Source organism: Streptomyces sp. NPDC005438, assembly GCF_040606315.1.
Classification (GTDB): domain Bacteria; phylum Actinomycetota; class Actinomycetes; order Streptomycetales; family Streptomycetaceae; genus Streptomyces.
Genome location: NZ_JBEXEP010000007.1, coordinates 227,964 through 285,634 on the forward strand (window position 1 = coordinate 227,964; position 57,671 = coordinate 285,634).

The 57,671-nt window shown below is 71.3% G+C and carries 37 protein-coding genes and 1 tRNA gene (1 of these 38 only partly in view); 14 read left to right on the top strand and 24 right to left on the bottom strand.

Annotated features, from left to right (window positions below; translation table 11 throughout):
- A protein-coding gene (locus ABZT14_RS16945) for a helix-turn-helix domain-containing protein (protein ID WP_356302785.1) crosses the window boundary here: on the top strand, positions 1-783 show its 3' portion. Its footprint begins 357 nt before the window's first position; only the last 783 of its 1,140 coding nucleotides appear in the window; its start codon lies beyond the left edge, outside the window; its stop codon occupies positions 781-783.
- 18 nt (positions 784-801) lie between these two features.
- Positions 802-1,377 (top strand): HD domain-containing protein, encoded by a 576-nt coding sequence (locus tag ABZT14_RS16950; RefSeq protein ID WP_356302788.1) that lies wholly within the window; start codon positions 802-804, stop codon positions 1,375-1,377.
- Positions 1,378-1,596: 219 nt separating this feature from the next.
- Here ABZT14_RS16950 and ABZT14_RS16955 read toward each other — a convergent pair whose 3' ends face one another.
- Entirely contained in the window at positions 1,597-1,953 is a 357-nt protein-coding gene (locus tag ABZT14_RS16955; protein ID WP_356302791.1) for a MazG-like family protein, read from the bottom strand.
- Positions 1,954-2,105: 152 nt separating this feature from the next.
- Here ABZT14_RS16955 and ABZT14_RS16960 point away from each other — a divergent pair, with 152 nt between their 5' ends.
- The gene (locus tag ABZT14_RS16960; protein WP_356302794.1) at positions 2,106-3,356 is read left to right on the top strand and encodes a histidine kinase; all 1,251 of its coding nucleotides are present in this window, start codon (positions 2,106-2,108) and stop codon (positions 3,354-3,356) included.
- A 173-nt stretch (positions 3,357-3,529) separates the two neighbouring features.
- Here ABZT14_RS16960 and ABZT14_RS16965 read toward each other — a convergent pair whose 3' ends face one another.
- A complete protein-coding gene (locus ABZT14_RS16965) occupies positions 3,530-4,516 on the bottom strand; it encodes an asparaginase (protein ID WP_356302797.1) in 987 nt (328 codons plus the stop codon).
- Positions 4,517-4,636: 120 nt separating this feature from the next.
- Between ABZT14_RS16965 and ABZT14_RS16970 the strand changes: the two genes are divergently transcribed.
- The 3 genes from ABZT14_RS16970 (at position 4,637) to ABZT14_RS16980 (ending at position 8,899) form a co-directional block, all read left to right on the top strand.
- Positions 4,637-5,098, top strand: coding sequence for an Lrp/AsnC family transcriptional regulator (locus tag ABZT14_RS16970; protein ID WP_356302800.1), 462 nt, complete (start codon positions 4,637-4,639; stop codon positions 5,096-5,098).
- Positions 5,099-5,623: 525 nt separating this feature from the next.
- The gene (locus ABZT14_RS16975) at positions 5,624-7,051 is read left to right on the top strand and encodes an NAD(P)/FAD-dependent oxidoreductase (RefSeq protein ID WP_356302802.1); all 1,428 of its coding nucleotides are present in this window, start codon (positions 5,624-5,626) and stop codon (positions 7,049-7,051) included.
- A gap of 546 nt (positions 7,052-7,597) precedes the next feature.
- Complete coding sequence (locus ABZT14_RS16980; protein ID WP_356302806.1) at positions 7,598-8,899, top strand: cyclopropane-fatty-acyl-phospholipid synthase family protein; 1,302 nt, start codon at positions 7,598-7,600, stop codon at positions 8,897-8,899.
- 1,009 nt (positions 8,900-9,908) lie between these two features.
- Here ABZT14_RS16980 and ABZT14_RS16985 read toward each other — a convergent pair.
- A complete protein-coding gene (locus ABZT14_RS16985) occupies positions 9,909-12,452 on the bottom strand; it encodes an ABC transporter permease (RefSeq protein WP_356302809.1) in 2,544 nt (847 codons plus the stop codon).
- Positions 12,453-12,785: 333 nt separating this feature from the next.
- Positions 12,786-13,550, bottom strand: coding sequence for an ABC transporter ATP-binding protein (locus ABZT14_RS16990; RefSeq protein ID WP_356303128.1), 765 nt, complete (start codon positions 13,548-13,550; stop codon positions 12,786-12,788).
- A gap of 588 nt (positions 13,551-14,138) precedes the next feature.
- Between ABZT14_RS16990 and ABZT14_RS16995 the strand changes: the two genes are divergently transcribed.
- Positions 14,139-14,222 (top strand) — tRNA-Leu (locus tag ABZT14_RS16995).
- A gap of 626 nt (positions 14,223-14,848) precedes the next feature.
- Here the strand turns inward: ABZT14_RS16995 and ABZT14_RS17000 are convergent.
- Complete coding sequence (locus ABZT14_RS17000) at positions 14,849-15,505, bottom strand: response regulator transcription factor (RefSeq protein ID WP_356302812.1); 657 nt, start codon at positions 15,503-15,505, stop codon at positions 14,849-14,851.
- On the bottom strand, positions 15,469-16,791 hold the full coding sequence (locus ABZT14_RS17005; RefSeq protein WP_356302815.1) for a sensor histidine kinase: 1,323 nt from the start codon (positions 16,789-16,791) through the stop codon (positions 15,469-15,471). The genes ABZT14_RS17000 and ABZT14_RS17005 overlap by 37 nt, the downstream gene beginning before the upstream one ends.
- Positions 16,792-17,001: 210 nt before the next feature.
- Here ABZT14_RS17005 and ABZT14_RS17010 point away from each other — a divergent pair, with 210 nt between their 5' ends.
- The gene (locus ABZT14_RS17010) at positions 17,002-18,975 is read left to right on the top strand and encodes a serine hydrolase domain-containing protein (protein ID WP_356302818.1); all 1,974 of its coding nucleotides are present in this window, start codon (positions 17,002-17,004) and stop codon (positions 18,973-18,975) included.
- A gap of 779 nt (positions 18,976-19,754) precedes the next feature.
- Here the strand turns inward: ABZT14_RS17010 and ABZT14_RS17015 are convergent.
- The 11 genes from ABZT14_RS17015 to ABZT14_RS17065 all read right to left on the bottom strand — a co-directional run bounded on the left by ABZT14_RS17015 (position 19,755) and on the right by ABZT14_RS17065 (position 41,725).
- Positions 19,755-20,879, bottom strand: a complete 1,125-nt coding sequence (locus tag ABZT14_RS17015; RefSeq protein ID WP_356302821.1) for a class I SAM-dependent methyltransferase — start codon at positions 20,877-20,879, stop codon at positions 19,755-19,757.
- A 157-nt stretch (positions 20,880-21,036) separates the two neighbouring features.
- Positions 21,037-21,783, bottom strand: a complete 747-nt coding sequence (fabG, locus tag ABZT14_RS17020; protein ID WP_356302824.1) for a 3-oxoacyl-ACP reductase FabG — start codon at positions 21,781-21,783, stop codon at positions 21,037-21,039.
- Positions 21,780-22,913, bottom strand: a complete 1,134-nt coding sequence (locus ABZT14_RS17025) for a beta-ketoacyl synthase N-terminal-like domain-containing protein (protein WP_356302826.1) — start codon at positions 22,911-22,913, stop codon at positions 21,780-21,782. The genes fabG and ABZT14_RS17025 overlap by 4 nt, the downstream gene beginning before the upstream one ends.
- Complete coding sequence (locus tag ABZT14_RS17030) at positions 22,910-24,133, bottom strand: beta-ketoacyl-[acyl-carrier-protein] synthase family protein (protein WP_356302829.1); 1,224 nt, start codon at positions 24,131-24,133, stop codon at positions 22,910-22,912. Before ABZT14_RS17030 ends, ABZT14_RS17025 begins: the two co-directional genes overlap by 4 nt.
- Complete coding sequence (locus ABZT14_RS17035) at positions 24,130-24,387, bottom strand: acyl carrier protein (RefSeq protein WP_356302833.1); 258 nt, start codon at positions 24,385-24,387, stop codon at positions 24,130-24,132. The genes ABZT14_RS17030 and ABZT14_RS17035 overlap by 4 nt, the downstream gene beginning before the upstream one ends.
- 54 nt (positions 24,388-24,441) lie before the next feature.
- Positions 24,442-24,648, bottom strand: a complete 207-nt coding sequence (locus ABZT14_RS17040) for an MbtH family protein (protein ID WP_356302836.1) — start codon at positions 24,646-24,648, stop codon at positions 24,442-24,444.
- A gap of 129 nt (positions 24,649-24,777) precedes the next feature.
- A complete protein-coding gene (locus ABZT14_RS17045; RefSeq protein WP_356302839.1) occupies positions 24,778-32,100 on the bottom strand; it encodes an amino acid adenylation domain-containing protein in 7,323 nt (2,440 codons plus the stop codon).
- Positions 32,101-32,141: 41 nt separating this feature from the next.
- Positions 32,142-39,974, bottom strand: a complete 7,833-nt coding sequence (locus ABZT14_RS17050) for an amino acid adenylation domain-containing protein (RefSeq protein WP_356302841.1) — start codon at positions 39,972-39,974, stop codon at positions 32,142-32,144.
- 2 nt (positions 39,975-39,976) lie between these two features.
- Positions 39,977-40,972 carry a 2,3-diaminopropionate biosynthesis protein SbnA gene (sbnA, locus tag ABZT14_RS17055; protein WP_356302844.1) on the bottom strand — a complete coding sequence of 332 codons (996 nt, stop codon included), beginning with the start codon at positions 40,970-40,972 and terminating at the stop codon, positions 39,977-39,979.
- 97 nt (positions 40,973-41,069) lie between these two features.
- Complete coding sequence (locus tag ABZT14_RS17060) at positions 41,070-41,246, bottom strand: hypothetical protein (protein WP_356302847.1); 177 nt, start codon at positions 41,244-41,246, stop codon at positions 41,070-41,072.
- A 206-nt stretch (positions 41,247-41,452) separates the two neighbouring features.
- Positions 41,453-41,725: a hypothetical protein gene (locus ABZT14_RS17065; RefSeq protein ID WP_356302850.1), complete on the bottom strand. Its 273-nt coding sequence runs from the start codon at positions 41,723-41,725 to the stop codon at positions 41,453-41,455.
- A 277-nt stretch (positions 41,726-42,002) separates the two neighbouring features.
- On the opposite strand from ABZT14_RS17065, the gene ABZT14_RS17070 reads away from it, so the two are divergent.
- Positions 42,003-42,893 carry a LuxR C-terminal-related transcriptional regulator gene (locus ABZT14_RS17070; RefSeq protein WP_356302853.1) on the top strand — a complete coding sequence of 297 codons (891 nt, stop codon included), beginning with the start codon at positions 42,003-42,005 and terminating at the stop codon, positions 42,891-42,893.
- An 18-nt stretch (positions 42,894-42,911) separates the two neighbouring features.
- Here the strand turns inward: ABZT14_RS17070 and ABZT14_RS17075 are convergent, their stop codons facing one another.
- Positions 42,912-43,721 (bottom strand): ABC transporter permease, encoded by an 810-nt coding sequence (locus ABZT14_RS17075; RefSeq protein ID WP_356302856.1) that lies wholly within the window; start codon positions 43,719-43,721, stop codon positions 42,912-42,914.
- A gap of 40 nt (positions 43,722-43,761) precedes the next feature.
- Complete coding sequence (locus ABZT14_RS17080) at positions 43,762-44,745, bottom strand: ATP-binding cassette domain-containing protein (RefSeq protein ID WP_356302860.1); 984 nt, start codon at positions 44,743-44,745, stop codon at positions 43,762-43,764.
- A gap of 307 nt (positions 44,746-45,052) precedes the next feature.
- On the opposite strand from ABZT14_RS17080, the gene ABZT14_RS17085 reads away from it, so the two are divergent.
- The 3 genes from ABZT14_RS17085 (at position 45,053) to ABZT14_RS17095 (ending at position 49,706) form a co-directional block, all read left to right on the top strand.
- Positions 45,053-47,428 (top strand): MMPL family transporter, encoded by a 2,376-nt coding sequence (locus tag ABZT14_RS17085; protein WP_356302863.1) that lies wholly within the window; start codon positions 45,053-45,055, stop codon positions 47,426-47,428.
- A 30-nt stretch (positions 47,429-47,458) separates the two neighbouring features.
- The gene (gene sbnB, locus ABZT14_RS17090) at positions 47,459-48,466 is read left to right on the top strand and encodes a 2,3-diaminopropionate biosynthesis protein SbnB (RefSeq protein WP_356302866.1); all 1,008 of its coding nucleotides are present in this window, start codon (positions 47,459-47,461) and stop codon (positions 48,464-48,466) included.
- Between the two features lie 385 nt (positions 48,467-48,851).
- Entirely contained in the window at positions 48,852-49,706 is an 855-nt protein-coding gene (locus tag ABZT14_RS17095) for a Bax inhibitor-1/YccA family protein (RefSeq protein ID WP_356302869.1), read from the top strand.
- Between the two features lie 165 nt (positions 49,707-49,871).
- On the opposite strand, the gene ABZT14_RS17100 is transcribed toward ABZT14_RS17095, so the two are convergent.
- Positions 49,872-50,099 (bottom strand): DUF4287 domain-containing protein, encoded by a 228-nt coding sequence (locus ABZT14_RS17100; RefSeq protein ID WP_356302871.1) that lies wholly within the window; start codon positions 50,097-50,099, stop codon positions 49,872-49,874.
- Positions 50,100-50,198: 99 nt separating this feature from the next.
- Here ABZT14_RS17100 and ABZT14_RS17105 point away from each other — a divergent pair, with 99 nt between their 5' ends.
- On the top strand, positions 50,199-50,528 hold the full coding sequence (locus ABZT14_RS17105; RefSeq protein ID WP_356302874.1) for a hypothetical protein: 330 nt from the start codon (positions 50,199-50,201) through the stop codon (positions 50,526-50,528).
- A 774-nt stretch (positions 50,529-51,302) separates the two neighbouring features.
- Here ABZT14_RS17105 and ABZT14_RS17110 read toward each other — a convergent pair.
- The 3 genes from ABZT14_RS17110 to ABZT14_RS17120 all read right to left on the bottom strand — a co-directional run bounded on the left by ABZT14_RS17110 (position 51,303) and on the right by ABZT14_RS17120 (position 55,264).
- Positions 51,303-52,244: a hypothetical protein gene (locus ABZT14_RS17110; protein WP_356302876.1), complete on the bottom strand. Its 942-nt coding sequence runs from the start codon at positions 52,242-52,244 to the stop codon at positions 51,303-51,305.
- A gap of 329 nt (positions 52,245-52,573) precedes the next feature.
- Positions 52,574-53,794, bottom strand: a complete 1,221-nt coding sequence (locus ABZT14_RS17115) for an acetyl-CoA C-acetyltransferase (RefSeq protein ID WP_356302879.1) — start codon at positions 53,792-53,794, stop codon at positions 52,574-52,576.
- A 390-nt stretch (positions 53,795-54,184) separates the two neighbouring features.
- Positions 54,185-55,264, bottom strand: coding sequence for an SGNH/GDSL hydrolase family protein (locus tag ABZT14_RS17120; protein WP_356302881.1), 1,080 nt, complete (start codon positions 55,262-55,264; stop codon positions 54,185-54,187).
- 254 nt (positions 55,265-55,518) lie between these two features.
- Here ABZT14_RS17120 and ABZT14_RS17125 point away from each other — a divergent pair, with 254 nt between their 5' ends.
- On the top strand, positions 55,519-56,904 hold the full coding sequence (locus ABZT14_RS17125) for a cystathionine beta-synthase (RefSeq protein ID WP_356302884.1): 1,386 nt from the start codon (positions 55,519-55,521) through the stop codon (positions 56,902-56,904).
- 317 nt (positions 56,905-57,221) lie between these two features.
- Here the strand turns inward: ABZT14_RS17125 and ABZT14_RS17130 are convergent, their stop codons facing one another.
- Entirely contained in the window at positions 57,222-57,641 is a 420-nt protein-coding gene (locus ABZT14_RS17130; RefSeq protein ID WP_356302887.1) for a hypothetical protein, read from the bottom strand.
- Between the last annotated feature and the right edge of the window lie 30 nt (positions 57,642-57,671).

Sequence of the window (57,671 nt, forward strand, 5' to 3'; positions counted from 1 at the left end):
GGGCACCCTCTCGCTGGCTGGGTCTTCACGCGTACCGCCACACACATGATCGTCTGGGCACTTAACGGGGTCACCCCGGCCGCGCTCCCCGTCTCTCCTTCGAACACTTCCCGGCGGCGAGGACCTGTACCCACCGGTTCCCTACTGGGAGCGAGTGACCGCCGGCAGTTCTTCGGCCACTTGCGCCGGTACGCGGAAGAGGCCGATCGAGCAGGAGAAGGCGGCGCCTTGCTCCGCCGACAAGCGCTGTATCTCTGTAGCTACGATGCCGAGCCAGGCACTCACGAGTGGATCGCCCACATGCGTGCCCGTCAGCCAGCAACGCCACGGCCCGGAGCCTGGACCTGGGCGGACGCCCGTTCTCTGGCAACCTCGCTCACTCGGTACGGCGACCGGGATGCACTTCACGCCTTCATCGAACGCAGCATGGCCGACGACGCTGGCGAATTGGCGAACCTCAACTACTGGGCATACTGGCTCGGTTTGGACCAGCTTCCGCGCGGTGACGACTCGTTTATGGGACGCCACGCAGGCTGGGACGCAGGGGCGCTTCTACGAAACCTCGTGGACCGACTACACCCCGAACTTGGCTGCATCGATCTCAACGTTCACTCGGTTTGGGCTTTGCTCACCGCCCGACCCGGTGTCCTGAGTACCGATCCACGGATCGTATGTGACTTGAGGGAGCGGGTATCCCACCTCCTGGACAGCGATACCGTCTCCTCGCAGTCTCGGCGCGAGCTCGACGCGGTGCATTACGGTCTGAGGCTGACCAGTCTGTGATCCGAGGAAGGACGCCGCATGTCTGACGATCAGCACGCCAGAGGGACCGTCGGGTACCTCATGGAGATGGGCGCGCTCAAGCGCGGGCGGCGCTCGGGCTGGTGGATCGCGGGGGTCAAGGACCCGGAGACGATCGCCGAGCACTCTTTCCGGGTGGCCGTGGTGGGCTCGGTCCTGGCGATGATGGAAGGCGCCGACCCGGCGAAAGTCGCGCTTCTGTGCACTTTCCATGACACCCAGGAGACCCGGGTCGGTGACATTCCCTGGATCGGCCGGCGCTACCTGACTGCCGCGAAGAACGAGGACGTCACCGCCGACCAGGTCGCGGACACTTTCCCGCACGTGGCCGCCGGAATTCAGGCCGTCGTCGACGAGTACGAGAACGGCGACTCCGTTGAAGTGCTCGTAGCGCACGATGCGGACAAGCTGGAATGCATGATTCAGGGGTTGGAGTACATGGAGCAGGGATACCGCAACGCCCGTGAATGGGTCGACAGCACCCGTGCGAAGCTCAAGACGCCCTCGGCGATCAAGCTCGCCGAGGCAGCACAGACCATGTCCTCGGCGGAGTGGCAGCGGACATACCTCCGCTAGCCACCGACTATGCAACAGAGTGTCCGCACCGGCGAGGGCCGGTGCGGACACGCGTGGTTCACCGTGCGGCGAACTGCCAGAGAGACAGGGCGAGGCCGCAGACGTTCGACGACCTTCGACTTACGTCCGGCAGAGAGCCGAGCCGCGCGCCGACCCGAAGCCGGCGGAGGCCCGAGCGCGTGGTCGGGGCGGCCCCGACCAGCCCGTACCCGCGGGTGCTCACCCGTCCAGGGAGCGGGTGGCTACCTGGCTCAGGTGGGCGGAGAAGAGGCGTTCCGCGTCCGGGGTGAGGGTGCGCAGCGCCACCATGGCGGACAGGATCACGTCGCACAGTTCGGCCTGCACGTCCTCCCAGCTGTGGCTGGCGCCCTTGCGCGGGTTGTAGCCGTTGGCTCCGTGCACGGCCTCGGCGACCTCGCCGGCCTCCTCGGTGATCTTCAGGATGCGCAGCAGCCGGGCCATCTCCGGCGCGGTGTCGCTCTCCTCGTCCAGCCAGCGCACCAGGCGGTCCACCGTGTTCCAGTCCGTGGAGCGGTTCGGGGTGGACTGCGTGGGGGTGGGGCGACTCTCAGGCATGGGCCCATGCTTCCAGCCGGCCGGCCGACGGTGCCAGCGGGTCCCGATAGGCCCCGGGGGTGAGGGGACGAAGGTCTTGGCCGGGGTGACTTTGGTAGCCGATCGGCCGGCGGGGCTCTGCGGGTGGCGGGCGGTGCGTAGGTTGGGTGCCCATGAGCGGTACGCAAGTGGAAACCGCGTCCTCGTACGGGCCACGGCATCCGTGGATGCTGCCCTCCTCGCTGGTCGCGGAGCTGACCCCGACCTCCGGTGGGAGGCGACGGGTGCGGCGTACCGTGCGGGACTGGGTGGTCGACGTCCTGTGCTTCCTGCTGGTCAGCGTGTTCGCCCCGATCAACATGCACCTGCTGGCCGAGCAGGGGAACATCCCGGACTTCTGGATGGGCCTGGAGGTCGTGCTCGGTCTGCTGTCCGTGCCGCTGGTGTGGTTGCGGCGACGTTGGCCGGTGGGGCTGGCCGTGGTCATGGCGGTCATGGGGTCGTTCGCGGAGTGCACCGGGGGCACCGGGGCGGTGGCCCTGTTCACCCTGGCCGTCCACCGGCCGTTCCGCTACGTGGCCTGGGTGGGGAGCGCCTACCTCGTCGGGCCGGCGCTGATCTTCGCCTTCCGCCCGGACCCGGAGCTGGGCTACCTGCCCTCCCTGGCCTTCGCGGCGCTGGTCAACGTCACCATCATCGGCTGGGGCATGTACACCCGCTCCCGCCGGCAGTTGCTGCTCAGCCTGCGGAACCAGGCGCGGCGGGCGGAGAACGAGGCGGTGCTGCGGGTCGAGCAGGCGCAGGGGCGGGCCCGGGAGGCCATCGCCCGGGAGATGCACGACGTGCTGGCCCACCGGTTGACCCTGCTGAGCGTGCACGCCGGGGCCCTGGAGTTCCGGCCGACCATGTCCAGCGAGGAGGTGGCCCGGGCGGCGGGGGTGATGAGGGAGTCCGCCCACGAGGCGCTCCAGGACCTGCGCGAGATCATCGGGGTGCTGCGGGCCGGGGAGCAGAGCGACGACTCCAGTCGCCCCCAGCCCACCCTGGCCGCCCTGGAGCGGCTGGTGGAGGAGTCCCGGGACGCCCATGCCCGGGTGAGCCTGGACTGCCGGGTCGAGGAGCCGGAGGAGGTGCCGGTCGCGACCGGGCGTACCGCGTACCGCGTCGTGCAGGAGGGGCTGACCAACGCGCGTAAGCACGCCCCTGGCACCGAGGTGAGGGTACGGGTGGCCGGGAAGCGCGGGGAGGGGCTGACCGTGGAGCTGTCGAACCCGGCGCCCTCCGGCGAGGTGCCCGAGGTGCCGGGCTCGGGGCAGGGGCTGATCGGGCTGGCCGAGCGGGCCAGCCTGGCTGGTGGGCGGCTGGAGCACGGCCGGGAGCCGGACGGTGGGTTCCGGGTCTCGGCCTGGTTGCCCTGGGGCTGACTCCGGGCCGGCCTCAGGGTGTTGCTCCGGCGCGCGGCCCTCGTGGCCCCCTTGGGGGGGCGGGAACTTGGGGCGGAGGTGGGCTCCATGCCGGCGGACCGTACGGGCGCGGCCGGGGGACCGGGTGGGTGATCGTGGGGTGGGCGGGACACGGGGCCGGGACCTCCCCGACCTCAGACCTCCCCGGGGGTGAGCAACTCCCGTAGCAGGGCGGGGCGTTGGTCCGGGGTGACCTCCTGGGTCAGGGCGGCCAGTACCGCGGTCCGGGCCTGGGCCGCCCGCAGGGTTCCGGTGGGTACCGCGCCCGCCTCGATGAGGTCGACCGCCCCGCCCCCGGTGTACAGGGCCGCTATCGGGCCGGCCGGTACCCGGGTGGTGAGGGCGACCAGCACCCCCGAGGAGGTGGCCTCCCGTACGGCGTCCACCCACTGGGGGGTGGCGTTGCCGGCCCCGGTGGCGACCAGCACCACTCCCCGGGCGCCGGTGGCCAGCGCCGCCCGCAGCAGGGAGGGGTCGCCGTCCACGTGGTGGGCGACCATGTCCACCCGGGGCGCGGTGGCCGCCGGCGGGGGCAGCGGCAGGGGGCGTGACCTGGAGGGGGCGCCGCGCAGCCGTACCCGGCCGAAGCCTACGGTGCCCAGGTGACCGTCCGAGGGGTCACCGAAGGCGTCGGGGGCGAGGGTCTGCCGCTTCACGGTGCCCCGGGCGGAGTGGAGCAGCCCGCCGAAGGCCACCAGCACTCCCGCGTCCCGGACCTCGGCGGCGGCCAGCAGGGCGTCGCGGAGGTTGCCGGGTCCGTCGCTGTCGGCCGCCTCCAGGGGGCGTTGGGCGCCGGTGAACACCACCGGGCGGGGGTCGTGGTGGTGCAGGTCCAGCAGGAAGGCCGACTCCTCCAGGGTGTCGGTGCCGTGGGTGACCACCAGTCCGTCCACGTCCGGGTCCCGCAGGGTGCGGTGGACGGTGTGGAGCAGTGACAGCTGCTGGGCGCTGGTGAGTTGGGAGCTGTTCACCGTGAACAGGTCGACGACCTTGGTGGTCACCCCGTCCGGGAGTACCGCCTCGTCCAGCAGTTCCTGGCCGGCCGCCTCGGCCGCGTAGCCGGAGCCGTTCCAGCGGCTGGCGATGGTGCCTCCGGTGCTGATCACCACGATGTGCCGCATGGGGTGCCTTTCTCGTTCCGGGTACGCGGGTGGACCGTACTCGACAGTAGGCGAGTGGGTGCGCAATCCGGTGGCGGATTCCGGGCGGGTGCCGCGCGGACCTTGGCGGATAATCGCGCCATGGACCGGATCGACCGCGCTATCTTGCGCGAGCTTCAGAAGGACGGTCGGCTCACGCACCAGGAGCTGGCCCAGCGGGTGGGGCTCACGCCCTCTCCCTGTATGCGCAGAGTGCGGCAACTGGAGCGGGACGGGGTGATCCGGGGCTACCGCGCGGTGGTCGAACCCGAGGCGGTGGACCGGGGGTTCGAGGTGCTGGTCTCCATCGAGGTGCGGCGGGACCGGGCCACCGTGGAGGCCTTCGAGGCGGCGCTACGGGAGATCCCGGACGTGATCGAGGCGTACCGCCTGTTCGGCAGCCCCGGTTGCCTGCTGCGGATCGCGGTGGCCGACCTGGCGGCGTACGAGCGGCTGTGGATCGAGCGGCTCACCGCCCTGTCCGGGGTCACCGAGGTCAACTCCCAGATCATCATGAAGCGGATCAAGGAGCCGGAGGGGCTGCCGGTGGACGGTTCCCTGTAGGGTTCCGGCTCAAGTGCCGTGCCGCGAGCCCCTGTTGAGCCGCCGTCAGGTTCCGGGGGAGTCGGGTCGCGGCCGGGCGCCGGGGGAGGGCGTGACAGGTGCTCCGGGAGGCTCAGCTGAGCCCGGCCGGTCACGGCTGAGAGGTGCCGAGGCTCCTGGTGAGCGGCTTGCCGGAGGGTGCTCGTACGAGTCTCGTGAATTATTTCACGCAAGAGATCGCGGAGAAGTGCCCGATCGGTCCCTGTTGTCGGGCTGGGGTCTCGGTATATGGCCGGGCGGGCGCGGATCTCGGTGTTTCCGGCGTCTTACCGGCGGGTGACGGGAAGGTCGCGGACTCCTCCGCCCGACCCGGTGGAGGAGCGGAAGTCCCAGCTCATCGGCGGTCCGGCGCCGGGTGTGGGCCCCCGCGCGGGGCTCCGTGGAGGGGGCCGGGGCGAATGCGGCCGGGCAGTGTAACAGAGCTGTCCAGAGTGCTTGTGAAGCCCCTCACGAGCCCTGTCCGAAGAGTGCTGGATACTCGATTTCATGAGCACCACGGAGCGTCCTCGAATCCTCGTAGTGGGTGGCGGGTACGTCGGTCTGTACGCGGCTCGCCGCATCCTGAAGAAGATGCGGTACGGCGAGGCGACGGTGACCGTCGTCGACCCGCGGTCTTACATGACCTACCAGCCCTTCCTCCCCGAAGCCGCCGCCGGCAACATCTCGCCGCGCCACGTGGTGGTCCCGCTGCGGCGGGTGCTTCCCCGGGCGGAGGTCCTCACCGGTCGGGTCTCCACCATCGACCAGGACCGCAAGGTGGCCACCGTCGTGCCGCTGGTCGGCGACGCGTACGAGCTGCCCTTCGACTACCTGATCATCGCGCTCGGCGCGGTCTCCCGTACGTTCCCCATCCCCGGACTCGCCGAGCACGGCATCGGGATGAAGGGCGTGGAGGAGGCTATCGGCCTGCGCAACCACGTGCTGGAACAGCTGGACAAGGCCGACTCCACCCAGGACGAGGAGGTCCGCCGCAAGGCGCTGACCTTCGTGTTCGTCGGGGGCGGCTTCGCCGGCGCCGAGACCATCGGCGAGGTGGAGGACCTGGCGCGGGACGCGACCAAGTACTACACCAACGTCAAGCGCGAGGACATGCGGTTCATCCTCGTCGACGCCGCCGACAAGATCCTCCCCGAGGTCGGACCCAAGCTCGGCGAGTGGGGACTGGAGCACCTGCGCAAGCGCGGGATCGAGGTCTACCTGAAGACCTCCATGAAGTCCTGCGTCGACGGCCGGGTGGTGCTGGCCAACGGCCTGGAGGTGGACAGCCACACCATCGTGTGGACCGCCGGGGTCAAGCCCAACCCGGCGCTGGCCCACTTCGGGCTGCCCCTCGGCCCGCGCGGTCACGTCGACACCCTGCCCTCCCTCCAGGTCAAGGGCACCGACTACATCTGGGCGGCCGGGGACAACGCCCAGGTGCCCGACCTGGCCGCCGGCCGGGACGGCGCCTGGTGCCCGCCCAACGCCCAACACGCCCTGCGTCAGGCCCGGTTGCTCGGCGACAACGTGATCTCCGGCCTCCGGGGCTTCCCGCAGCGCGACTACAAGCACGCCAACAAGGGCGCGGTCGCCGGCCTGGGGCTGCACAAGGGCGTGGCCATGATCGTCATGGGCAAGCTCAGCATCAAGCTCAAGGGACGCCTCGCCTGGTACATGCACCGTGGCTACCACGGCCTGGCCGTACCCACCTGGAACCGCAAGATCCGCATCTTCGCCGAGTGGACCCTCGGGGTCTTCCTCAAGCGTGAGGTGGTCTCCCTCGGGGCGATCCAGCACCCGCGCGAGGAGTTCTACGAGGCCGCCGCTCCGGTGACCGCCGAGGCGGCCCAGGAGAGCCGGGCCAACGAAGGCCAGGGCGGCAAGCGTCGCGCCAGGGCGAAGGCCGAGAAGGCCGTGGAGAAGGCCAGGGCCTGATCCCGGCACCCCGGACCTGCCGGGGAACGACCACCGTGAGGGGCGTCCACCATCCGTGGGGTGGGCGCCCCTCACGCTGTCCACGACCGGCCTCCCCAGGGCTCCGGCCTCTCGGTCCCCGGGGTGAGGGGCGCGGCACCGCCCCGGAGGACAGGGGCACCTCGCGGGGTTCGGCCCGTACGTCCTCCCCGCCGTGCCCCGTACGGGGTGTGGTCGCCGCCCCCGTGTGTCCGGCCTCGCCGGTCTCCTCCTGGTCGGGCGCCCCAGACGAACGCGGTGCGGGTCGGGGCTTCGGTGCGGGGCCGTTCACCCGCGCCTGAGGAGGCCCCGCCGGGCGGTGACGGGGACGTTCCGAGGCTTCGCCCAGACCGACCGCGCGCACACCGTGACGGCATCACCTGGGGCGCCAGCCGGTGTTCGGGCCCCTTCGCGGCCTCCAGACGGGCTACGACCTTCGGGGCGAGGCGCGAGAAAGGCCGCTGAAACGGCATAGATCCGGTCATTGAGCTGTTGCACTCAGGGAGGACCTTTCCCTGGGAGGTGGACATGCCCGAGGCCGCCCCGCGACTCGCCGCCGTGGCCGAACGACTGCTGGACGGATCGCTACCGGTACGCATCAGAGCCTGGGACCGCAGCGAGGCCGGGCCACCGGACGCGCCCACCCTCGTGGTGCGCCACCCTCGGGCGTTGCGGCGCTTTCTGTGGCGGCCCGGCGAACTGGGCCTGGCCCGGGCCTGGGTCGCCGGCGAGGTGGACGTGGACGGTGACCTCTACGAGGCACTGGAGGTGCTCGCCGGCCCCCTGTGGGAACGGGACTCGGAGTCGTCCCCCGCGCGGAGCCTCGGCGAGCAGGCCCGCGACCCCCAGGTGCGGTCCGCCCTACGGGAGTTGATCGCCCTGGCCGGTCCCTGGCCGCCCCCGCCGCCTCCGCCCGAGGAGGTACGGGCACGGGTCGGGCCCCGGCACAGCCGGAATCGGGACCGCCGGGCGATCGGTCACCACTACGACGTGGGCAACGACTTCTACCGCCTGGTGCTGGGCGAGAGCATGGTCTACTCCTGCGCCTACTGGACCCCCGGGGGAGACCTGGAGCGGGCCCAACGCGACAAACTCGACCTGGTGTGCCGCAAGTTGGGTCTGGAAGAGGGAACGCGGCTGCTGGATGTCGGCTGCGGCTGGGGCGCCCTGCTGATCCACGCGGCGCGGGAGTACGGGGTGACCGGAGTGGGCGTCACCCTCTCCCGGGAGCAGGCCCGTTGGGCCCGGAAGAGCCTGGCCGAGGAGGGGCTCGCGGACCGGGTCGAGATCCGTGTACAGGACTACCGCGACGTGGACGACGGCCCGTACGACGCCATCGCCTCCATCGGTATGGCCGAACATGTGGGCGTCCGCCGGTACCGCGAGTACGCCCAGGTACTGCACCAACTGCTGGCCCCCGGTGGCCGGTTGCTCAACCACCAGATCGCCCGGCCCCCCGAGCCTCCCGGGAGGCCGCACCAGCTCGACCCCTTCATCGACTCCTACGTCTTCCCCGACGGGGAACTGTCCCCGGTCGGCAGTACGGTCAGCGCCCTGGAGTCGGTCGGCTTCGAGGTACGGGACCTGGAGTCGCTCCGCGAGCACTACGCCCTCACCCTCCGCCAGTGGGTGCGCAACCTGGAGGCGGACTTCACCCGTGCGGCCCGGCTCACCACCCCCGGGCGGGCGCGTGTGTGGCGGCTCTACATGGCGGCCAGCGCGCTGGCCTTCGAGCGGCGCCGCATCGGGGTCAACCAGATCCTCGCGGTACGCCCCGACCCCGACGGCCACTCCGGCCTCCCGCTGAGGACGCGGGACTGGCGGAGCTGAGGTCGGCCCGCCTTCGCCCTCCGGTCTGACCGGACGTCGCCGGACGTCGCCGGGAACGGCGCCGGGCGGCCCAAGCCGAGCCGGGTCCCGACCTCGCGGAGTGGTCGGGACCCGGCACGCCCCGTGGTCGTCGCCCCTTCGTGGGCCGGAACCCAGTGGGCGGGAGCCGTCCTCCGACCCGTCCCGAGAAGAGGGGCCGGTGTGGGGCTACGGCTGCCGTGCACCTGGACCTGGACCTGGATGGGGCAGGGGGGGCAGGGCCTGCACCTGGACAGGGGCGGGGCCAGGAGGGCTGACCCCGCGTGGGTCCCGCCCATTTCGGGGGCCTCCGGGGTGGCCGGTGGCCGGGGTGGTGGTGACGGCGTCCGTGGGTGAAGGGCCCTGCGTGGGGCGGCGGTTCGGGGGAGGGGCTTGGTGGTGGTCGGTGGTGTGTGGGGTGCTTCTGCGGGGTGGGTTCCCGCTTGTGGGGTGCCCGCCATGGGGGCCGGGTGGCTGGTCGGGGTGACTGGTCCGGCCGCCCTTGGCGGGGTGCCTTCGGGGTCGTGGTGACGGGTTGTGGGAGAAGCCTGGCCCCGCCCGGGGGTGCCCTGTCGTGTGGGGGTGACCGGGTGCTGTGCCAGGGCGGTGGCCGGGGTGGTGGTGACGGCGTCCGTGGGCGGAGGGGCCGCGCCCTGTCGGCGGGTGACCAGGCCCCCGGCTGTGGCGTGGCTGATGCCGTCACGGAACGCTCGGCGACCGCCTTGGTGGTGAGGCGACGAGTGGGCCTGCCGCCTTGTAGGGGCTCGTCGCCCGACTCACTGTGCGTGCCGCGACCCGGAGGGGGACGTAGCCGGGCGGATCTCTCGTGGGGTGCCGTTGGCCTGGTGGGGCCGCCTCCGACCTGGGCGGAGGTGCCCCCCCGTAGGGCGGTGGCACGGTGGATACGGCACCGCCCCACCCGGTGACCCGGGCGGGGCGGTTGCGGAGGCGTACGGAGGGTGGGCCCGGATCACCGGGCCCACCCTCGGGGTCACTCGCTCTTGATGGCGGTGAGCATGTTGACCTTGGCGGCCCGACGGGCCGGCCAGAGCGCGGCCACCACTCCCACCAGCGCGGCCAGCGCCAGGAAGAGGGCCAACCGGCCCCAGGGGAGCACCAGTTGGTAGGTGTCCAGCCCGCTGCTGGCGACCAGCTCACCGGCGGCCCAGCCGAGGAAGACGCCGAGGCCCACTCCCAGCACCCCGCCGAACAGGGCGATCACCAGGGACTCCAGGCGCACCGTACGCTTCACTCCGCGCCGGTCCAGCCCCACGGCCCGCAGCATCCCGATCTCCTGGGACCGTTCGAAGACCGACATGGCCAGGGTGTTCACCACTCCGAGCACCGCGACGATCACGGCCATCGCCAGCAGTCCGTAGACCACGTTCAGCATGATGGTGATGAACTGGGCGATGCTCTCGGAGATGTCCTCCTTGTCCTGCACCTGGATCGAGGGGCTGTTGCCCAGGGCCTTCTCCAGCCGGTCCTTGGTGGCGGAGTTGGCGCCGTCCTGGGTCTTCACCATGACCTGGATGTCGGAGGTCCGGGTGACATGACCGGCGAGGGACCTGGTGTCCGTCATGATGCCGCTCATGATCTCGTTGCCCTGGTAGATCCCGGAGACCGTGTACCGCTCGCTCTTGCCGTCGCGGTAGGTCGTGGTGAAGGTCGAACCGACCTTCCAGCCCTTCTCCTTGGCCGTGCTGTCGTCGACCACCACACGCTTGCCCTGGCTGACGTCCTTCCAGGAGCCGGAGTTGAAGTCCAGCGAGGTGAGCTTGGGGAAGGTCTTGCTGTTGACCGCGTTCAGGGACTCCCAGTCCCCGTCGATCTTGGCGCTGGTGGTGCGCAGCGGGCTGGAGGCCACCACGTCGTCCTGCTGCCGCAGGGTCTTCTCCACCTGAGGGGAGAGCGGGGTGTAGTTGGCCATCGAGACCATGTAGTCGGCCTTGAGGGAGTCGGTGGCCATCTTGTCGATGCCCTTCTGCACCCCTCCGGCGACCACGGTCAGCGCGGTGATCAGGGTCAGCCCGATGGTCAGGGCCGAGGCGGTGGCCGCCGTACGGCGCGGGTTGCGCACCGCGTTCTGCCGGGCCAGCTTGCCGGCCACGCCGAACATCCGCAGCGCCGGGCCGGCCGCCGCGATCAGCGGGCGGGACAGCAGGGGGGTGAGGACGAAGACCCCGATCATCAGGATGGCGGCGCCCAGGCCGACCGTCTTCTCGCCCCCGTCGCCGAGTGCGCCCAGGAAGACCAGCGCCACACCGGCGGCGGCGAACAGCGAGCCGATGGAGTTCCGTACGACCAGGGAGCGGGTGGTGGCCGGAGCGTGCACGCTGCTCATCGCGGCCACCGGCGGGATCTTGGCCGCCCTGCGGGCCGGGAGGTAGGCCGCCAGAACGGTCACCACCACACCCACCACCAGCGACACCAGCACCGTGGTGGAGGTCACCAGCAACGGGCCGTCCGGCATGTCACCGAAGCTGCCCATCAGGGACCGCAGTCCGGCGCCGATACCCACACCCGCGGCCAGCCCGGTCACCGAGGCGGCCAGTCCGACCATGGTGGCCTCGATCAGCACCGAACGGGTCACCTGACGGCGGCTGGCCCCGACCGCCCGCAACAGCGCCAGTTCCTTGGTGCGTTGGGCGACCAGCATGGTGAAGGTGTTGGCGATGATGAAGATGCCCACGAACAGGGCGATGCCGGCGAAGACCAACATGCTGGTCTCGATGCCCTTGGTCTGGGTCCTGATCGCCTCGGCCTCCTCGTCGGCCAGGGTCTCGCCGGTCTTGGCGGTGACGCCGGCCGGGAGGACCTTCTCCACCTGCTTCTTCAGCGCGGCCTGTGAGACGCCCTGTCGGGCGGTGACCTCGATCTCGGTGAAGTGGCCGGGGGTGGCGAAGAGGCGTTGCGCGGTGGCGGGGTCGAACAGCACCAGAGAGCCGCCGGCCGCCACGCTGCCGTCCTTGGTGTCGAAGACGCCGACCACCCGTTCCTTGCGGACCGGACCGTCCACCGAGATCGGCACGGTGTCCCCGACCTGGTACTTGGTGCGCTTGGCGGTCTTGGAGTCCAGGGCGACCTCGCCCTTCGCCCGGGGCGCGCGGCCGTCGGTCAGGGGGTAGCGCTTGTCCGCCCCGCTGGAGTCGCCGGCCCCGGCGCCGTTGCCGTAGTTGGCGCCCTTGGAGCCCCAACCACCGCCCACGGACTTGCCGTTCTTGTCGGACAGCCCGGTGAAACCGGACGCGATGCCGGTGACCGAGGCGGTGCCGGACAGGCCGTCCACCTCGCGGACGACCTCCTGGCCGATCTCCTGGGACCGCTCGCCCGCGGCGGCCCCCTTGGAGTCGGGCCGGATGGCGAGGTCGACCGACTCGTACCCCTTCTTGGAGCTCTTCAGCAGTGCCTCGGAGACGCTGGAGGTGAACACCAGGGTGCCGGCGACGAAGGCCACGCCGAGCATCACGGCGAGCACGGTCATCAGCAACCGGGCTTTGTGCGCGAGGACGTTGCGCACAGCGGTTCGGAACATGGTGAGTCCTGGTCCTGTCGTGGTGTTCCGCACCGTGGCCGGTCGGCACGAGAGGTCGTGCGACCAGCCCTCGGTCAGAACGAGGTCCTGGGTCGGGCCCGGCCTGCGTGGCCGTTCGTGGTCAGTGGGCGCTGAAGTCCGTCTGTCTGTGAAGACGTTCGGCACGGCGGTTCTGTGAGGTCGGCCGGGCCACTCTTTCGTGGAGCCGCCTTCGGCGGTACGCAGCCAACGCAGCCAACGCAGCCGCCGCAGCCATCGCAGCGCGGGTCCGTACGGGGCCGTGCTGGTCAGCCGGTCAGCCGGTCAGCGCCGTTCAGCGCAACTCAGTGCTGCTCAGCGCACCCGGTTGTCGAGGTTCTTCATCCGTTCCAGCACCCGGTCCGCGTTGGGGTCCCGCATCTCGTCGACGACCCGGCCGTCCGCCAGGAAGATGACGCGGTCCGCGTAGGAGGCGGCGACCGGGTCGTGGGTGACCATGACCACGGTCTGCCCCAGTTCCCGTACCGAGTTGCGGAGGAAGTTCAGCACCTCGGCGCCGGAGCGGGAGTCGAGGTTTCCGGTGGGCTCGTCACCGAAGATGATGTGTGGCTTGGAGGCCAACGCCCGCGCCACGGCGACCCGTTGCTGCTGGCCGCCGGAGAGCTGGTTGGGGCGGTGCTTGAGGCGGTCGGCCAGTCCGACGGTGGAGATCACCTTGTCCAGCCACTCCTGGTCCGGCTTCCGGCCGGCGATGTCCATCGGCAGGGTGATGTTCTCCAGGGCGTTGAGGGTGGGCAGCAGGTTGAACGCCTGGAAGATGAACCCGACCCGGTCCCTGCGGAGTTGGGTGAGCTTCTTGTCCTTGAGCTTGGTCAGTTCGACCTCGCCGATCCGGGCGCTGCCCCCGCTGACGGTGTCCAGGCCGGCCATGCAGTGCATCAGCGTGGACTTGCCGGAACCGGAGGGGCCCATGATCGCGGTGAACTCGGCCTGCCGGAAGGACACCGTGACCTGGTCCAGGGCGACGACCCGGGTCTCACCCTCGCCGTAGACCTTGCTCAGTCCGGTGGCGGTCGCCGCCTCCTGTCCCGTCTGACCGGGGTGGGGGTCGGTCTGCATGGTCGTGGTCACGGGGTGCTCCTGTCGTTCGCGGTGGTCGGATCAGTCCGGGAACGGCCGGGTGATCAGGTACTCCATGGTGGGGTACGCGGGGCCGGGGCGAATCCGACCGTGTGGCGGTTCCCGCCCGGTCCCTGGGGCGGAGCGAGGCCCGCGCGGTCATACCCGGGTATGACGTCCGCCCTGAGAAAAGGGTGGCGCCGTTGTGTGTCCGAGGGGCGACTTTCCGTCATTCCCCCACGATGCGGCCTTGCTTTCGCGGTGGAGAGGGCCTAGGGACGCCGGTGACCTCGTGGGGTGTCGGGGTCGGCCCTCTCCACCCCGCGAAGGTCTCCGCGAGTCGACTCCTCCGCCAACGAGGGGGGACCTCGCCCGGTTCCCAGGTGTGCCATGGTCGGACGGCCGGCGTTCAGGGGGCGCACAACGGCGCTTCAGGTGTGGACGCGATCCTCTGACGCTCCGTCAGTTGCGCATAAAATAAGACAGCAACGTTCCCGAATCACCCCATGCGATCGCTCCGTACCGTTAGGCTCGGTCACGGTCTGGGGGAGGTCCACATCCCGCGAGGCGGATGACGTCTGCGCACATGCCCGGGTGGTGGAAGGTAGACACGACGAGCTTAAACCTCGTTGATCCTTCGGGATCGTGCCGGTTCGAGTCCGGCTCCGGGCATCCCCCAGGACGATGGGGCCTGAACGGCGGGGACAAGACGCCGGCGGCCCCGGACGAGGGTGGTTTCCCCGGGACAGGCGGGACCACGGAGTCCTACGCGGACCCACGCGGATCGCCGCGACCGTAGAACGCGCCGCCCGGTGGCCCGGCGGCATCCTTGACGCACCGCCAGAAAGGCCCCCGGAAGCCCCCGAGCACTCTCGGTGCGGGCCGACCGGGAGCGCCGGCCGACCGAGGGCCACCCCGCCCTCGGGGCCCACGCTCCTCCTCGGGGCTGACCCCGCACCCGCCCGGTACCCGTCGAACCGGCGCCAAGTGGTCGGGCCCACGGCCCAGTTGACGTGACACGGGCAGGGCAGCCGCCCAACACACGCGTACGGCACGGGAGTTGGCCCCCGGTGCTCGCCGCCCCCGGTACGGAGAAGCCTCGGTACGGAGAGGCCTCGGCCCCGCCGCCGGATGGGATGAACCGGGCGGCGGGGCCGAGTGGGGGGAGGGAAATGGTCGGTGGGCCGGTCGCCCCCTCGTCGGGGGACGGGCGGGGCGGGGCCGGGGGGGTGAACGCCGCCCCGACGGGGGTTTCGGGGCGGCGTTCGGTCAGTGGGTGAGCCCTCGGTGTCGTGGGCTCACAGGGTGTCCTTCATGTAGGCCAGGACCGCCAGCACCCGACGGTTGCTGTCGTCGGCGGGCGGCAGGTCGAGCTTGGTGAAGATGTTGGAGGTGTGCTTGATGACCGCCCGCTCGGAGATGAACAGCCGCTCGGCGATCGCGGCGTTGGAACGGCCCTCCGCCATGATGCCCAGCACCTCCCGTTCCCGACTGGTCAGCCGCCCCAGGGGGTCCGCCTGGGAGGCGCTGGAGCTGGTGAACAGCCGGGCGATCACCTCCGGGTCCATCGCCGTGCCGCCGGCCGCAACCCGGCGTACCGAGTCGACGAACTCGTCGGGGTCGAACACCCGGTCCTTCAGGAGGTACCCGATGCCACCCGAACCGTCCGCCAGCAACTCCTTGGCGTAGAGCTGTTCCACGTACTGCGAGAGCACCAGTACCGGCATCCCGGGGACCTCCCTTCGGGCGGACAGGGCCGCCTGGAGCCCTTCGTCGGTGAAGCTCGGGGGGAGCCGGACGTCGACCACGGCGACGTCCGGGCGGTGCTCCAGCAGCGACCGCAGCAGTTCCGGTCCGTTGTCCACAGCGGCCACGATCTCGAAGTCGTAGGCCTGGAGCAGCCGGACCATTCCGTCTCTCAGGAGGAAGAGGTCTTCTGCGAGGACAACCCGCACGGCAGCTCCATGGTGAGAGTGGTCGGTCCACCTTCAGGGCTGGCCACGAGGAGGATTCCGTCGAAGGTGGCGAGGCGGCGCTCCATACCCCGCAGCCCGGTCCCCTTGGAGGGGTCGGCGCCTCCCTGGCCGTCGTCGGTGACCTGGGCCCGCAGCCGGCCCTCCCCGTACCAGAGGTCGACCGTCACGCGGGTGGCCCGGCCGTGCTTGGCGGCGTTGGTCAGTGCCTCGGAGATCGCGAAGTACATCGCGGACTCTACCGGAGGTTCCACCCGGCCCTCGAGCTCGGTGTGCACGTCCACGTCCAGCGGACTGTCCATGCCCAGGGCCCGTACCGCGTCGGCCAGACCACGGTCGGCGAGCACCGGCGGGTGGATGCCACGGATGAGGTTGCGCAGCTCCTGGAGGGCGGAGGAGGAGGCCTGGCGGGTGTCGCTCAGGATGGCCCGGGCGGCCTCCGGGTCCTTGGCCAGCAGCCGCTCGGCGACGCCCAGGTTCATGCCCATGGCGACCAGTCGGGCCTGGGCGCCGTCGTGCAGGTCCCGCTCGATCCGTCGGAGTTCGGCCGCCGAGGAGGACAACGCGTCACTGCGGGTCTCGGTCAGGTGGCGTACCTGGAGGGACATCTCGGTGGGGGCCAGCAGGCCGTGCGCCAGACCGGCGTGGAAGCGCAGCACCCGGGGGGCGGTGACCGCGCCGATGAACAGGGTGGGGACGCCCAGTACGCAGGCCATCAGGGCGGACTGGCCGTTGTCGACCTTCAGGAACATGTACCAGTTGTTGCCGCCGGCGTCGTTGATGACCTCCCAGAAGAAGGGCATCAGGGCGCCGAACAGCCCGTAGGCGATCATGGTGATCGGCAGGATCAGCACCACCAGGCCGATCACCGGGCTGAGGATCGACCACAGCAGGTCACGCCAGGTGGCCGGGTCGGCCAGCAGGTACTTGTTGCGCTGGAGCAGGCCCTTGAAGCCGGGGTCCACCTGCCGGGGCGGGTGGTACGGGAAGTCGATCCGCACCCCGGACCACTCGCGGGCCAGCCGGCGGTGGATGTTCACCGTGCCGCGCAGGGCGCCCACGGCCGGGGGGACCAGGAACAGGCCGATGCCGACGCTCAGCAGGCTGACCGCCGTCACGACCAGCGTGAAGCACAGCACCTCGACGGGGGCGAGCGCGGCCAGGGCCAGCCCACGGCCCGCGTTGCGCATGGCGTTGCCAGGGCCGCCCTCCTGCGCTCGGGCCCCAGGGTCCCGCTCGTCGAGCTGTTGGCTGCTCATGCTGCTCATCCCGTTCCCTTCCCTGGGCGGTCAGACCGCCGTATCCCATGCCCCCAAGTGTGCGAGGGCCCGGCCAACAATGGCACTAGACCCTGGTGTTGTCTTGGTGGGTGTAGCCAGGTACCCCCGGAAGGCCACTCACCTCCATGGCGGTCTTCGGGCGCGGGTAAGTTAACTGACTGCTATCACCGACGAGTTGCACCGAGGAGCCGCGGACAGATGACAGCGCGACGATTCCCCACCACGGTGGTCGCCCTGGTGCTCGGCCTGTTCACGGTCGTGTCCGCGGTGCCCGCGCAGGCCTTAGCCCCGGGCGCCTCCCCGGTCGCGCGAGCCTCGCAGACCTCCGCCCAACCGTCGGGGAAGAGGCTCGGCGGAGAAGCGTTGGCGAAGGACCTGGACAAGAAGGTCCGTCAGCAACTGGAGGAGTACCAGCTCCCCGGTGCCTCCATGGCCCTGGTCTCCGGTGGCCGCGAGGTCCTCACCCGGGGGTACGGGGACGCCCGGGTGGAGGGCGGGCTGAAGGCGGACGGTGCCAGGACGCCGTTCTTCATGGCGTCGATGGCCAAGTTCTTCACCAGTATCGCCGCGATGCAGATGGTCGAACAGGGCAAGCTGAAGCTCGACACCGACGTCAACCACTACCTCAAGTCGTTCAAGATCGACGACACCTACCCCGACCAGCCGGTGACCCTGCACCACCTGCTCACCCACTCCGGCGGCTTCGACGACAGCATCGTCGGCCGGGCCGAGGCCAAGGCGCGGGACGCCGAGAGCCTGGAGGAGGGCGTCAAGGACCAGCCGGAGCGGGTACGCCCGCCCGGCGAGGCGGTCAGCTACGACAACTACGGCTTCGCGCTGGCCGGTTACCTGGTCGAGGTGGCCGCCAAGCAGCCGTTCGCGGAGTACGTGCAGCAGCACGTGCTGAAGCCGCTGGGGATGCGCCACACCACCTTCACCCAGCCCCACCCGACCAGCCTCGACAAGCACGTGGCGCGCGGCTACCGCCCCGACGGCGACGGGCAGACCCGGGCGTACGGGCAGTACGGCGCCTGGTCACCCTCCGGGCCGGCCGCGATCACCACCGCCGCCGACATGAGCCGGCTGCTGCGGGCCTTCCTGAACGGCGGGCAGCTCGACGGTCACCGGGTGCTGCGACCCTCGTCGGTGAAGGCCATGGAGAAGCGGCACCGGGGCAACAGCCCCGGGCTGCCCGGAGTGGGCTACTCCCTGGAGGAACGGGAGAGCGGCGGGCACCGGATGCTGATCAAGGACGGTGACGTCACCGGTTTCCACGGCATCATCGCGTTGCTGCCGGAGCGGGACACCGCCCTGTTCGTGGTCTACAACGGCGACGGCAAGGACGGCGCCGGCTCCTGGGCCGGCCACGAGCTGAGCCAGCGGATGCGGGACCGGGTGGAGGGGACCAGCTCCCACTCCTCGGTGACCCGGAGCAAGGTGACCGAGGACGCCGGGCGGTACGAGGGCGAGTACCGGGAACTGCGTACCAGCAAGGCCGACATCACCCGGGCCGGCGCCCTGATGAGCGCGGTGAAGGTGACCGCCGGCCCCGACGGGACGATCAGCACCTCCGGCCCCCTCAACGCCGACCCGGACGGCACGGAACGCGACTGGGTGCAGATCAAGCCCGGCGTCTTCCAGGAGAAGGGCGGCTACGACCGGCTGGTCTTCGACGGGGACCGGATGTCGGTCGCCTCCGCGCCGACCAGCGCCTACGAACGCCTGCCCTGGTACCAGTCGCCCCAGCTCCACACGATGGTGCTCGGCATCGGGCTGGTGCTGTTGCTGCTGTCCCTGGTGGGCTGGAGCATCGCCGCCCTGGTCCGCCGCTACCGCCACACCGGCAACACCGGCGGCCCCCGGCTGGCGCTGCTGATGGCCTGGTGTACCGCCGGCCTGCTGGTGGGCGCCGCCGCCTGCTTCGCCAAGCTGGCCAGCGACTCCAACGCCCTGAACCAGACCATGCTGCTCGACGACTCGTTGTTGCTGCGGATGGTGCCCTGGCTGATCTCGCTGGCCCTGGCGACCTCCATGGCCATGCTGATCTGCGTGTTCCTGTCCTGGCGCGCCAAGTGGTGGGGCTGGACCGCCCGCTTCCACTACAGCGCCACCACCCTGGTGGCCCTGGTGACGGTCTGGCTGTCGGCCGCCTACAACCTGGTGGGCCGCTGACGGTGCCCAGGTCACGACCGGTCCGGGCCGCTTCGAGGAGGAGGTCGGGGTGTACGGCCGGTCGGCGGGCCCTGCCCCCGTACGCCGCGCCCCCGGTGCTCCGGCACCTCCGCGAGCGCTCTCCTGGAACGGGGTCGTACCGGGTGTACGGGGCGCACGGCGCCCACGGGTACGGCCGGGGTGCGGGGGAGCCCGCTCCCCCTGGGCGCCCCGACCACGGATGCGGTCACCCGGGGTGCTGGGTGAGGCGCTGTACGGGGTGCTGGCCGCGCTGCTCGGGGTGCCGTGTTGGATGCGGCGTCGCACACGGCGCTGCACACGGCCGGGCGCACGCCACGGGCCGGACCCCCGAGGGGATCCGGCCCGGATGTGCGACCCTCCCGATCCTTCCGGGAGGGGATGCCGTGGTGCCACCGGCTCCCCGGGGGAGCGCGGTGGCGGCTACGCCGGACACGGCGGGGCGACCCCGTGTGTCCCGTGCCCCGGCCGGGCCAGCCCGGCCGGGGAGGTGCGCCGCGTGGGGCGCGGCACCGACCCTCGCGGTTTCCCCGGTGCTGACGCCGGCACAGGTACCGGCACTGACACCGGCTCAGGCATCGATACGGAAACCGCCACCGATCCCGGTGCCCAACCCGGCCTGGAACCAGGCGAGTTCGGCACCGGACCCGTCGACGGACGGCACGGTGGCGGCCACCCCGGCGGGCGCGCCGGCGGTACGGCTGACCCCCGCGCCCGCTGTGGCCTCGGCGGCCTCAGTGACCGGTGTGGCCTCGGCGACCTCAGTGACGGCGGGCCAGCAGCACCCGGTGCATCGGGGTGTCCAGCAGCTGCACGCGGACCAGGCCGGCGTCGGCCAGCCACTGGTCGTAGTCCTGGACGGTGAAGGAGTCACCGCCGCCGGTGGCCAGCATGGAGGCGGCGAACAGCCGGAAGAACCGGTTCTGGGTGCTGGTCTCGCCGTCCTCGTCCACGATGTGGTCGACGATGGCCACCAGCCCGTCCTCGGACATGGTCTTGGTGGTCTTCAGCAGCAGCTCCCGCGCGGACTCCGGGGTCTGCAGGTGGAAGATGTTGACGAACAGGGTCAGGTCGACGCCGGTGCCCCAGTCGTCCTTCCAGAAGTCGCAGACGTGACCGTGGAAACGCTCGGCGACCTCCAGCCGGGCGGCCTGCTCCCCGGCGATCGGGATGATCCGGTGGCCGTCCAGACCCCGGGCGGACAGCTCGGGGAACTCCTTCAGCAGCAGGTGGCTGTAGATGCCGGTGCCGCAGCCCACGTCCAGCAGGGACTTCGCGGTGTCCTCGCCCCAGCCGAGCTGGCGCAGCGCGGTGGCCAGGGCGTCGACGATCGGCGGCGCCCAGAAGTTGATGCCGCGCACCAGGGAGGTGTAGTCCTCCTGGGATATCTGGTTGAGCTGCTCGCCGCCCTGGGAGTCGCGGGCGCCGGTGCGCACGTTCTCGGCCAGGTTGCGCCAGGCACCCCAGGCCACGTTGCGGTCGTGACCGATCTTGCCGGCCAGGCTGAACAGGCCGTCGGCGGCGAAGACCCCGTGCAGCTCCTTGGGCAGGGCGTAGCGGGCCTGGCCGTCCTCGCCCCGGCTGCGGAAGACCACCTCGTAGGCGGCGAGCCCGTCGAGCAGCACCCGGGTGGCGCGCAGGTCGGTGGTGAGCGTCTCGGCGAGTTCGGCGGCGGTGGCCGGACCCTTGGTCAGCTCGGTGAAGACGCCCAGGTCGTGGGCGGCCTCGATGACGCCGGGCGCCCAGATGCCGATGAGGTGCTCGTAGAGCCGGTGGGCGGCCTTCACCTCGCCGTCCAGGTTCTCCGGCAGCAGCGCGGTGTCCACGAGCGGGGTGTGGTTGTCGGAGCTCGTCGAGTTGGCGCCGACAGAAGCGGGAGCGGTCACGGTGCGTTCTCCTCGATCAGGTGAGTCGGGCGGACAGGCCGGCCCGTACGGCCCGGGGGTGGGTCGTGGTGTGCGGTGGCTGACGTCGGGTCACGCCCCGCGAGATGGCAGGGTTACCGGTCCAGAACCTCCGGTTCTGGACCGGCCTTCGGCCCGGTCAGGCGGGGTAGCCGCCGTCGATGTGCAGTACGGAGCCGGTCATGTAGGTGGACTTGTCGGAGGCCAGGAAGGCCACGGCCTCGGCGACCTCCTCCGGGGTGCCGTACCGGCGCAGGGCGATGGAGGCCAGCATCTGCTTGCGCTGTGCCTCGGTGACGCCCTCGGTCATGTCGGTGTCGATCATTCCGGGAGCCACCGCGTTGGCCCGGATGCCGTAGCGGCCGACCTCCCGGGCCAGGCTCTTGGTGAGCGCGATGATCCCGGCCTTGGTGGCCGCGTAGTTGGTCTGGCCGTGGTTGCCGTACACCCCGGCGATCGAGGACAGGGTGATGATCGACCCCGCCTTGCGCTTGACCATGGGGAACAGCGCGGCCCGGCACAGGTGGGCGGTACCGTCCAGGTTGGTGGTGGCCACCTGCTGCCAGTCCGCGTCGGACATCATCAGCAGGGGCTTGTCCCGGGTGATGCCCGCGCTGGCCACCACGGTGGCGATCGGGCCCAGTTCCCGCTCGGTACGGGTGACCCAGCCGCGTACGGCCTCCGGGTCGGCCACGTCCACCTGCTCGGCGAGGCTGTCCACGCCCAGCTCGGCCAGCTCCTTGCGCAGGGTCTCGGCGGACTCCTGGTCGGAGCGGTAGCAGAAGCTGACGGCGTATCCGTCCCGGGCCAGCCGCAGGGCGCTGGCCCGACCGATGCCACGGGAACCACCGCTGACGAGAGCCACCCTGGTGTTCTCGGCCGTCATGGGGTCTCCTTCTTCTTGTTGAGCAGTCGTACGGCGGCGCAGGCCACGACCCCGTCGCGGTCCACCGAGGTGATCAGCGCCGGCCGGCCGAACGACTCCTCGTCCGCCTCGGCGGCGGCCAGCAGGGTCGTCAGCTGGAAGGGCACCGAGGCACCCGACAGGTCGCCGAGCAGCTCGTGCACCAGCACCCGGTCGGTGGCGACGGTGCCGAACCGGCGGGTGACGACCTCGCGCTCGACCTCGCCCGGGGTGCCGGGCACCCCTCCGGTGGAGGCGGCCCAGACGTCCTCGGGGTTGATCTCGGACTGCCGCAGCACCTCCTCCACGCAGGCGTCGAGGGTGCCGGCCAGGTCGTCGTACACGTCGGTACGGACGTCCACGGCCAGCAGCTCGGCCAGGACCGTGCGGTCCTGCGGCACCGACTCGGCCGGCTCCAGCAGCAGCACCGCGCAGCCCTCACCCAGCAGGGACGGGGACTTCTCCTCCTCGCCCTGGCTGTGGTACTCGAACCAGGCGCGGGTGGTGGAGTACTCCTCGACCGCGCCGACCAGGGCCCGCTCGGCCCGGCCGGCGGCCAGCAGCCGGCGCGCGTAGGACAGTGCCAGGTGCCCGCTGGGACGGCCGCCCGCCACCGTGGTGTTGGGCCCCTTCAGGTCCGCCCAGATCGCGGTGGACGCCGTCGGCCCGTTCATCAGCACGTTGGGCATGTGCTGTGCCGGTACGTCGTACGGCGCGTCCTCCACGAAGCTGGAGCGGATGAAGTCGCCCTGGCTGCGGGCACTGCCGAAGCTGGTGCCCAGCACCAGCGCGGTGCCGGTGCCCACCGGGATCGGCTTCCCCTCGGCCTCGGCCTCCTCCAGCAGGCGCCGCACCGTGGTGACGGCCAGGCCCATGGAGCGGTCCATGGTGCGGGTGCCCTTCTTGCCGAGCACCTTCCGCACGTCGAAGTCCGGTACCAGACAGGCCTGTTCGTTGAGCTGGCCCTCGCTCTCCGCCCCGGAGGGGGACAGCGTGGACCGGCGCTCGGCGACCCCGGCCACATGGGCGGCACGCCCGATGCCGTAAGGGGAGACCGAGGACCAGGCGGTGAAGACCGGCCGGCCCACTCCCTCCTTCAGCGCGCTGCTCATGAGCGGTCCTCCTCGTAACGGGCCAGCACCACGGAGGCGTTGTTGCCGCCGAAGGCGAGGCCGTTGTTGACCACGACACGGAGCTGGGCCTCGACCGACTGGTTGGGCACGCAGTCGAGGTCGCAGGCGGGGTCGGTGGTGCGGTGGTTGACGGTGGGCGGGATGAAGCCGTGCGCCAGGGCCAGCGCCGAGGCCGCCGCGCCCAGGGCGCTGGCGGCGCCCATGGAGTGGCCGAGCATCGACTTCAGGGCCACGGTGCGCGGCGGGTTGTCGCCGAACACGTCGTGGATGGCCTGGCTCTCGGTGACGTCGTTGGTGGGCGTCCCCGTGCCGTGGGCGGACACCAGGTCCACGTCCCCGGGCTTGACCCCGGCGTTGGACAGGGCGATGCACATGCAGCGCACCACGCTCTCCTGGTCCGGGGCCGTGGGGTGGTGGGCGTCGCAGTTGAGCCCGTACCCCAGCAGCTCGGCGTAGATCCGGGCCCCACGGGCCTGGGCCGACTCCAACGACTCCAGCACCAGCACACCGGAACCCTCGGCGGTCAGCAGCCCCTCACGGTCGGAGTCGAAGGGCCGGCAACGGTCCGAGGCCACCAGCCCCATCCGGGAGAAGCCCGCGAAGGTACGGCGGGCCAACGCGTCGGAACCGCCGACCAGGGCGTAGTCCGCCTCGCCGAAGCGGACCGCGTCCAGGCCGTCACCGATGGCGTAGTTGCCCGCCGCGCAGGCGGTCCCCACCACCGAGGGCACGGCGCGAGGCAGCCGCAGCTCCTTGACCACCGAGTTGGCCAGCCGGTGGGCGGGAAGGCGGCGGACCGCCCTCCCGTCCAGCTTGGCGAAGCCCTCGTTCACCTCGTGCTCGATCAGGAAGTCCAGCTCCCTGGCCTCGCCGTCGGTGGTGCCGATGGTCACCAGTCCCCGGCGCTCGGCCAGGTCCTCGGGCGTCCAGCCGGCGTCCCGCAACGCCATCTGCGAGGCGGCGATGGAGAACTGGCTGGCACGCCCCAGCTCCTCGACCGGAGTACGCCGCACCCACTGCTCGGGCTCGAAGTCCCGGACTTCGTGGGCGAACGTACGGCGGAAGCCGGAGCTGTCGAAGAGGGTGATGGGGGCCGCACCGCAGCGGCCCTCCCTCAACGCCTGGGTGAACTCCTCCACCCCGTTGCCGATGCTGGACAGGACACCGAGTCCGGTCAGCACCACCCGACGTGTGGTCATCGGGTCTCCGCCCGGGAGAGCACCTCGAGGACGCCCTCCAGGTTGGTCATGTTCGCCAGTTCCTCCTGCTCGATGGTGACCTTGAAGGTCCGCTCCAGGGAGGCGAGCACCTCGATGGCGCTCAGCGAGTCGGCCTCGTAGTCCTCGACGAACAGGCCGGTACGGGTCAGCTCCTCGTCCTCGATGTCCAGGGCCTCGACGAGCAGCTCGCGGACCTTGGCCTCGGTGGCGGCGTCAATGCTGACAGTTCCCATGGTCTTCCTCCGTTGTCGTGCTGTTGCTGGTGTGGGATGCGCCCTGACGGGCGCTCATCGACTGCTCTCGACGAGGCTGCGGGGCCGCAGGTCCGTCCAGTTGCTTTCGATGTAGTCCAGGGCCTCCGCGCGGGTGGACTCGCCCAGTGCGGTGGTCCAGCCGGCCGGGACCTCCGCGAACGACGGCCACAGGCTGTGCTGGCCCTCGTCGTTGACGAGCACCAGGAAGGTGCCGTTCTCGTCGTCGAAGGGGTTGCTCATGGTCCAAGCCGTCCTTTCTTCCTGCGGGGCCCGGTTGAGGGTGGTGGTCGGCCCCGGGTGGTTCGTGGCGTGGTCGTGCGGGCTGTGTTGCTGGCGGGTGGTGGGCCGGTGGGTGCGGCCGTGAAGCGGTCAGCCTCCGATGAACTCCCGGAGGATGCCGGCGATCTGGGCGGCCGGCCGGGGCGCCAGCATCCCGTGGTGATCGCTGTCCACGGTCCGGCTGACGAGCTGTCCGCCCACGTACGGGCGCCACACCTCGGGGTTCGGGGGCGGCTGCTCCTGACCGGCGGTCAGCAGCAGCAGGTCACCCTCGTACCGGCCGGGGGTGTGCTCGTCCCCGAGACGGCTCAACTCCCGCACCACGTCCAGCAGTCGGCCCAACTGGGTCTCGTCCAGTTCGGCCAGCGGGTTGCCGGTGCGGCGGAAGAGGTCCAGGGCCTCGCCCACGGTCAGGTTGGCGCTGGCGGCCATGGTGTAGCCGGTGCGCAGCAGGATCTCGTTCAGCAGCGACTGGCCGTCGAGGTCCTGCCCGGTGGTGCCGTCGGCGGGGAAGCCGTCCAGGTTGGCCAGCAGGGCGACCCGTTCCCCGACGATGCTGAGCTGGATGGCCATCTCGTGGGCCAGCAGGCCCCCGTAGGACCAGCCCAGCAGGTGGTACGGGCCGTGCGGCTGGATCTGGCTGATCCGCCGTACGTACTGGCTGGCCATCTCCCGTACCGAGGTGGGCTGGGCGACCTCGCTGACGATGCCGGCCGCCTGGAGGGCGTACACCGGGATGTCGTCCGGCAGGGCGCCCGCCAGCTCCATGAAGGGCCAGCCGAGGCCACCGCCCCCATGGACACAGAACAGGGGTGCCTTGGTTCCGTTGGGGCGGATCGGCAGTACGCCGGCGAACGCCTCCTGGGTGGCGGTGGGTTGGGCCGTCGGCCGGGTCCGCACCGGTTCGGTGGGCGCCCCCGGGGAGGTGGCCGGCGCGGGGTGCCCGTTCAGGGCGCGCGGGTCGGTGGGCTGGGGCGCGGTCGGTGCCTTGGCGGCGCCGCGCACCCGTCCGGGCAGGCGGTCCAGCCGGATCACCGTGGTGTCCTCGTGCGAGGAGGCGTTGACCGGTCGCTGTGGCTGTGCCGCCTGGGTCGGCTGCGGGGCCGGGGCGGCGGCCTGGGCCGGTACGGCGACCGGCTGCCCCTTGGCGACGGTGGCCAGGCCCGCCGCCGTACGGTGCATGAACACGTCCGCCGGGGCGATGGCGAGCCCCAGCTCGCGGGCCTTGCTGACCAGCTTGATGGAGCGGATGGAGTCGCCGCCCAGGTCGAAGAAGCTGTCCTCGGCGCCGACCTGGCCCAGCCCCAGCACCTGGGCGATGGCGTGGCACAGGGCCTGTTCGGTCGGGGTGCTCGGCGGCCGGCCGCCCTGGGAGACCGGACGCTCCGGCTCCGGCAGGGCCTTGCGGTCCACCTTGGCGTTGGGGGTGAGCGGCATCTCCGTCAGCTCGGCGAACAGCGCCGGCACCATGTACCCGGGCAGGCTGTGCTCCAGGTGGGTACGCAGCTCGGCGATGTCCACGCCCGGCCCGCCGGCCGGTACCAGGTAGCCGACCAGCTGCTTCTCCCCGGAGGCGTCCTCGCGGAGCACCACCACCGCCTGGTGTACCCGGGGGTGGCTCAGCATCGCCGACTCGATCTCGCCCAGTTCGATGCGGAAGCCCCGCAGCTTGACCTGGTAGTCGACGCGGCCCAGGTAGTCGATGGTGCCGTCGGCGCGCCAGCGCACCAGGTCGCCGGTGCGGTAGATCCGGGCGCCGGCCGGGCCGGTGGGGTCGGCGACGAAGCGGGTGGCGGTCAGCCCGGGCCGGTCGTGGTAGCCCCGGGTGACGGCGGGCCCGCCGATGTACAGCTCCCCGGTCACCCCCACCGGGACCGGCCGCAGCCGGGAGTCCAGCACCAGGACCCGGTTGCCGGCCAGGGGCCGGCCGATGTGCGGGGCGCGGGTGGTGTCCAGTTCCGCCTTGCTGGACCAGATGGTGGTCTCGGTCGGGCCGTACCAGTTGGTCAGCCGGCCGGTCACCTTCGCCAGTTCCAGGGCGAGTTCGGGACTGATGGCCTCGCCGCCGGTCATCGCGTGCAGTCCGCGCAGCGACTCGGGATGCTCGGTGACCATGGTCTTCCACAGGGTGGGCGTCGCCTGCATCACCGTGGCGCCGACGCCGGTGAGCATCTTCGCCAGCTCGGCCGGGTCCCGTACGGTCTCGTGCCCGGCGATCACCAGGGTGGCCCCGGACAGCAGCGGGACGAACAGCTCCAGGTTGCAGATGTCGAAGCCGAAGGTGGTCACCGACACCAGGGTGTCGCCCTCGGTCATCTGCAGGTGCCGGGCCGACTCGGCCAGGAAGTTGTTGAAGCTGCGCATCGGCACCACCACGCCCTTGGGGCGGCCGGTGGAGCCCGAGGTGTAGATGATGTACGCCGGGTTCTCCGGGTGGGGGTCGGCGTGCCGCTCGGCCGTGGTCAGCGGATGCCCGGGAAGGGTGGCCAGCGCGCGGGCCATCTCCGGGGTGTCCATGCACAGCCGGTGCGCGGAGACCAGCTCGGGGAAGGCGTCCAGCAGGTCCGTCTTGCTGATCACCAGGACCGGCCGGGCGTCCTCCATCATGTAGCGGATGCGGTCGGCCGGGTAGCTCAGGTCGATCGGCAGGTAGGAGCCGCCCGCCTTGAGCACCGCCAGCGCGGCCACCACCATGCCCGCCGAACGCGGCAGGCTGATGGCCACCACCCGCTCCGGGCCCACCCCGTGGGAGACCAGGATGCGGGCCAGCCGGTTGGAGCGCTCCTCCAGCTCCCGGTAGGTCAGCCACTGGTCCTGGTACCGCAGCGCGGTGCGCTGGGGGCAGGCGGCGGCCCACTGGGAGAACCGCTCGTGGATCAGCGGCAGTCGGTGCTCGGGCTCGCCGTTCCACTCGTGCAGCAGCCGCTGGTCCTCACCCGGCAGCAGGGAGGGCACCTCGGACAGCCGGCGGGCCGGGTCCTCGGTCAGCACCGACAGCAGGTGGCACAGGCGCTCGGCGATGGTGCGGGCGCCCTCCTCGGTGAACAGGTCGGCGCTGTACTCCAGCTTGCCCACGATGCCGGAGGCCTCGCCCCGGCCGGTGCGCTCCTCGGCCATGTCCAGGGACAGGTCGAAGCGGGCGCTGCCCAGGCTGGCGGACTCCACCGAGGCCTGCACGCCGGGCATGGTGAACTCGGCGGCGGCGTTGTTCTGGAAGGCCAACAGCACCTGGAACAGCGGGTGTCGGGCCATCGAACGGGACGGGGCGACCGCGTCCACCAGCTTCTCGAACGGCAGGTCCTGGTTCTCGAAGGCGGCCAGCCCCGCGTGCCGGACCCGGTCCACCAGCTCCCGGAAGGTGGGGTCACCGGACAGGTCGGTACGCACCACCAGGGTGTTGACGAACAGTCCGACCAGGTCGTTGAGGGACTCGTCGGTGCGGCCGGCGACCGGGGTGCCGACGGGTATGTCCTCCCCGGCGCCCAGCTTGCTCAGCAGCACCGACAGGGCGGCCTGCACCACCATGAACATGCTGGCGCCGCGTTCCCGGGCCAGCTCGGTGGCACGGGCGTGGGTGGTGGCCGGGACGGTGAACTCCACCGTGCCGCCACGGTAGGTCGGCACCGGCGGCCGGGGGTGGTCGGTGGGCAGTTGCAGCTCGTCGGGGATGCCGTCCAGGGTCTTCCGCCAGAACTCCAGCTGGCGGGAGATCAGGCTCTCGGGGTCGGAGTCGTCCCCGAGGGTCTCCCGCTGCCACAGCGCGTAGTCCGCGTACTGGGCCGGCATCGCCCGCCACTGGGGCTGCTCCTGGCGCAGCCGGGCGGTGTAGGCGCGGCTGAGGTCGCGGGCCAGCGGGGCGTTGGACCAGCCGTCGGCGGCGATGTGGTGGATCACCGTGACCAGGACGTGCTCGCTGGGGGAGAGGGTGAACAGGGCGGCCCGCAGCGGCAGTTCGACCGACAGGTCGAAGCCGCGCCGCGCCACCTCCTGGATGCGCTCCTCCACCTGCTGGGCGGTGACCTGGTGGGCCTCCCAGGGCACCTTGGCGGAGGGCAGGATCTGCTGGAAGGCCTCGCCGTCAGCGGAGTCGGGGAAGATCGTCCGCAGCGACTCGTGCCGGTCCACCACGTCGTTGAGCGCCGCCTCCAGGGCGACCGGGTCCACGTGGCCGTGCAGACGCAGGGTCCAGGGCAGGTTGTAGGTGCTCTCGGCACCCTCCAGCCGGTTGAGGAACCACATGCGCTGCTGCGCGTAGGACAGCGGCAGCACCTCGGGGCGCTCGCCGACCGTCATCCGGGCGCGGGCCTCCTCGGCGTCACCCAGCCGCTCGGCCAGCTCGACCGGGGTGGGGTGCTCGAAGATCTCCCGTACCGACAGTTCCACGCCCATCAGGGCGCGGACCCGGCTCACCAGCCGGGTGGCCAGCAGCGAGTGGCCGCCCAGGTCGAAGAAGCTCTCGTCGATGGAGACGGTGCCCAGCCCCAGTACCTCGCCGAACGCCGAGCACAGCAACTCCTCGCGCTCGGTGCGTGGTTCCCGCCCACTGGACAGGGCGACCTGGGGCGCGGGCAGCGCCTTGCGGTCGACCTTGCCGTTGGGGGTCAGCGGCAGGGCGTCCATGACCACGAAGGCGGAGGGGACCATGTAGTCCGGCAGTACCTCGCCCAGCGCGGTACGGGCCAGCTCCTGGTCGGCGGTGCCGGCCAGGTAGCCCACCAGCCGGCCCTCGCCCCGGTTGTCCTTGGCGACGGTGACGACGGCGTCGGTGACCTCGGGCAGGGCGCGCAGGCGGGCCTCGATCTCGCCGAGTTCGATGCGGTGGCCGCGGATCTTGACCTGGTGGTCGACGCGTTCGAGGAACTCCAGTTGTCCGTCGGCGCGTTGGACGACGCGGTCGCCGGTGCGGTACATCCGGGCGCCGGGCACGGAGGAGTAGGGGTCGGGCAGGAAGACCTGTCCGGTGCGGCGGGCGTCGGCCAGGTAGCCCCGGCCCACGCCGATGCCGCCCACGTACAGCTCCCCGGGCACGCCCAGGGGCAGCGGCTGGAGGTCGTCGCCCAGCACGTACAGCCCGGTGTTGCGGACGGCGGTGCCGATGGGGGCGGTGACCGACCCCACCTCGAAGTCGCGGTCGATGACGGCGTGGGTGACGTCGTCCGAGCACTCGGTCGGCCCGTAGGCGTTGACCAGCGGGATGTCGGGGAAGTACGTCAGCCAGCGGTCGCACAGGTCGGCCGGCAGCGCCTCACCGGTGACCACCAGGTACCGCAGCGAGGTCAGGTCCGGTACGGCCGCCCCCGCGTCCCAGGTCTCGATGGTGGCCCGCAGCAGCGAGGGCACCACCTCCAGGATGCTGATCCGCTCGGCCGGTACCAGACCGAACAACTCGGCCGGGTCGGAGGCGGTCTGCTTGGAGACCACCCGCAGCTGGCCCCCGGTGACCAGGGCGCACAGCATCTGCCACACGGAGATGTCGAAGGTGACCGGGGCGTTGTGCACCACCGTGTCACCACCGGTCAGGCCCAGGTCCTCGACCTTGGCCAGCAGGTGGTTGACCATGCCCCGGCGGTGCACCATGGCGCCCTTGGGCTTGCCGGTGGAACCGGAGGTGAAGATCACGTACGCCAGGTCGTCGTCCTGCCCGACCGTCGGCAGCAGCGCGTCGGGCGCGTCCAGGTCGGTGGTCAGGGTGAACACCGGGGGCGTGCCCGCGTTCACGACCACCTCGGTCGCCAACACCTCGTGCGCCAGCGGCACATGGGCCTCGTCCGCCAGCACCATCCCGATGCCGGCGTCCGCCACCAGCCCCGAGGTACGGCTCAGGGGCGCGCCCACGTCCAGCGGCACCCAGGCCGCCCCGGCGCCCAGTACGCCCAGGATGGCGGTGACGAACCGGGTGCCCGGGGCGGACAGCACGCCCACCAGGGTGCCCGGCCCGACGCCACGGTCCACCAGCGCGCGGGACAGCGCGCTGGCCCGGCCCACCAACTCCTCGTAGCTGAGCCGCTCGTGGTCGTCGACCACGGCCACGGCCTGCGGCTGTGCCTGCGCCAGCGCCCGGATGTGCGGCACCACGTCGGTGAACGCGTCCTCGGGGGGCGGCGACTGGGGCAGCGTCATGACGTCGCGGTGCTCGCCCGGCAGCAGCAACGGGGTCTGGGCCAGCGGCCGGTCCGCGCCGGTGGTCAGCCGGTGCAGCAGGTACACCAGCCGGTCGCAGACCTCGGAGGCCTGGGCGGCGGTGTACAGGTCGGGGGCGTAGCTGATGTCCAGGTGGAGCCGCTCGCCGGGCATCACCATCAGGCTCAGCGGATAGTGGGTGGCGTCCTTGGCCTCGAAGCCGGTGATCCTCAGACCCGGCGCCGGCTCCTCCATCTCGGAGGCGTCCAGCGGGTAGTTCTCGAAGACCAGCGCGGTGTCGAACAGTTCGCCACTGCCCAGCTCCTGGCGGATCTGGGTGAGGCTCAGGTGCTGGTGCGGCAGCAGACGGGTCTGCCGGTCCTGGAGTTCGCGCAGCACCTGCTCGAAGGTCTTGTTGGGGTCCAGGGTGACCCGTACCGGCAGGTTGTTGATGAACAGCCCGACCATGCCCTCCACCCCGGGCAGCTCCGGGGGGCGGCCGGAGGTGGTGCCGCCGAAGACCACGTCACGCTGTCCGGTGAGCATCGCCAGGGTGGCCGCCCAGGCGCCCTGCACCAGGGTGTTGAGGGTGAAGCCGTGGGCGCGGGCCCAGTCGGTGAGGCCGGTGGTGTAGTCGGCCGGCAGGTCCAGCACGTGGTGCTCGGGCATCAGCGGCGCCCGGTCGCCGGTCTGCGGCGCCACCAGGGTGGGGCTGGGCAGCTCGTCCAGCGCCTCCTTCCAGGCGCGTTCGGCCGCCGGCCGGTCCTGCTGGGACAGGTACGTCAGATAGGACTTGTACGGGGCCGGTACCTCCAGGTCACGGCCGCCGTCCGCGTACAGCGCGAACAGCTCCTTCACCAGGATCGGCATCGACCAGCCGTCGAACAGCATCTGGTGGGCGGTCAGCAGCAGCCGGTAGCGGTCCTCCGGCTGCCGCAGCAGCACCAGCCGCATCAGCGGCGGCCGGCCCACGTCGAAGGAGTACACCCGCTCCTCGTCGGTGACCCGCCGCACCTCGGCCTGACGGTGCTCCTCGGACAGGGTCCGCAGGTCCATCTCCACCCAGGGCAGCTGCGCCCGGGCCGGGATGAGCTGCACCGGCTCGCCGTTCTTCCGGTACCGGAACGCCGCCCGCAGGTTGGGATGGCGCTCCAGCAGCAGTTCGCCGGCCGTCCGCATCCGCTCCGCGTCCAGCGGCCCCTCCATGTCCAGCACCAACTGGATGGAGTAGACGTCCAGTTCGTTCTGGTTGAACACGGCGTGGAACAGCAACCCCTCCTGCAGTGGGGTCACCGGGAGAACGTCGCTGAGGTTGCCGCGCTTGGCCACGGTGCTCACAAGGACCACTCACCCATCTCGTTCTCCAGCTCCTCGATCTCGTCCTGGCTCAGCGCCACCAGATGGTCCTCGGACCGCGCCTGGCCGGCCGCCGCCTCGGGGTTCCTCGCGTGCGCGGCGATCGACTCCAGGGCGCGGAACCAGCCGTGGGCCAGTGCGTCGGCCTCCTGCCGGTGCAGCACCTCGCTGGCCCAGGTCCAGGTGGCCACCAGTCGGGGGCCGTCCGGGCCGTCCTCGGTCAGCGCGTTGACGTCCAGCACGTGGGGCAGCGGCATTCCCGCGCCGGTACCGGCCGAGACCCGGCTGGACTCCCGGCTGGGGTGCCAGTCCTCGTCCCGGGCGGCCGGCAGCCGGCCCAGGTAGTTGAAGCCCAGCTGTGGCGCCGGCGCGTTCACCAGGCCCGGGGCGTTCTCCGGGGCGAGGTAGCGCAGCAGGCCGTAGCCCAGACCGTGGTTGGGCAGCGCCCGCAGCTGCTCGCGCACCTGGCGCAGCGCCCGGCCCACGGCGGGGCCGCCGGCGGCCACCTCGTCCCAGTCCAGCTCGCCCAGCTCCAGCCGTACCGGGCAGATGCTGGTGAACCAGCCCGCCGTACGGCCCAGGTCCAGGCCCCGGGTGAAGTCCTCGCGGCCGTGCCCCTCCAGCTCCAGCAGCACCTGTTGGGAGGCCTCACCCCGACGGTGCCGCCACTCGGCGACCGCCAGCGCGAAACCGGTCAGCAGCACGTCGTTGACCTCGGCGTGGAAGGTGGCCGGCACCTCGGTGAGCAGCGACCGGGTGGTGGCGGTGTCCAGCATCAGACGCAGCGCGTCCGAGCTGGCCGACACGTCCCGCTTGGGGTCCAGCGCGCGGCTGCCCAACAACGGGTCGGGGGTGCTCAACGCCCGCTGCCACAGCGACAGTTCGGAACGGCGGCGGCTGGTACGGGCCTCGTCCACCAGCAGCTTGGACCACTGCCGCAGCGAGGTGCCCACCGGGGACAGCTTCGGCTGCCCGCCGTCCACCACCGCCTGGTACGCCTGCCCCAGGTCCGGTACCAGCGCCCGCCAGGTCACGCCGTCCACCACCAGGTGGTGCAGCATCAGCAGCAGCCGCCCGGGGCGCCCCGGTCCGGCGTCACACCACACGGCCTGGAGCATCACCCCGTCCTGGGGCGCCAGCCGGCCCTGGGCCTCCCGCGCCAGCCGGGAGACCAGCCCGGGCAGGGCCTCCTCGGGCTGCTCGGACACGTCCGTGCGGGACAGCAGCAGTCGTACGTCCACCTCGCCGGACTTGGCGATCACCGGGTTCCAGGTGCCGCCGTTGACCTCCAGCCGCATCCGCAGCGCGTCGTGGTGGTCGACGACCGCCTGGAGCGCCTCGGCCAGGTCGTTCCACTGGGCGTCGGCGGGGGTGCGGACCACCACGGCCTGGTAGAAGCCGTCGGTGTCGCCGCCCAGTTCCCGCAGCCAGTGCATGATCGGCGTGGGTTCCAGGGTGCCGACGCCGTCGCCGGCGCCCAGCACCCGCAGTTCGGTGTCGTCCGAGGCCTGCGCCGCCAGGGCGGCGGGGGTGCGCTGGGTGAACACGTCCTGGGTGGAGATCTGGAGTCCGGCGTCCCGGGCCCGGCTCACCAGCTGGATGGAGACGATGGAGTCGCCGCCCAGGTCGAAGAAGCTGTCGTCGGCCCCGACCCGCTCCAGCCCCAGCACCTCGGCGAACAGCTGGCACAGCTGCTCCTCGCGTTCGGTCCTCGGCTCGCGCTGGGTGGAGACCACCGACAGGTCCGGCTCGGGCAGCGCCCGGTGGTCCAGCTTGCCGTTGCCGGTCAGCGGCAGGGCGTCCATCTCCACGAAGGCGGCCGGCACCATGTAGTCCGGCAGGCCGGACGCCAGGTGGGCGCGGAGTTCGGGACCGCTGGTGGCCTCCTCGCCGGAGGGCACCACGTAGGCGGTCAGCCGCCGCTCGCCGGGCCGGTCCTCGCGGACGATCACCGCGGCCTGGCCCACCTTCGGGTGCGCCAGCAGGGCGGTCTCGATCTCGCCCAGTTCGATACGGAAGCCCCGCAGCTTGACCTGGTTGTCGGCGCGGCCGACGTAGTCCAGGGTGCCGTCGGAACGCCAGCGCACCAGGTCACCGGTGCGGTACATCCGCTCGCCGGGCTCGCCGAAGGGGTCGGCGGTGAAGCGCTGCGCGGTCAGGTCGGGCCGGCCCAGGTAGCCCAGGGCCAGGCCGCGTCCGGCCACGTACAGCTCGCCGGTGACCCCCACCGGGACCGGGCGCAGCGCCCCGTCCAGCACCCGGATGCGGGTACCGGCCAGCGGGCGGCCCACCGGCGGCTTGACCGCGCCCTGGAGGGGTTCGCTGACGGTGGCGCAGACGGTGGTCTCGGTCGGGCCGTACGCGTTGAGGATGCGCCGGCCCTCCGACCAGCGGCCGACCAGCTCCGGCGGGCAGGCCTCGCCGGCGGTGATCACGGTCAGGCCCAGGGGCATCGACAGGTCCTGGGGCCAGGCCGACAGCACGGTGGGCGGCAGGCAGACCACGTCCACCTGGGTGTCCGCGATCAGCCGGGCCAGCGGTTCGCCGGGGCTGCGGTCCTCCTCGCGGGCGACCACCAGGGTGGCGCCGGCCAGCAGGGTGCCGAAGATCTCCCAGGCGGCGGCGTCGAAGCTGAACGCCGCGAACTGGAGCACCCGCTTGTCGTCGCGGACCCCGAAGCGCTGCCCCTGCGCGGCCAGCGCGCCGACGGAGGCGTGCGGGACCAGTACGCCCTTGGGGCGGCCGGTGGAGCCGGAGGTGTAGATGACGTACGCCGGGTGCTGGGGTCGCAGCGGGGCCACCCGGTCGGCGTCGGTGGGCCGGTGCCGGGGGCCGACCTCGACCTCCCGGGTCATCTCCGGCGAGTCCAGCACCAGGGTGAGCGGCGCGTAGCCGCCGTTGTCGGCCGCCGCTTGCTCGGGCAGGTGGGCCAGGTCGGTGGTGGTCAGTACGGCCGCCGGGTGGGCGTCGCCCAGCATGTAGGCGATGCGCTCGGGCGGGTAGTTGGGGTCGACCGGCAGGTAGGCGGCGCCGGCGAGGACCACGGCCCAGACCGCCACCACGGTGTCCAGGGTGCGGGGCAGCACCAGGGCCACGGTGTCGGAGGGGCCCACCCCGCGCAGGATCAGCCGGTGGGCCAGGGCGTTGGCCCGCTCCTCCAGCTCCGCGTAGGTCATCCGGTCCGCCTCGTCGCCCCCGGCGAGGAGGAGGGCGAGCCGCTCGGGGCGGCGGTCCACCTCGCGGGCGAACAACTCCGGGAGGGTGGTGGGTTCGGGGGCGTGGGCCCGGCTGCCGTCCCAGTCGCTGAGGATGCTGAGGGACTCGCGGGGCAGCAGGGAGTCCACGGTGCTCAGCGGCTGGTCGGGCTCGTCCAGCAGCAGTCCGAGGAGGTAGGTCAGCCGGTCGGCGATGGTACGGGCGCCGTGCTCGGTGAACAGGTCCTCGCTGTACTCCAACAGGCCCTGGATACCGGCCGGTTCGCCCTCCTCGTCCACCTGCTCGTTCAGTTCGAAGGCCAGGTCGAAGCGGGCGGTACCGGTGGGTACCTGCTCCACGGTGGTGCTCAGCCCGGGCAGCTCGAAGTCGACGGTCTCGTTGTTCTGGTACGCCAGCATCACCTGGAACAGCGGCTGCCGGGACAGCGAACGCGAGGGGTTCACCACGTCGACCAGGGCCTCGAAGGGCACGTCCTGGTGGGCGTAGGCGGCCAGCGCGGTGTCCCGGGCGCGTTCGACCAGCTCGCGGAAGCTGGGGTCGCCGCTCAGGTCGTTGCGCAGCACCAGGGTGTTGACGAAGAAGCCGACCGCGTTCTCCAGGGCGCTGTCGTTGCGCCCGGCCACCGGGGTGCCCAGCGGGATGTCCTCGCCCGCGCCGAGCTTGTTCAGCAGGGTGGCCAGGGCGGCCTGGAGCACCATGAAGACGCTGGCTCCGCTACGGCGGGCCAACTGGGCCAGCTGCTCGTGGAGTTCGGCGTCCAGGTCGAGGGAGACCTGCCCGCCCCGGTAGGAGGGCACGTTGGGCCGGGGCAGGTCGTACGGCAGCTCCAGCTCGTCCGGCACCCCGGCCAGGGCACCGCGCCAGAACTCCAGCTGACGCGAGATCAGGCTGTCGCCGTCGTGGGTGTCGCCCAGCAGGCGCCGCTGCCACAGGGTGTAGTCGGCGTACTGGACCGGCAGCGGCTTCCAGTCGGGGGTGCCGCCCTCGATCCGGGCGGCGTAGGCGTCCCGCAGGTCCCGCGCCAGGGGCAGCACCGACCAGCCGTCACCGGCGATGTGGTGCAGCACCACCAGCAGGACGTGCTCACGCTCGGAGAGCTTGAACAGCTCCGCCCGCAGCGGCAGTTCGGCCGTCAGGTCGAAGGAGACCGAGGCCCGTTCGGCCACCAGCTCCTCCAGCACCCCGGGGGTGACCCGGGTGACCGGCACGTGCAACCGCGCCTGCCCGACCGGCAGCACCTTCTGTACGGCCTTGCCGTCCTGCTCGGGGAAGACCGTGCGCAGTGCCTCGTGGCGGTTGACCACGTCCACCAGCGCCGCCTGCAACGCCGAGCGGTCCAGCTCGCCGCTCAGCCGCAGGACGCGCGGCAGGTGGTAGGTCGCGCTCCGCCCGTCCAGGTAGCCCAGGAACCACAGCCGCTGCTGCGCGAAGGACAGCGGCATCTCCTCCGGGCGCTCCATCGCGGCCAGCGCCGGGCGGGTGGCCTCGTCGGCACCGCCCAGCACCCGGGACAGCTCGGAGACGGTGGGGGAGTCGAACACGTCCCGTACCGCCAGCTCCACGTCCAGCCGGGTACGGAGTCGGCCGACCAGCTTGGTGGCCAGCAGCGAGTGGCCGCCCAGCTCGAAGAAGTTGTCGTCGATGGAGACGTCGTCCAGGCCCAGGATCTCGGCGAAGACCTCGCACAGCACCTCCTCGCGGGGCACCCGGGGCGCCCGCCCCGAGGAGCCGCCGGAGAACTCCGGCTGCGGCAGCGCCTTGCGGTCGACCTTGCCGTTGGGGGTCAGCGGCAGGGCGTCCAGGACCACGAAGGCGGAGGGGACCATGTAGTCCGGCAGCGCGGTGGCCAGGGCGGAGCGTACGTCGGTGGGGTCGGCGGTGCCGGCCAGGAAGGCGGCCAGGCGGTTGTTGCCGCCGGTGTCCTTGGCGACGGTGACGACGGCGTCGGTGACCTCGGGCAGGGCGCGCAGGCGGGCCTCGATCTCGCCGAGTTCGATGCGGTGGCCGCGGATCTTGACCTGGTGGTCGACGCGTTCGAGGAACTCCAGTTGTCCGTCGGCGCGTTGCACGACGCGGTCGCCGGTGCGGTACATCCGGGCGCCCGGCACCGGGGAGTAGGGGTCGGGCAGGAAGACCTGTCCGGTGCGACGGGCGTCGGCCAGGTAGCCCCGGCCCACGCCGATGCCGCCCACGTACAGCTCCCCGGGCATCCCCGCCGGCAACGGCTGGAGCCCGTCGCCCAGCACGTACAGGGCGGTGTTGCGGATCGCGGCACCGATCGGGGCGGTCGCGGAGTCCGGGCGGCGCTCGGTGTCGATCACCGCGTGGGTGACGTCGTCCGAGCACTCGGTCGGCCCGTAGGCGTTGACCAGCGGGATGTCGGGGAAGTACGTCAGCCAGCGGTCGCACAGGTCGGCCGGCAACGCCTCACCGGTGACGACCAGTTGGCGCAGCGAGTCCAGTACGGGCCGGGGCGCGCCGGTGTCCCACTCCTCCAGGGCGACGCGCAGCAGCGAGGGCACCACCTCCAGGATGGTGATCCGCTCGGTGTCCACCAGGGTGAACAGCCGCTGCGGGTCGGCGGCCAGCTCGTGCGAGACCACCCGGGTGGTACCCCCGGCGACCAGCGCGGACAGCATCTGCCACACGGAGATGTCGAAGGTGACCGGGGCGTTGTGCACCACGGTGTCGGTGGCGGTCAGGCCCAGGTCCTCGACCTTGGCCAGCAGGTGGTTGACCATGCCCCGGCGGTGCACCATGGCGCCCTTGGGCTTGCCGGTGGAACCGGAGGTGAAGATCACGTACGCCAGGTCGTCGTCGCCACCAGCCGGCCACTCCCAGGACCGGGTGTCGGTGCCGGCCATCTGACCGTCGAGCAGGAGCCGCACCGGTGAGGTGCCGGCCTCCTCGCAGATCTGCTCGGCGTAACCCCGCTGGTCGTTGGCGTACAGCAGGAACCCGGCGCCACTGTCGGCCAGCAGCCCGCCGCTGCGGGCCACCGGCGCCCGTACGTCCAGCGGAATCCAGGCCGCCCCCGCCGTCAGCACGCCCAGTACGGCGGTGACGAACGGCACCCCGGGGCCCGCCGCCACGCCCACCAGCGAACCCGGCCCGGCACCCTCACCGGTCAGACGCTGCGCCAGGGCGCCCGCGCGGCCGACCAGTTCGGCGTAGGTCAGTTTGGTGGTGCCGTCCTCCACGGCCACCAGGTGCGGCGCCCGGGCGGCGACCGCGTGGATACGGGCGACGGTGTCGGTGAACCCCGGGTTGCCCCCGGGCACGGCGGCGAACCGCTCCCGCTCCACCGGCAGCAGCGCCTCCACCGACACCAGCGGCGCCTCGTCCGGCAGCTCGGCCAGCTCGGTGAGGTAGCCGGCCAGCCGGTGCAGGTGGCCGTCCAACTCGTCCTGGGTGTACAGGCTGGGGTGCCCGTCGATCCGCAGCTCCCACCCGCCTCCGGGAATGTCCAGGAACACGATCTGCATGTCCGGCACCGGGCCGGTCGACAGGTTCCACAGCCGCGCCGGCAGCTGGTCGAAGCGGTACTCCGCGCCGGACTGCAACACGTTCACGCTGGGGCCGTAGGAGTAGCCGGCGTCCCCGGTGAAGCCCAGTTCGCGCCGCAGCCGGTCGCCCCGGTAGCACTGGTGCTTCACGGCGCCGCGCAGTCCCTCGGCGGTCTGCCGCAGCAGCTCCGACCGGGTCGCCCCGGCCGGCAACGACAGGCCCAGGGGCAGGAAGTTGGCCCGCATCCCCGGTACGGCCTTGGCGGTGGTCCCCACCCGGCCGGGCACCGGCAGGGTCAGCAGCACCTCGCCCTCGCCCACGACCTGCCGTACGTATCCGGCCGTCGCGCCGATCAGCATGGTCGGCCAGGTCACCCGCTCCTGCCACGCCAACTGGCGCAGCCGCTCCATGGTGTCGGCCGCCAGCCGGGCGCTGGCCCGCAGGGTGTGGTCCGCCCGCCCCGGGTGACGCTGGCTCAGCCGCGTCGGCTGCGGCGACTCGGCGAACCGCTCCGACCAGTACTCACGGTCCCGTTCGGCACGCCGCGAGCCCGCGTACGCCGTCTCGTCCTCGGCCAACTCCGCCAGCGGCGGCGGTGGTTCCTCGGCCGTACCGGAGTACAGGTCGGCGAACCGCTGGTAGAACAGCGAGCGGCTGTAACCGTCCATCAGGATGTGGTTCGCCCGCAGGAACAACCGGGTCAGGTCACGTTCCAGCAGGTGCACCTCGGTGAGGAAACCCCCCTCGCCCAGCGACGACGGCTCGGCCAGCCCCTCCGACATCCGACGCCGCGAGGCCGCGTCCGGGTCCTTCTCGTCCCGGAAGTCGCACACCGGCAACGGCGTCGGGCTGACCGGGTGGATCGTCTGGACCGGCTCCCCGTCGCGCTCGGTGAACCGGGCCCGCAGACACTCGGTCTGCTCGACCAGTCGCCACCAGCTCTCCTCCAGCCGGCCCAGGTCCACCGACCCCTCAAGGTCCAGGTGGTCAGCCATCGTGAACACCGGGCTGCCCGGGTCGAGTTGCTGGGCGAACCACATCTCCCGCTGCGCGCCGGAGAGCGGAACTTCGAAGGGGGCCTCACTCATGCTCAGTACGCTCCAGTGACGGCGGCGTCGGAACTGACATCCGGGGTGGAGTCCAGCCCGTAGATGTCCTGCACCCACGCCGACCGATAGACAGTGTCCAGATAGCGATCACCCAGGTCGGGCGAGACGGCCACGGCCACCACGTCCTGGTCCTTCCGGTGTTCCTCCAGCCAGGTGCGCGCGCCGTGGACGACCGTCCCGGTGGAGCCTCCGAACAGGAAGCCCCTGCGGGCCAGCGCGTGGCAGGTGCGAATGGTGTCGACCTCGGACACCAGCACCGTGTCGTCGACCAGGGAGGGGTCGAACAGGGCGGGGCGCACGCCCGCGCCGAGACCCGGGATCATCCGCCGCCCCGGGGGCGTGCCGAAGGTCACCGAGCCCTCGCTGTCCACGCCCACGACCGTGACCTTGGAACCGGGCTGGTCCCGGAAGTACCGGGCGCACCCCATCAGGGTGCCGGTGGTGCCCGCGCCCACGAACAGCACGTCGAGGTTGGGGAACTGCTTCTCGATCTCCGGGCCGGTGGTCCGGTAGTGGGCCTGCCAGTTGTTCTCGTTGGCGTGCTGGTTCAGCCACAGGTAGCGGCTGTCGGAGGCGCACATCTGGCGCACGTACTCCAGCCGCGCCTCCAGGAACCCCCCGGTGGGGTGGGGCTCGGTGATGATGTGGACCTCGCTGCCCAGGGACTGGATCACCTGACGGGTCGACAGGTTGGTGCGGGAGTCCACCACGCACACGAACCGGTAGCCCTTCGCCGCCGCGATCATGCTGAGCGCCATGCCGAGGTTGCCGGAGGAGGACTCCACCAGCACCGAGTCGGGGCCCAGCCGCCCGGAGCGTTCGGCCGCCTCGACCATGGAGGCCGCGGCCTTGAGCTTCACGGAGCCCGCGAAGTTGAAGCTCTCACACTTCAGGTGGAGCGGGTATCCGTAGAGCTGCCGCAGGTCCACGAAGAGGCTCTCCTCGTTGTACTCCTGCGGCGTCGTGATGATGGGCACGAGTTCCCCCCGACTGTGTCCGTACTGGATCGGCACTTCCCCCGGCCCGGTGTCCGGCGGGCCTCGACACGGTGCACGGTCCCTGCCGTGCGGTGGGTCACTCCCAGCCGATGAGGGCGCTCTGGGTGTCCGTCAGCTCCCAGCCGATGCGGACGGCGCGCGGAGCGGCGGTGAACTCCCAGCCGATCCGGCGTGCGAGAGAGGTCAGCGAGCCGTGGTCGAGGCGGCTGGTACTGACGTTGGAACGGTTACGGCAACGGTCAACAGACCGCATGGTCATCCCCCCGGATAATCATGGTCGATCGAATTTTAGCCTGTAGAGCGAGGAGGGGTTTACTCCGCTTGTGCGGCCTCTCTCTGCTCCCGTGCAGGAATTCTGGCCTCTGGGGTTGAGAGGTGTCATTGGTCGTCCGTGTCAGGGTCCTGCGTTGGCAGGTCTTTGCCAGAGGGATTCTGAGTAATGATGGCGGGATGTCCAATTCAACCCAGGTTGACCTGGGCTCGTTCCCAACCTTGCAACTCGTCCCTTTCCAGCAGTCGTGCCATGATTCGGTGGGCGGCCGACCGGGCGCACTCGTGGGACGTGGCGCGGAAGAACAGGACGGCGTGCACGCCCTCCAAGTCCCCCTCCGCGTAGACGTGTTCGAGGCCGTCCTCAGCGGTCGCGGCGGCCTCCAGCAGCTCCTGGATCTGAGTGGCGTCCATGACCGTTCGGCCGCGCAGCATCCGCTCGGCGACGAGGTACATGGCCATCCTTTCTGGGTAGTCGGTTTCCACTTCCACGTGGCGGAATGGCGAATTCCTTGCGTGGTATCCGTGAGCTTCGTAGCGCCCCTCCGCTTCGTAGTAGCATCGCGGATCGACCATTCACGCAGCTATCAGTTCAGATCGCGTTCCGGGGGGAAGCGTGCTGGAAGTATTGGGTGTGAGCGCGGAAGCGGAGGCGGTGTACCGAGCTATGCTCGGACAACCGGAACTAGGTGTTTCGGAACTCGCCGAGAAGCTTTCGCGGACGACCGACCAGGTGAGGATGGCTCTTGACGAGCTGGCTCGGCTGTCTCTGGTACGCACCTCGGGGCAGTACCCCGGGGAACTGCTCCTGGTGAACCCGGAAGTGAGCCTGGTGTCCCTGCTGGCGCACCAGGAGGACGAGCTGGCGCGCCGTCAACAGCAGATCAACCACGGCCGGTTGGCGATCAGCGAACTGGTGGCCGAGTACGCCGACACCGTGCAGAACCGCAGACGCGTCGAGATCGAGGAACTCCGCGGCGTGGAGATGGTGCGCGCCGTACTCCAGGACCTCACCCACGGCTGTGTCAGCGAGGTGATGGAGCTGAGCACGGGCGGAGGCCAGTCCCGGGCGACCATCGAGGCCAGCCGTCCGCTCGACCAGAGCGCCGTCGACCGGGGAGTGACGCTGCGTTCGGTCTACCAGAGCAGCGCCGGCAACCACCCCGACACCGTGGAGTACCTGAACTGGCTGACCAGGCTGGGCGCCTCGGTACGTCTGGCGCCCTCGCTGCCCCTGCGCATGGTGATCTTCGACCGGGAGGCGGCCGTGGTGCCCAGCAACCCGGACGACACCGCGGCCGGCGCCCTGGTGCTGCACGGGGCGGGACTGGTGTCGGCGCTGTGCGCGCTGTTCGAGCACGTGTGGGAGGGCGCCAGCCTGTTCGGCGAGGCACCCGCGCCGGACCGGGAGACGGGTCTGACCAGTCAGGCGCGGGCGGTGATCGGTCTGCTGGCGCAGGGCTACACCGACGAGGTGGTGGCCCGGAAGCTGGGCATCTCGGTGCGCACCTCCCGTCGGATCACCGCCGAGCTGATGACCCAGCTCGGCGCGCGGAGCCGTTTCCAGGCGGGTGTCATCGCCGGTGAGCGGGGCTGGTTGAGGGGAGCCCGCGACGCGGCCGTGTTGTGAGAGCGGAGGGAACATGGCTCAGCGCACGGATGCCTTGGCGAAGGTACGGAAGCAGATCGGGACCAGCACCACGATCATTCCCAGCACCGTGATCCAGGCCACCAGCACCGGGTGCTGCACGGCCACACTGCCGTCCACGTTGGCCGGCGCGTTGCCCCACAGTTCACGGCAGGCGGCCGAGACCGAACTGACCGGGTTCCACTCCCCGACCAGGCGCAGCCAGGTGGGCAGGCCCATCAGGGGCATGAACGCGCTGGACATGAACGAGAAGATCACGATCACCAGGCCGGAGATCCCGTTGATGGCCTCCATGTTGCGCATCACCATGCCCAGCAGCGCGCCCAGCCAGAGCATCGCGTAGCAGAAGGTGAGCAGCAGCCCGAAGCCCGCGACCAGCGACATCACGTCGGTGTCCACCCGCCAGCCCACCAGCAGGCCGACACCGGTGACCACCACCATGCTGATCATGGCGGGTACCAGGTCGGCGGCGGTGTGGCTGACCAGCACCACCGGGCGGGCCATCGGCATCGAACGGAACCGGTCGATCAGGCCCTTGCTGAGGTCGGAGGCGACCCCGAGGGCGGTGATGCCCACACAGGTGAGGCCGACCTGGGCGAAGACCCCGGCCATCACGTAGTCGTGGTACTTCACGTCGCTCTTGAGGGTCAGCACGGTGGCCATGAGGTAGCCGAGGATGACCACCATGGCGACCGGGGTCAGCGAGACCGCGATGATCTTTTCCGGCGTTCTCTTCAGATGCCGCAGGTGACGGCCTATCAGGGCGGCTGTGTCGTCGAGTGCCGTGATGACCTGGGCGTTGCTGCTCATCGCGTCCTGCCTTGGGGAATGTCGGTCTCTTCCACGTGCCTCATGCCCGCACACCCTCGGGTTGGGGTGCCTGCTGCTGGTGGGTGGAGTTCGACTGCTGGGTGAGGTGGAAGAACACGTCGTCCAACGAGGGCTTCTGGAGCGCGAAGTCGAGCACCTGCACTCCCGAGGTCCGCAGGGTCGACGCGACCGCGGAGATGGTGCCGAGCCGGTCGGTCAGGGTGACCGACAGGGCGTGCCGGTCCTCGCTGGGGCGGGGGGTGGCGTGGGCGACCGGGCCCAGCGCGTACAGGGCCCGCGCCAGGTCGTCCTGGGTGGCGACCGAGACCTCCAGCCGCTCGTCACCCACCGAACGCTTCAGCTCCTCCGGGGTGCCCTCGGCGCGCACCTGCCCCTTGTCGAACACGGTGATGCGGTCGGCGAGGAAGTCCGCCTCCTCCAGGTACTGGGTGGTCAGCAGCACCGTGACCCCCTGGCGTACCTGTTCGCGGACCATCTGCCAGAGCGTCATACGGCTCGCCGGGTCCAGCCCGGTGGTGGGCTCGTCCAGGAACAGCACCGTGGGGGAGGCGATCAGGCAGGCGGCCAGGTCCAGCCGGCGCCGCATACCGCCCGAGTAGGTCCCGGCGGGGCGGTCGGCCGCCTCCTCCAGGTCGAACGCGGCCAGCAGCTCCTCGGCGCGCGAACGCGCCGCGCGGCGGCCCAGACGCAGCAGGGTGCCGAGCAGGGCCAGGTTCTCCCGCCCGGTCAACAGCTCGTCCACCGCCGCGTACTGGCCGGCCAGGCCGATCCGGGAACGCACCTCACGCGGCTGCTTCACCACGTCGTACCCCGCGACCATGGCGTGGCCGGAGGTCGGTTCCAGCAGTGTGGCCAACAGGCGCACCGTGGTGGTCTTACCGGCACCGTTGTGGCCGAGCAGCCCCAGCACCGAACCCGTACGAACCTGAAGATTGACCCCGGCAAGCGCCTGGTGATCGCCATACCGCTTTCCCAGGCCAGCGGCCTGAATAGCGAATTCCACGGACCCCTCCCCCCGAATAACTCGCAGTTGTGACATCCCGAATCGCCCCTGAGCTGGGGGGAGTTCGGTCGGCTGACGGGGAATGTAGCAGCGCCCGCCGCCGGTCGGAGTCCAACATGTCCGTTTCTGCCTGGCAGAGCCCTGCCGATGCAGGTTGCTGCAATCTCCCGAGGCGGCGGGCGCGTTCGCCCGCGTCCTAACGTCAAGGCACCCCCGGGCTCCGCGGGCCACGGGGCTTGGCCGTAGACCGCAGGAGTGAGTAATGGCAAGCCAACGAAATTTCGCCGCCACACTTGGTGATTGGAGTGTGAGGCACCGTAAGACAGCCGTGTTCGGCTGGTTGATCCTGGTCGTGCTGGTGACCGTGATCGGTGGCGGCATCGGTCAGCAGACCATGACCGAAGCGGACTACGGCACCGGCGACTCCGGGCGCGCGGAGCGCATCCTCCAGGACGCCGATCTCGCGCCGCCGGCCAACGAACTGATCCTGGTGCACAGTGACAACCTGACCGCGGACGACCCCAAGTTCCAGTCCGCCGTCAAGGACACCATCACCGCCCTCCGCGACTCCAAGCTCGCGGAGAACATCGCGGACCCGGCCCAGACCCGGGCGGTGTCACAGGACAAGCACTCGGCTCTGATCTCGTACGACGTCAAGGGCGACCGCGAGACCGCCCCGGACCGTATCGAGCCGCTGATGGACTCGGTCCAGAAGGTCGAGGACTCCACCACGGACCTGACCCTCGGTCAGTTCGGTTCCGCGACCGGCTTCAAGGCCGTCAACGACAGCCTCGGCGAGGACTTCGTCAAGGCCGAACTCACCGCCCTGCCGGTTGCCCTGGGCATCCTGCTGGTCGTCTTCGGCGCCTTCGTCGCCGCCGTACTGCCGGTGCTGCTGGCGGTCACCGCCTGCGTCGGCGCCATGGGCCTACTGGCCCTCAGCAGCCAGCTCGTCCCGGTGGACGGGATGACCAACTCGGTGATGTTCCTGATGGGGCTCGCCGTCGGCGTCGACTACTGCCTGTTCTACCTGCGCCGCGAGCGCGAGGAGCGCTCCGCCGGCAAGACCGGCCCCGACGCGCTGAAGATCGCCGCCGCCACCTCCGGCCACTCCGTGCTGATCTCCGGTCTGACCGTCGCCGTCGCCATGGCCGGCATGTTCCTGTCCGGGCTGACCGTCTTCGAGGGCTTCGCCATGGCGACCATCGAGGTCGTGTTGATCTCCGTGGTCGGTTCCATGACCGTACTGCCGGCGATGATGTCCATGCTGGGCGACAAGGTCGGCAAGGGCCGCATCCCCTTCGTCACCCGCCGCCGGGAGGCCGCCGCCGCCCGCCGCGAGCCCGGGCGGAACAACGCCCTGCTGCGCGGCGTGATGCGCCGTCCGGCCATCTTCGCCGCCCTCGGCGCCGCCCTGCTGATGCTGCTGGCCGCGCCCGCGATGGACATGAAGACCGAGAAGCTCGGTGTCGACAAGCTGCTGCCCGCCGACGACCCGATGGTGGACGTCGCCGAGCGCATCAGCAAGGAGTTCCCCGGCGCCCCCGCACCCGCGGAGGTCGTGGTCGAGTCCAGCGACATCAGCTCCCCGGCCATGAAGCGGGCCATCGACGACTTCAAGAAGAAGGCTCTCTCCTCCGGTGAGACCGGCAAGTCCATCGGCGTCAAGCTGCACCCGGACGAGAACATCGCCGAACTGAGCGTCCCCCTCGCCGGCAACGGCACCGACTCCACCTCGAAGCGGGCCCTGGAGACCCTCCGTGAGGACCTGATCCCCAGCACCCTGGGCAAGGTGCCCGACACCACCTCGCTGGTCCGTGGCGAACTCGCCTTCTCCGAGGACTACAACGAGCAGCTCGGCGACAGCATCCTGCCGGTCTTCCTCTTCGTCCTCGGCGTGACCTTCCTGCTGATGCTGTTCTGCTTCCGCTCGCCGGTGATCGCGGTGACCTCCATCGTGCTCAACCTGCTGTCCGTCGGCGCCGCCTACGGCGTGATGGTGGCCGTCTTCCAGCACGGCTGGGGCGACGAACTGGTGGGCACCGAGGCGGTCGGCGCCATCGAGTCGTGGATGCCGCTGTTCGTCTTCGTGGTGCTGTTCGGCCTGTCGATGGACTACCACGTCTTCGTCGTCTCCCGTATCCGCGAGGCCTACGACAGCGGGGAGCCCACCCGGGAGGCGATCGCCACCGGTATCCGCGCCACCGCCGGTGTGGTCACCAGCGCCGGCCTGATCATGGTCGCCGTCTTCGCGGTCTTCGGCACCCTGGGGATGCAGGACTTCAAGCAGCTGGGCGTCGGCCTGGCCGTCGCCGTACTGCTGGACGCCACGGTGGTTCGCGCGGTGCTGCTGCCCTCGGTGATGGCCCTGCTGGGCGAGGCGAACTGGGTGCCCAAGAAGTTCAACCAGCGCCCCGACCGCCCCTCCGCGCCCACCGGCGCGCCCCAGCCGCAGCCGGAGTTCGCCCACGCGGGCGCCGCGCAGGGCAGTGCCCCGCAGCCCGGCCACGGTCAGCAGCAGCCCCCCGCCGGTGGCGGTTACGGTCAGCAGCCCGGCGCCCCCCAGGGCCACCCGCAGCAGGGCGGCAACTGGGGCCAGCAGCCCCCGCAGGGCGGACCGGCCGGGCAGCAGCCCCGGCAGCACGCCGACCCCCGGTTCAACGACCTGCCCCACTCCTACTGACGTAGGACCACGAGGACCTGAGAGGACAACGTGTTCGAGTTCAGCGTCATCGGCGGCAAGACCGCCCGTGACCTCATCGCCCGCAACCGCCCGCAGATCGTGGACGCGGTACGGGAGACCTACCTGACGCACGAGGCGGGCGACTCCGTCAACCCCGACAGCTACTTCCTGCGCTTCCCCGAGAAGCCGGACGCCCGCATCATCGCGCTCCCCGCCTACCTGGGCGGCGAGACCAACGTGGCCGGCATCAAGTGGATCGGCAGCTTCCCGGCCAACATCGAGCAGGGCATCCCCCGCGCCTCGGCCACCCTGCTGCTGAACGACTACGCCACCGGCTACCCCTTCGCGGTGCTGGAGGCGTCCCAGATCAGCGCGGCCCGTACCGCGGCCTCCGCGGTGCTCGCCGCCGAGCAGCTCACCGGGGGCCGCAGCGCCGGCCGGATCACCGTGGTGGGCGCGGGCATCATCGCCCGCAACATCCTGGAGTTCTTCCACTCCCAGGAGTGGCAGGTCGACGAACTGGTCGTACACGACCTGAAGTTGGAGTACGCGGAGGCGCTGGCCTCCCACGCCACCTCCGAACTCGGGATGAAGTCCCGCACCGTCGACGGGCTCAAGGAGGCCATCGACGGCGCGGACGTGGTGGTGTTCGCGACCGTCGCCGGTGAGCCCTACGTCACCGAGCCGGACGCCTTCGCCCCCGGCCAGGTGGTGCTCAACATCTCCCTGCGGGACATCGCGCCGGAGATCGTCCACGGCGCGTACAACATCGTGGACGACGTCGAGCACTGCATGAAGGCCAACACCTCCCCGCACCTGGCGGAGCAGAAGTACGGCAACCGTGACTTCGTGACCGGCACCCTCGCCCAGCACATCCGCGGCGACATCACCACCGGCACGGACAAGCCGGTGATCTTCTCGCCGTTCGGCCTGGGAGTGCTGGACCTCGCGGTCGGCGCCTTCGTCTACCAGAGCGCGCTGGACAGCGGTGACGCCGTGCAGATCGAGGACTTCTTCGGCGAGACCAGCCGCTGGTAGTCCCGGCCACCCGTCCCTCGCCGCCCCCGGTCACCTCACGGTGCCGGGGGTGGCGGTCTCTGGTGCGGGGGTGAGGCCCGTGCCGTTCCGACGGTGCCGAGGAGGCATCAGCCCGCCCCCGACGGGGGCGAGTTGCCCGCCCGGGGCGGTCCCCTCCCCGGGCTTCCCTTCGACACCCGCCGGGCCTACGCTCAACCTCCCCCACCGAGAGGGGACGGCGCTGGGAGCCTCCGTGGTCAAGAGGTCGTATCGAATCGGTCGCGGTACGCCCCGGCGCGGAACCAGGGAGAGCCTTCCCACGTTTCTCCGTATGCACTAGCGTGCGGACTTTGCTTACGCATTACGCTTGAGGCGAGGCCGCGCCCGGCGGCCATGGAGGAGTGAGATGAGGAGCAGCAACCCGGTCTTCTCGCGACGGGGGTTCAGCCGCAACGGCAACGCCGGCTTCGCCGGCGGGCAGCCGCAGGCCGGGAACCCGTTCGCCACCGGCGGTACGGGGGCTCCAGCGGCCAACCCGTACGCCAACAACCCCTACGCCCCGCAGACGGGCTACCCCGCCCCGCCGATGGGCCCTCCGGCCACCGGCGTGATGACCATGGACGACGTGGTGATGCGCACCAGCATCACCCTCGGCGCGGTGGTCGCCGCCGCCGCCGTGTCCTGGCTGATGAACCTGCCGATGGCCGTCGCCATCGGCGCCGCGCTGGTGGCGATGGTGCTGGCGCTGGTGCAGTCCTTCAAGCGAACTCCCTCGCCGGCCCTGATCCTGGCCTACGCCGCCTTCGAGGGCCTGTTCCTCGGGGCGATCAGCAACTTCGTCAATCAGTGGGTCAACGGCGCCGCGATGCAGGCGGTGCTGGGGACCATGGCGGTGTTCGTGGCCGTCCTGGTGATGTACAAGACCCGCATCATCCGGGTCAACCAGCGCTTCATGCGCTTCGCCATGGCCGCCGCGCTGGGCTTCATCCTGCTGATGGGCGTCAACCTGCTGTTCGCCGTCTTCGGCGGCGGTGACGGCCTGGGGCTGCGCACCGGTGGGCTGGGCATCCTGATGGGCGTCCTCGGCATCTGCATCGGTGCCATGTTCCTCGCCCTGGACTTCAAGCAGGTCGAGGACGGCATCGCCTACGGTGCCCCGCGCGAGGAGTCCTGGATGGCCGCCTTCGGCCTGACGGTCACCCTGGTGTGGATCTACCTGGAGTTCCTGCGTCTGATCGCCATCCTCCAGGGCGGCGACTGACCGGGAGCGGCCCTCACGGGCGGTTGACCGGGCGGTTCGCCGGGCCGAGTCGAACAGCGCCGGGTGACCCCGAGACGGTGAACAGGCGGGGCCCGGAAGGTGGGAACACCTTCCGGGCCCCGCCTGGTGCGTGTGCGGGGGGTTCTCTGGCCGTCGTGGTTGACCTCAGAACTTGCGCGCGGCGCGGCGCAGGTCGTGTTCGTGGACGATGGCCTTGGCGTGGCCGTAGGAGAGGTTGTGTTCGCCGCGGAGCCAGTTCACCTTCTCGTCGAAGCGGAAGAAGGCCGGCCCGTCGTCCACCGTCCGAAGCCACTCGGAGATCTCACGGCCGGTGCAGCGGGGAATGCGGGAGAGGAGGTTCTGATGGGTCTCGGGAGAGAACACTTGGGACATCGGCGCCTCCGGTGACGCGACTGAAGGAGTCCTTGACGCCAAGGTGCCCCAGGTGGGCGCCGATGGCAACAGGCCCTCCCCGATGCGTAGGCTGACGCGATGATCGAGACCACCGCCCTGACCACGGCGGCCGAACGGCTGGCGGACCGGCTACGGGCGATGCCGCACAGCCGGCTGCGCCGGGGCGCCGCCGCCCAGGGGCTGGCGCTGGCACGGGAGTTGGCCGACCGCGCCCAACTGCTGGAGTGGCCCGAGCGCGAGCCGTTGACCATGCCGGACGCGGGACCCTTCGCGGTCGGCGACCAGCTGTCGGTGGCCGCCGGTGAGCTGGCCTCGGCCCTGGACCGGTACGCCCCGCCTCCGCGAGCGGAGGACCAGTTGGCCTGGGCGCTGCGCAGGGTCGCCGAGGTCGGGCGGGACTGCCACTGAGCCACCCCGGTGTACGTCGGCCCACGCGGGACCGTTCCGGGGACGGGGTACGCGCGCCCGGGGCGCGGCGGGTGCGGGTCGCGGGACCTTCCGGCACCACAGGTACGTCCTCGGGAGCCGCGACCTTCCTACGGTGCCCACCGGCCGGTGCTGGCCGGGCCCGGCGGGCAGCCGTCGGAGTAGCAGGGGCCGTGGCTGGCCGTCGCGGGTGTGGGGGCCCCGCGTCGTTCGAGGCCGCGGGTGCCTCTGGACGTGGCCCCGGGGGGTGGCCCGGCCCCTGCCGGTTGATCTCGGTGTACGGAAGCCCGACGGGTGCGCCCACCCCCACCCCGAGGGCAACCGCTCCGCCCACCGGGGACGCGGGGAGGCCCTCCCTGAGGGCCGGGGCCCGGTCCGTGGCCGGTGGTCCCCCCCCAGTTGGGCGGGGTGGACTGTGTGCGGTACGGACAAGGGCGCGGCACCCGGGCCGGGGGACTGGTGTGGTGTGGGTCAGCTCCCGGGTGGGGAACCGTCGCGGGGGAGGGGGCACCCCAGGTGGTCGGTGGCCGGGACCGTCCGGTGGGGGCCTGGTCATGGCCCTCGTCGTGGGTGCCGGAGTGCGGCCGGTGCCCGAGGGCCGGGTGCCTGGGGGTCGGGGAGCTGTGTGTCCCGTGGACCCGTGGCCGGGTCGGGGCGTGACCTTCGCCGGGGTACGGGCCGCCGGGGCGAGCGGTCACGGGACGCCGGGCGCGCGGTGCGGGCGGGTCCCCGGCGGGGCCTTGGCCCCGAGCCGGGTCAGATGCTGGCGATCAGCCGGTCGGCCAGTACGTAGACGCTGCGTTCCCGTCCCTGACCGCGCCGGCCCTCCTGGTAGGTGAAGGTCAGCGAGTAGGCGCCGGGGGAGCCGGAGCCGCCCAGCAGTACCGGGGGAGTGCCGCAGCGTACGGCGTCGGCCAGCAGTTCGGCGGTCTCCCGGTGGCCGGGGGAGGCGCACAGGGTGGTGCCGTCGGCGAAGACGTACATGTCCAGGGTGCCCAGCGGGCCGGGGCGCACGTCGGCCAACGGCACGGCCTGCTCGGCGAGTTCGGCCAGCCGGTCGATGGCCCGCTCGTGGTCGGCGAGGGTGGGCGCGCTGGCCGGGGCCGGGGAGGGCACCGTCGGCTCGCCCCGCAGGTTGAAGTCGGGGTGCGAGGGGTGCCGGCGACGGGCGGCGGACAGCTCCGGGGACTCGGTGTCGCTGTCCCCGTGCTGGGCGTCGTTGGGCGCGGAGGCCTCCAGGGCCGGTTCGCGCCCCTCGTCCAGGTTGCTCTGCCGGGGCAGGAACGGCTCGTCCTCACCGTCGGGGAGGGAGTGGTCCCAGTCGCCCCCGGTGTGCTGGGCGAGGTCGTCCAGCAGCGCCAGGTCGGGGTCCTGGTGCGGGGAGCCGGCGAGTTCGGCGCCCTGGTCGTGGGCCTCGTGGGCGGCCCAGAAGGCGCGGGCCTCGGCGATCTCGCGTTCCCGCTCGTCGGCGAGGGCCTCGGCCACCGCCGCGCGTATCTCCTCCGCCGGGGTGTGCCGGGCGGCCGGCACCTCCGGGGCGCGAGCGGGTTCCGTGTCCTGGCGGGCGCGCTGGTCGGCGAGCTCGGCGCGCAGGGCGCTGATCTCGCGGTGCAGTCCCCGGGTGGTGCGCAGTGCGGTGGCGCCCAGGGCAGTGGCGGCTGCCGCCGCCGAGAGCAGGATGAGGGATATAGCGCTCACTGGCGTACTCCTGGTTCGGATTCGCTCCCCTGAATTCCTACCTCAGCTTCACTGGGAAGGCGACTCGACCATAGGGCAAATCAATACGAATAGGACAGGGGAAAAAGATCCGCATTCCTTACGCCCCTGCTGTGATCAGCGAAAACGCAAAGCCCCCAGGGTGTATGTCACATCCTGGGGGCCTCGGGGTCGAGGTCAAGGGCAGCGAAAGTGAGCCAGGTAACAATTCCTTGCCGGCTTCGTCCCGACGCCTTTCTACAAACGTGGAAAATTCGTCCAATTCTGGATCTTCCCGGCCCGGATAAGCGGCCGGGCCGGCGCCGGACGCCTCAGCTGAGCCGCTCGATCACCATGGCCATGCCCTGTCCGCCGCCGACGCACATGGTCTCCAGACCGAACTGCTTGTCGTGCCAGCGCAGGGAGTTGATCAGCGTGGTGGTGATGCGGGCGCCGGTCATCCCGAAGGGGTGCCCGACCGCGATGGCCCCGCCGTTGACGTTCAGCTTGTCCAGGTCGATGCCCAGGTCGCGGTAGGAGGGGATGACCTGGGCGGCGAACGCCTCGTTGATCTCCACCAGGTCGATGTCGTCGATGGTCAGCCCGGCCCGGGACAGCGCCTGCCGGGAGGCGTCCACCGGGCCGTAGCCCATGATCTCCGGGGAGAGCGCGGACAGTCCGGTGGAGACGATGCGGGCCAGCGGGGTCAGCCCCAGCTCCCGGGCCTTGGTGTCGGACATGATCACCAGCGCCGCCGCGCCGTCGTTCAGCGGGCAGCAGTTGCCGGCGGTGACCAGCCCGTCCGGGCGGAACGCCGGCTTCAGACCGGACACCCCCTCCAGGGTCACCCCGGCGCGGGGGCCGTCGTCCTTGCTGACCACGGTGCCGTCGGGAGTGGTGATCGGGGTGATCTCCCGCTCCCAGAAGCCGTCGGCGATGGCCTTCTCGGCGAGGTTCTGGGAACGGACGCCGAACTCGTCCATGTCCTGCCGGGTGATGCCCTTGTGCCGGGCGAGGTTCTCCGCCGTCTGCCCCATGGCGATGTAGACGTCCGGCACCAGCTCCCGCTCGCGCGGGTCGTTCCAGTCCTCGCCGCCGTGCTCGGCGCGCCGCGCGGTACGGGCCTCGGCGTCCGCGAACAGCGGGTTGTGGGTGCCGGGCATCCCGTCCGAGGTGCCGTTGACCTGGCGGGAGACGCACTCCACGCCGGCCGAGACGAACACCTCGCCCTCGCCGGCCCGGATGGCGTGCAGCGCCATCCGGGAGGTCTGGAGGGAGGAGGAGCAGTAGCGGGTGATGGTGGCGCCCGGCAGGTGGTCCATGCCCAGCTGTACGGCCACCACCCGGGCCAGGTTGTGCCCCTGCTCGCCGCCGGGCAGTCCGCAGCCCAGCATCAGGTCGTCGATCTCGCGGGGGTCCAGCTCGGGCACCCGGTCCAGCGCGGTACGGACGATCTCGGCGGTGAGGTCGTCGGGCCGTACGTCCTTCAGCGAGCCCTTGAAGGCGCGGCCGATCGGCGAACGGGCTGCTGAGACGATCACTGCTTCGGGCATCACACGGCTCCAGTACCAGGCTGTCGAGGGGCTCCGCGCGGGCGGAGGGGGCTGGACTCCTGGAAGCTACCGCTCTGTAGGACCCGGGTCACGTTTTGTACGGTGTGACACCGACCTCTTTTCTAAGCGCCCGCTCAGGGGTGTGCCCGCCCGTCACGTACCCCACGGGAGCGGGGCGCACACCCCGGGCGCGCCACCCCGCCTCCCCGCGAACCGTCCCGGCCGACACCCGGGGCGGGCGCCGGCCGGAGCGCGTACCAGGTGCCGGGAGGCGCCCCGGGGCGCTACGAGCTGCCCGCGCCCTCCGGCACCCCCGGCACACCAGCGCCCCGTACCCGTACCGGGCCGGGGCGCCGCCTGTGGCGTCCCGCTGCTCCACGCCTACACCGGCTACGCCCCGTCCTCGGCGCAGCCCGCCCCGGCCTCCTCCCCGGCGGTGGCCGCCACCTGCGGGGTGCCGGTCGGCACCGGCTCCTCCGCCTCCGGCAGCCGGCGCCGGCGCCGGTGCTTCAGCAGCGCCCAGGGGCCGCGTACCGCCGCGACCTCGGTGCCGCCCTCGGCCGCCGCCTCGGCCGCCGCGCGGGCCACCGGCAGGATGCCCTCGCGCCGGGCCGCGTCCGGCCGCTCGTCCTCGGTCGGCCACAGCCCCAGCGACGCGCAGAGCGTCGGCAGGATCGCCATCGCCGCGGTGGCGTACCCCTCGGCCGAGGGGTGGTAGTGGTCCGGGCCGAACAGCTCCCGGGGATTGGCGGCGAACTCCGGCCCCAACAGGTCGCCCAGCGAGACCGTACGGCCGCCGTCCTCGACCACCGCGATCGTCTGCGCGGCCGCGAGCTGGCGGCTCAACCGCCGCGCGATCCAGCGCAGCGGCTGAGCGACCGGCTCGATGGTGCCCAGGTCGGGGCAGGTGCCCACGACCACCTCCGCCCCGGTGGCCCGCAGCCGGGTCACCGCCTCCGACAGGTACCGCACCGAGTGGGCCGGAGGCATCCGGTTGGTGACGTCGTTGGCGCCGATCATGATCACCACCACGTCCGGGGTGTAACCCCGCACCCCGCACAGCGCCGTGACCTGACGCTCCAGGTCGTCGGACTGGGCCCCGGACAGGGCCACGTTCCGCAGCTCCACCGGGCGCTCGGCCACCGCCGCCAGCCCGGAGGCCAGCAGCGCCCCGGGGGTCTGCCGGGCCCGCCGCACCCCCTGTCCGGCGGCCGTGGAGTCACCCAGGAACGCCAGCCGCAGCGCCCGCCGCTCCTGCCCGTGGGCCAGCGCGAAGGGCGCGCCGTACACCCCGTCCGCCTTCGGCGGTACCTCCTCCGAGCCGCCCACCCGACGCTTGGCCAACTGCGCCTCGGTGAACAGCACCCCCACCAGGGCCCCGCCCAACAGCCCCACACCGCCGCCCCCGTAGGCCGCGGCGGTGGCGATCCGCCGCGCTACTCTGGCGCTCGCCGCTCTGGTCATCTTCATACTCCTGCCTCTCGCCTCCACGCCCGTCTGTCACGCCCGCCCTGTGAATGCGGACGGTAACCGAACCTGTCGTTCTGGCTACTGTCTCTATGACTGTGTTGCCCCGCCGGGCGCCCGGTGCAACGCCCTTGCGGTGTGCGCGTGTTGCACGCAGAGGAAAGCCGGGGGATCGCTGGCCCCGAGGGGCAATAGGCTGGTGTCACGGGGTACGCGACGAAGCTACCCCGTTCCATGCGCAGACTGCGGAGACCAAGGTGCGGTATCACGAGTCCATGATCGAGCTTGTCGGCAACACCCCGCTGCTCAAGCTGAACAGCGTGACGGAGGGTATTCAGGCCACCGTTCTCGCCAAGGTCGAGTACTTTAACCCCGGCGGGTCCGTGAAGGACCGTATCGCCGTGCGGATGATCGAGGAGGCCGAACGCTCGGGCGCACTCCAGCCCGGTGGCACCATCGTCGAGCCGACCTCCGGCAACACCGGTGTCGGGCTGGCCATCGTCGCCCAACAGAAGGGCTATCGCTGCCTGTTCGTCTGCCCCGACAAGGTCTCGACGGACAAGATCAACGTACTGCGCGCCTACGGCGCCGAGGTCGTGGTGTGCCCCACCGCCGTCGACCCAGACCACCCCGACTCCTACTACAACGTCTCCGACCGGCTGGTCACCGAGACCCCGGGAGCCTGGAAGCCGGACCAGTACAGCAACCCCAACAACCCCCGGTCCCACTACGAGACCACCGGCCCGGAGCTGTGGGAGCAGACCGGGGGGAAGATCACCCACTTCGTCACCGGCATCGGTACCGGCGGCACCATCAGCGGCACCGGGCGCTACCTCAAGGAGGCGTCCGAGGGCCGGGTCGAGGTCGTGGGCGCCGACCCCGAGGGCTCCGTCTACTCCGGCGGATCTGGCCGCCCCTACCTCACCGAGGGTGTCGGTGAGGACTTCTGGCCCACCGCCTACGACCCCGAGGTGACCGACCGGGTCGTGGCCGTGTCCGACAAGGACTCCTTCCAGATGACCCGCCGACTGGCCCGCGAGGAGGGCCTGTTGGTGGGCGGCTCCTGCGGCATGGCCGTGGTCGCGGCCCTGGAGGTGGCCCGCGAACTGGGCCCCGACGACGTGGTCGTGGTGCTGCTGCCGGACTCCGGGCGCGGCTACCTCAGCAAGATCTTCAACGACGAGTGGATGAACGACTACGGCTTCCTCGACGGCGAGCCCACCACGGTGCGGGTCGGCGACGTGCTGAAGGACAAGGAGGGCGCCATCCCCTCGCTGGTCCACATGCACCCCGAGGAGACCGTGGGCCAGGCCATCGAGGTGCTGCGGGAGTACGGCGTCTCCCAGATGCCCGTGGTCAAGCCCGGCGCCGGCCACCCCGACGTGATGGCCGCCGAGATCGTCGGCTCGGTCGTCGAACGGGAGCTGCTGGACGCCCTGTTCACCCAGCGCGCCTCCCTGGAGGACCCCCTCGGCAAGCACCTCAGCAGCGCCCTCCCGCAGGTCGGCGCCGGGGAACCGCTGCCGGACCTGATGGCCGTGCTGGAGGACGCCGACGCCGCCGTGGTCCTCACCGAGGGCAAGCCCACCGGGGTCGTCAGCCGGCAGGACCTCCTGGCCTTCCTGGCCCGCGACAGCCACTGACCCGGCGGTCCCCCAGCAGCCCGCGAGGCCCCCGACCGGTATGGACGCGCACGGTCGGGGGCCTTCGTCGACAAGGGTGTCCAAGCCGTCATCAGCCGGCAAAGACGGGTTAACACACGTGGGCCACAGTGGAGTTCGCGACGTCGACGGAACCTCTGGAGCGGCTCCCGGAATCCCTCGGACGTCGCCTGAGGACGCGGACCGGTCTTCTCACCCCGGCCGTCCTCCCGCGGGGACCGTCGTCGTCCCGCCCGGTGGCTCACCGGGTGCGACGGTCCCCGCCCTCACACCCGCGACGGCCACCCGCCAGGCACGGCTCAGTGGTCGTCCAGCCCCGACCTGCGGGCGAAGACCGTACGACCGGCGTGCACCATGTTCACCCCGAGTACGCCGGCCCAGCACACCATCAGGCCCACCGTCCCGGCGTTCACCACCGCGATCGCCGAGGCCGGGATGGCCAGCACCAGGGAGGCCACCGCCAGCCCGATGTGGGCGCCCAGCCCGGACGGGTAGTGGAACGACTGCGCGTTCGCCGGGCGGGCACCGCCCCGGGCCACCACCATCTGCTGCTCGGCCATCTGGCGCCGGACCCGGCGCTCCACGGCGGAGTCCACCCGCTGCTCGACCTTCTCCAGGAACGAGTCCACCAACTCGTCCTCGTACTCCGGGCCCAGCTCCTTGCGGGTCTGCAGGGTGGCCTGGAAGTCGCTCTTCAACTCACGGTCCGACGCGTCCATACCCCGAAGGTACGTGGCCCCGGGCGGCGG

Bases quoted from the DNA above. Each gene is read 5' to 3' on its own strand.
- ABZT14_RS17065 (WP_356302850.1), bottom strand. From the start codon at position 41,725: ATGGCCATGTACCTCGTCGCCGAGCGGATGCTGCGCGGCCGAACGGTC.
- ABZT14_RS17035 (WP_356302833.1), bottom strand. From the start codon at position 24,387: ATGGGAACTGTCAGCATTGACGCCGCCACCGAGGCCAAGGTCCGCGAG.
- ABZT14_RS16990 (WP_356303128.1), bottom strand. From the start codon at position 13,550: ATGCAGACCGACCCCCACCCCGGTCAGACGGGACAGGAGGCGGCGACC.
- ABZT14_RS17030 (WP_356302829.1), bottom strand. From the start codon at position 24,133: ATGACCACACGTCGGGTGGTGCTGACCGGACTCGGTGTCCTGTCCAGC.
- ABZT14_RS17050 (WP_356302841.1), bottom strand. From the start codon at position 39,974: ATGAGTGAGGCCCCCTTCGAAGTTCCGCTCTCCGGCGCGCAGCGGGAG.
- ABZT14_RS17100 (WP_356302871.1), bottom strand. From the start codon at position 50,099: ATGTCCCAAGTGTTCTCTCCCGAGACCCATCAGAACCTCCTCTCCCGC.
- ABZT14_RS17010 (WP_356302818.1), top strand. From the start codon at position 17,002: ATGACAGCGCGACGATTCCCCACCACGGTGGTCGCCCTGGTGCTCGGC.
- ABZT14_RS17070 (WP_356302853.1), top strand. From the start codon at position 42,003: ATGGCTCTTGACGAGCTGGCTCGGCTGTCTCTGGTACGCACCTCGGGG.
- ABZT14_RS16950 (WP_356302788.1), top strand. From the start codon at position 802: ATGTCTGACGATCAGCACGCCAGAGGGACCGTCGGGTACCTCATGGAG.
- ABZT14_RS17040 (WP_356302836.1), bottom strand. From the start codon at position 24,648: ATGAGCAACCCCTTCGACGACGAGAACGGCACCTTCCTGGTGCTCGTC.
- ABZT14_RS17075 (WP_356302856.1), bottom strand. From the start codon at position 43,721: ATGAGCAGCAACGCCCAGGTCATCACGGCACTCGACGACACAGCCGCC.
- ABZT14_RS17025 (WP_356302826.1), bottom strand. From the start codon at position 22,913: ATGAGCAGCGCGCTGAAGGAGGGAGTGGGCCGGCCGGTCTTCACCGCC.
- ABZT14_RS16960 (WP_356302794.1), top strand. From the start codon at position 2,106: ATGAGCGGTACGCAAGTGGAAACCGCGTCCTCGTACGGGCCACGGCAT.
- ABZT14_RS17115 (WP_356302879.1), bottom strand. From the start codon at position 53,794: ATGCCCGAAGCAGTGATCGTCTCAGCAGCCCGTTCGCCGATCGGCCGC.
- ABZT14_RS17105 (WP_356302874.1), top strand. From the start codon at position 50,199: ATGATCGAGACCACCGCCCTGACCACGGCGGCCGAACGGCTGGCGGAC.
- ABZT14_RS16955 (WP_356302791.1), bottom strand. From the start codon at position 1,953: ATGCCTGAGAGTCGCCCCACCCCCACGCAGTCCACCCCGAACCGCTCC.
- ABZT14_RS16965 (WP_356302797.1), bottom strand. From the start codon at position 4,516: ATGCGGCACATCGTGGTGATCAGCACCGGAGGCACCATCGCCAGCCGC.
- ABZT14_RS16980 (WP_356302806.1), top strand. From the start codon at position 7,598: ATGCCCGAGGCCGCCCCGCGACTCGCCGCCGTGGCCGAACGACTGCTG.
- ABZT14_RS16975 (WP_356302802.1), top strand. From the start codon at position 5,624: ATGAGCACCACGGAGCGTCCTCGAATCCTCGTAGTGGGTGGCGGGTAC.
- ABZT14_RS17060 (WP_356302847.1), bottom strand. From the start codon at position 41,246: ATGCGGTCTGTTGACCGTTGCCGTAACCGTTCCAACGTCAGTACCAGC.
- fabG (WP_356302824.1), bottom strand. From the start codon at position 21,783: ATGACGGCCGAGAACACCAGGGTGGCTCTCGTCAGCGGTGGTTCCCGT.
- ABZT14_RS17130 (WP_356302887.1), bottom strand. From the start codon at position 57,641: ATGGACGCGTCGGACCGTGAGTTGAAGAGCGACTTCCAGGCCACCCTG.
- ABZT14_RS16985 (WP_356302809.1), bottom strand. From the start codon at position 12,452: ATGTTCCGAACCGCTGTGCGCAACGTCCTCGCGCACAAAGCCCGGTTG.
- ABZT14_RS17005 (WP_356302815.1), bottom strand. From the start codon at position 16,791: ATGAGCAGCATGAGCAGCCAACAGCTCGACGAGCGGGACCCTGGGGCC.
- ABZT14_RS16970 (WP_356302800.1), top strand. From the start codon at position 4,637: ATGGACCGGATCGACCGCGCTATCTTGCGCGAGCTTCAGAAGGACGGT.
- ABZT14_RS17120 (WP_356302881.1), bottom strand. From the start codon at position 55,264: ATGAAGATGACCAGAGCGGCGAGCGCCAGAGTAGCGCGGCGGATCGCC.
- ABZT14_RS17095 (WP_356302869.1), top strand. From the start codon at position 48,852: ATGAGGAGCAGCAACCCGGTCTTCTCGCGACGGGGGTTCAGCCGCAAC.